This is a genomic window from Neobacillus camarae (genome assembly GCF_054950115.1).
The window spans coordinates 229945-287615 of sequence record NZ_JBUCKX010000001.1 but is presented as its reverse complement, the minus strand read 5'-3'; the positions used below and the strand labels follow the sequence as shown (position 1 = coordinate 287615).

Annotated in this window: 52 protein-coding genes (2 of these 52 only partly in view); 25 read left to right on the top strand and 27 right to left on the bottom strand. The window is 43.7% G+C overall.

Going from position 1 to position 57671, the window contains the following annotated elements; translation table 11 throughout:
* The 4 genes from ACY8D0_RS01340 to ACY8D0_RS01325 all read right to left on the bottom strand — a co-directional run.
* Positions 1-117, bottom strand: partial view of a YrdB family protein gene (locus ACY8D0_RS01340; protein ID WP_462408718.1) — the 5' portion only. The gene continues 222 nt to the left of window position 1, outside the view; 117 of the gene's 339 nt are visible here — the first part of the coding sequence; it begins with the start codon at positions 115-117; its stop codon lies beyond the left edge, outside the window.
* Between the two features lie 41 nt (positions 118-158).
* Positions 159-1868 (bottom strand): MFS transporter, encoded by a 1710-nt coding sequence (locus ACY8D0_RS01335; RefSeq protein ID WP_462408717.1) that lies wholly within the window; start codon positions 1866-1868, stop codon positions 159-161.
* Positions 1869-1890: 22 nt separating this feature from the next.
* The gene (locus ACY8D0_RS01330; RefSeq protein ID WP_462408716.1) at positions 1891-2415 is read right to left on the bottom strand and encodes a PadR family transcriptional regulator; all 525 of its coding nucleotides are present in this window, start codon (positions 2413-2415) and stop codon (positions 1891-1893) included.
* A gap of 129 nt (positions 2416-2544) precedes the next feature.
* The gene (locus tag ACY8D0_RS01325; RefSeq protein ID WP_462408715.1) at positions 2545-2775 is read right to left on the bottom strand and encodes a hypothetical protein; all 231 of its coding nucleotides are present in this window, start codon (positions 2773-2775) and stop codon (positions 2545-2547) included.
* A 250-nt stretch (positions 2776-3025) separates the two neighbouring features.
* On the opposite strand from ACY8D0_RS01325, the gene ACY8D0_RS01320 reads away from it, so the two are divergent.
* On the top strand, positions 3026-4204 hold the full coding sequence (locus ACY8D0_RS01320; RefSeq protein WP_462409915.1) for an MFS transporter: 1179 nt from the start codon (positions 3026-3028) through the stop codon (positions 4202-4204).
* A 33-nt stretch (positions 4205-4237) separates the two neighbouring features.
* On the opposite strand, the gene ACY8D0_RS01315 is transcribed toward ACY8D0_RS01320, so the two are convergent.
* Together ACY8D0_RS01315 and ACY8D0_RS01310 are read right to left on the bottom strand one after the other, a co-directional pair.
* Positions 4238-5158, bottom strand: a complete 921-nt coding sequence (locus tag ACY8D0_RS01315; RefSeq protein WP_462408714.1) for a ketopantoate reductase family protein — start codon at positions 5156-5158, stop codon at positions 4238-4240.
* Positions 5159-5207: 49 nt separating this feature from the next.
* Entirely contained in the window at positions 5208-6374 is a 1167-nt protein-coding gene (locus ACY8D0_RS01310) for a pyridoxal phosphate-dependent aminotransferase (RefSeq protein WP_462408713.1), read from the bottom strand.
* Between the two features lie 83 nt (positions 6375-6457).
* Between ACY8D0_RS01310 and ACY8D0_RS01305 the strand changes: the two genes are divergently transcribed.
* Positions 6458-7237: a carbon-nitrogen family hydrolase gene (locus ACY8D0_RS01305; RefSeq protein ID WP_462408712.1), complete on the top strand. Its 780-nt coding sequence runs from the start codon at positions 6458-6460 to the stop codon at positions 7235-7237.
* 77 nt (positions 7238-7314) lie between these two features.
* On the opposite strand, the gene yfkAB is transcribed toward ACY8D0_RS01305, so the two are convergent.
* Positions 7315-8433 carry a radical SAM/CxCxxxxC motif protein YfkAB gene (gene yfkAB / locus ACY8D0_RS01300; protein WP_462408711.1) on the bottom strand — a complete coding sequence of 373 codons (1119 nt, stop codon included), beginning with the start codon at positions 8431-8433 and terminating at the stop codon, positions 7315-7317.
* Between the two features lie 383 nt (positions 8434-8816).
* Here yfkAB and ACY8D0_RS01295 point away from each other — a divergent pair, with 383 nt between their 5' ends.
* Positions 8817-9608 (top strand): formate/nitrite transporter family protein, encoded by a 792-nt coding sequence (locus tag ACY8D0_RS01295; protein ID WP_462409914.1) that lies wholly within the window; start codon positions 8817-8819, stop codon positions 9606-9608.
* Between the two features lie 144 nt (positions 9609-9752).
* Here ACY8D0_RS01295 and recQ read toward each other — a convergent pair whose 3' ends face one another.
* The gene (gene recQ, locus ACY8D0_RS01290) at positions 9753-11900 is read right to left on the bottom strand and encodes a DNA helicase RecQ (protein WP_462408710.1); all 2148 of its coding nucleotides are present in this window, start codon (positions 11898-11900) and stop codon (positions 9753-9755) included.
* A gap of 205 nt (positions 11901-12105) precedes the next feature.
* Here recQ and ACY8D0_RS01285 point away from each other — a divergent pair, with 205 nt between their 5' ends.
* Positions 12106-12756: an HAD family hydrolase gene (locus tag ACY8D0_RS01285; RefSeq protein ID WP_462408709.1), complete on the top strand. Its 651-nt coding sequence runs from the start codon at positions 12106-12108 to the stop codon at positions 12754-12756.
* Positions 12757-12788: 32 nt separating this feature from the next.
* Here ACY8D0_RS01285 and ACY8D0_RS01280 read toward each other — a convergent pair whose 3' ends face one another.
* The 4 genes from ACY8D0_RS01280 to ACY8D0_RS01265 all read right to left on the bottom strand — a co-directional run bounded on the left by ACY8D0_RS01280 (position 12789) and on the right by ACY8D0_RS01265 (position 18007).
* Positions 12789-13883, bottom strand: a complete 1095-nt coding sequence (locus tag ACY8D0_RS01280) for a CaiB/BaiF CoA transferase family protein (protein WP_462408708.1) — start codon at positions 13881-13883, stop codon at positions 12789-12791.
* 149 nt (positions 13884-14032) lie between these two features.
* Entirely contained in the window at positions 14033-15595 is a 1563-nt protein-coding gene (locus ACY8D0_RS01275) for a fatty acid--CoA ligase (protein ID WP_462408707.1), read from the bottom strand.
* A 93-nt stretch (positions 15596-15688) separates the two neighbouring features.
* Positions 15689-16846 (bottom strand): thiolase family protein, encoded by a 1158-nt coding sequence (locus ACY8D0_RS01270; protein WP_462408706.1) that lies wholly within the window; start codon positions 16844-16846, stop codon positions 15689-15691.
* A gap of 15 nt (positions 16847-16861) precedes the next feature.
* Positions 16862-18007, bottom strand: coding sequence for an acyl-CoA dehydrogenase family protein (locus ACY8D0_RS01265; protein WP_462408705.1), 1146 nt, complete (start codon positions 18005-18007; stop codon positions 16862-16864).
* A gap of 704 nt (positions 18008-18711) precedes the next feature.
* On the opposite strand from ACY8D0_RS01265, the gene ACY8D0_RS01260 reads away from it, so the two are divergent.
* Positions 18712-20037, top strand: coding sequence for an SGNH/GDSL hydrolase family protein (locus tag ACY8D0_RS01260; protein ID WP_462408704.1), 1326 nt, complete (start codon positions 18712-18714; stop codon positions 20035-20037).
* A gap of 130 nt (positions 20038-20167) precedes the next feature.
* Positions 20168-21130: a D-2-hydroxyacid dehydrogenase gene (locus ACY8D0_RS01255; protein ID WP_462408703.1), complete on the top strand. Its 963-nt coding sequence runs from the start codon at positions 20168-20170 to the stop codon at positions 21128-21130.
* 108 nt (positions 21131-21238) lie between these two features.
* On the opposite strand, the gene ACY8D0_RS01250 is transcribed toward ACY8D0_RS01255, so the two are convergent.
* From ACY8D0_RS01250 to ACY8D0_RS01220, 7 genes are all read right to left on the bottom strand, one after another.
* The gene (locus tag ACY8D0_RS01250) at positions 21239-21754 is read right to left on the bottom strand and encodes an RNA polymerase sigma factor (RefSeq protein ID WP_462408702.1); all 516 of its coding nucleotides are present in this window, start codon (positions 21752-21754) and stop codon (positions 21239-21241) included.
* Between the two features lie 48 nt (positions 21755-21802).
* Positions 21803-24046, bottom strand: a complete 2244-nt coding sequence (locus ACY8D0_RS01245) for a histidine kinase dimerization/phospho-acceptor domain-containing protein (protein WP_462408701.1) — start codon at positions 24044-24046, stop codon at positions 21803-21805.
* Entirely contained in the window at positions 24024-24716 is a 693-nt protein-coding gene (locus ACY8D0_RS01240) for a response regulator transcription factor (RefSeq protein WP_462408700.1), read from the bottom strand. Before ACY8D0_RS01240 ends, ACY8D0_RS01245 begins: the two co-directional genes overlap by 23 nt.
* Before the next feature lie 609 nt (positions 24717-25325).
* Complete coding sequence (locus ACY8D0_RS01235) at positions 25326-28082, bottom strand: dynamin family protein (RefSeq protein WP_462408699.1); 2757 nt, start codon at positions 28080-28082, stop codon at positions 25326-25328.
* Positions 28083-28355: 273 nt separating this feature from the next.
* Positions 28356-29078, bottom strand: a complete 723-nt coding sequence (locus tag ACY8D0_RS01230; protein ID WP_462408698.1) for an amino acid ABC transporter ATP-binding protein — start codon at positions 29076-29078, stop codon at positions 28356-28358.
* Positions 29075-29731: an amino acid ABC transporter permease gene (locus ACY8D0_RS01225; protein ID WP_462408697.1), complete on the bottom strand. Its 657-nt coding sequence runs from the start codon at positions 29729-29731 to the stop codon at positions 29075-29077. Before ACY8D0_RS01225 ends, ACY8D0_RS01230 begins: the two co-directional genes overlap by 4 nt.
* A gap of 113 nt (positions 29732-29844) precedes the next feature.
* On the bottom strand, positions 29845-30642 hold the full coding sequence (locus ACY8D0_RS01220) for a basic amino acid ABC transporter substrate-binding protein (protein ID WP_462408696.1): 798 nt from the start codon (positions 30640-30642) through the stop codon (positions 29845-29847).
* Between the two features lie 278 nt (positions 30643-30920).
* Between ACY8D0_RS01220 and ACY8D0_RS01215 the strand changes: the two genes are divergently transcribed.
* From ACY8D0_RS01215 to leuD, 15 genes are all read left to right on the top strand, one after another.
* The gene (locus ACY8D0_RS01215; RefSeq protein ID WP_462408695.1) at positions 30921-31202 is read left to right on the top strand and encodes a hypothetical protein; all 282 of its coding nucleotides are present in this window, start codon (positions 30921-30923) and stop codon (positions 31200-31202) included.
* Between the two features lie 748 nt (positions 31203-31950).
* On the top strand, positions 31951-32088 hold the full coding sequence (locus ACY8D0_RS01210; RefSeq protein WP_462408694.1) for a hypothetical protein: 138 nt from the start codon (positions 31951-31953) through the stop codon (positions 32086-32088).
* 300 nt (positions 32089-32388) lie between these two features.
* Entirely contained in the window at positions 32389-32718 is a 330-nt protein-coding gene (locus ACY8D0_RS01205; RefSeq protein WP_406603192.1) for a MerR family transcriptional regulator, read from the top strand.
* Positions 32719-32916: 198 nt separating this feature from the next.
* On the top strand, positions 32917-34176 hold the full coding sequence (locus tag ACY8D0_RS01200; RefSeq protein ID WP_462408693.1) for an ammonium transporter: 1260 nt from the start codon (positions 32917-32919) through the stop codon (positions 34174-34176).
* Positions 34177-34263: 87 nt separating this feature from the next.
* Positions 34264-35250, top strand: coding sequence for a DUF294 nucleotidyltransferase-like domain-containing protein (locus tag ACY8D0_RS01195; RefSeq protein ID WP_462408692.1), 987 nt, complete (start codon positions 34264-34266; stop codon positions 35248-35250).
* Entirely contained in the window at positions 35237-35965 is a 729-nt protein-coding gene (locus ACY8D0_RS01190) for an exonuclease domain-containing protein (RefSeq protein WP_462408691.1), read from the top strand. The genes ACY8D0_RS01195 and ACY8D0_RS01190 overlap by 14 nt, the downstream gene beginning before the upstream one ends.
* Before the next feature lie 403 nt (positions 35966-36368).
* Complete coding sequence (gene ilvE, locus ACY8D0_RS01185; RefSeq protein ID WP_462409913.1) at positions 36369-37277, top strand: branched-chain-amino-acid transaminase; 909 nt, start codon at positions 36369-36371, stop codon at positions 37275-37277.
* Positions 37278-37288: 11 nt separating this feature from the next.
* Positions 37289-38956, top strand: a complete 1668-nt coding sequence (gene ilvD / locus ACY8D0_RS01180; RefSeq protein WP_462408690.1) for a dihydroxy-acid dehydratase — start codon at positions 37289-37291, stop codon at positions 38954-38956.
* Positions 38957-39706: 750 nt separating this feature from the next.
* Positions 39707-41437, top strand: a complete 1731-nt coding sequence (ilvB, locus tag ACY8D0_RS01175) for a biosynthetic-type acetolactate synthase large subunit (protein WP_462408689.1) — start codon at positions 39707-39709, stop codon at positions 41435-41437.
* Positions 41434-41955 carry an acetolactate synthase small subunit gene (gene ilvN, locus ACY8D0_RS01170; protein WP_462408688.1) on the top strand — a complete coding sequence of 174 codons (522 nt, stop codon included), beginning with the start codon at positions 41434-41436 and terminating at the stop codon, positions 41953-41955. Before ilvB ends, ilvN begins: the two co-directional genes overlap by 4 nt.
* A gap of 28 nt (positions 41956-41983) precedes the next feature.
* Positions 41984-43015, top strand: a complete 1032-nt coding sequence (gene ilvC, locus ACY8D0_RS01165) for a ketol-acid reductoisomerase (RefSeq protein WP_462408687.1) — start codon at positions 41984-41986, stop codon at positions 43013-43015.
* Positions 43002-44546, top strand: coding sequence for a 2-isopropylmalate synthase (locus ACY8D0_RS01160; RefSeq protein WP_462408686.1), 1545 nt, complete (start codon positions 43002-43004; stop codon positions 44544-44546). Before ilvC ends, ACY8D0_RS01160 begins: the two co-directional genes overlap by 14 nt.
* A gap of 78 nt (positions 44547-44624) precedes the next feature.
* Positions 44625-45731, top strand: coding sequence for a 3-isopropylmalate dehydrogenase (leuB, locus tag ACY8D0_RS01155; protein WP_462408685.1), 1107 nt, complete (start codon positions 44625-44627; stop codon positions 45729-45731).
* A gap of 104 nt (positions 45732-45835) precedes the next feature.
* Positions 45836-47254 (top strand): 3-isopropylmalate dehydratase large subunit, encoded by a 1419-nt coding sequence (leuC, locus tag ACY8D0_RS01150; protein WP_462408684.1) that lies wholly within the window; start codon positions 45836-45838, stop codon positions 47252-47254.
* Positions 47255-47256: 2 nt separating this feature from the next.
* The gene (gene leuD / locus ACY8D0_RS01145) at positions 47257-47838 is read left to right on the top strand and encodes a 3-isopropylmalate dehydratase small subunit (RefSeq protein WP_462408683.1); all 582 of its coding nucleotides are present in this window, start codon (positions 47257-47259) and stop codon (positions 47836-47838) included.
* 40 nt (positions 47839-47878) lie between these two features.
* Here leuD and ACY8D0_RS01140 read toward each other — a convergent pair whose 3' ends face one another.
* Complete coding sequence (locus ACY8D0_RS01140; protein WP_462408682.1) at positions 47879-48193, bottom strand: DUF3892 domain-containing protein; 315 nt, start codon at positions 48191-48193, stop codon at positions 47879-47881.
* A 168-nt stretch (positions 48194-48361) separates the two neighbouring features.
* Here ACY8D0_RS01140 and ACY8D0_RS01135 point away from each other — a divergent pair, with 168 nt between their 5' ends.
* Both ACY8D0_RS01135 and ACY8D0_RS01130 read left to right on the top strand, forming a co-directional pair.
* Positions 48362-49099: an RDD family protein gene (locus tag ACY8D0_RS01135; RefSeq protein ID WP_462408681.1), complete on the top strand. Its 738-nt coding sequence runs from the start codon at positions 48362-48364 to the stop codon at positions 49097-49099.
* A gap of 73 nt (positions 49100-49172) precedes the next feature.
* Positions 49173-50744, top strand: a complete 1572-nt coding sequence (locus ACY8D0_RS01130) for a glycosyl hydrolase family 28-related protein (RefSeq protein ID WP_462408680.1) — start codon at positions 49173-49175, stop codon at positions 50742-50744.
* Positions 50745-50990: 246 nt separating this feature from the next.
* Here the strand turns inward: ACY8D0_RS01130 and ACY8D0_RS01125 are convergent, their stop codons facing one another.
* Entirely contained in the window at positions 50991-51581 is a 591-nt protein-coding gene (locus tag ACY8D0_RS01125) for a DUF1836 domain-containing protein (RefSeq protein WP_462408679.1), read from the bottom strand.
* Between the two features lie 129 nt (positions 51582-51710).
* Between ACY8D0_RS01125 and trhA the strand changes: the two genes are divergently transcribed.
* Both trhA and ACY8D0_RS01115 read left to right on the top strand, forming a co-directional pair.
* A complete protein-coding gene (trhA, locus tag ACY8D0_RS01120; protein WP_462408678.1) occupies positions 51711-52358 on the top strand; it encodes a PAQR family membrane homeostasis protein TrhA in 648 nt (215 codons plus the stop codon).
* A gap of 160 nt (positions 52359-52518) precedes the next feature.
* Entirely contained in the window at positions 52519-53337 is an 819-nt protein-coding gene (locus ACY8D0_RS01115; protein WP_462408677.1) for a YitT family protein, read from the top strand.
* Between the two features lie 69 nt (positions 53338-53406).
* On the opposite strand, the gene ACY8D0_RS01110 is transcribed toward ACY8D0_RS01115, so the two are convergent.
* The 6 genes from ACY8D0_RS01110 to pucD form a co-directional block, all read right to left on the bottom strand.
* Positions 53407-53802: a DUF488 domain-containing protein gene (locus tag ACY8D0_RS01110; RefSeq protein WP_462408676.1), complete on the bottom strand. Its 396-nt coding sequence runs from the start codon at positions 53800-53802 to the stop codon at positions 53407-53409.
* A gap of 26 nt (positions 53803-53828) precedes the next feature.
* Positions 53829-54059, bottom strand: a complete 231-nt coding sequence (locus ACY8D0_RS01105) for a helix-turn-helix domain-containing protein (protein ID WP_462408675.1) — start codon at positions 54057-54059, stop codon at positions 53829-53831.
* A 5-nt stretch (positions 54060-54064) separates the two neighbouring features.
* Positions 54065-55093 (bottom strand): DmpA family aminopeptidase, encoded by a 1029-nt coding sequence (locus tag ACY8D0_RS01100; RefSeq protein WP_462408674.1) that lies wholly within the window; start codon positions 55091-55093, stop codon positions 54065-54067.
* The gene (locus tag ACY8D0_RS01095; protein ID WP_462408673.1) at positions 55090-56025 is read right to left on the bottom strand and encodes a dipeptidase; all 936 of its coding nucleotides are present in this window, start codon (positions 56023-56025) and stop codon (positions 55090-55092) included. The genes ACY8D0_RS01100 and ACY8D0_RS01095 overlap by 4 nt, the downstream gene beginning before the upstream one ends.
* 85 nt (positions 56026-56110) lie before the next feature.
* Positions 56111-56623 carry a (2Fe-2S)-binding protein gene (locus tag ACY8D0_RS01090; protein ID WP_462408672.1) on the bottom strand — a complete coding sequence of 171 codons (513 nt, stop codon included), beginning with the start codon at positions 56621-56623 and terminating at the stop codon, positions 56111-56113.
* Positions 56620-57671, bottom strand: partial view of a xanthine dehydrogenase subunit D gene (gene pucD, locus ACY8D0_RS01085; protein ID WP_462408671.1) — the final stretch only. The gene runs 1225 nt beyond the window's last position; 1052 of the gene's 2277 nt are visible here — the last part of the coding sequence; its start codon lies off the right edge, out of view; its stop codon occupies positions 56620-56622. Before pucD ends, ACY8D0_RS01090 begins: the two co-directional genes overlap by 4 nt.

Below are 57671 nucleotides of genomic sequence, written 5' to 3'. Positions count from 1 at the left end.
CAGCAGCTTCGTGACAGTCCCTTGCGATACATGAAACCCCCAATATCCTAGAATAACAAGAACGAGAATTTCCAGCAAAAACCTAACACCTAAATTGATTGCTTTTAAAACATCCATCCGCCCATCACCCTGTTTATTTGTCTTGGACTCCTTTATTCTTATTCAACTGCAGATGTATGGACTATAGGTGCTTTGGATTGTTTTTTCGTCCTAAAGACCAAAGCTGTCAGGCAGCAGAAAAAGACAAAAGGAATACTTGATTTATAAGTTTCTGCAAAACTGGTCGAAATCCTTTGCTCTGCAAAATTTTCTACTTTTTTGGAATAGGCGGTAATGCTATTTACTTGTTTACTCATTTCCTGGTCCACTTGTTTTTCTATTTGCTGTGAAATCTTTTCTTTCACACTGGACCTTTGGTTTTCAGGTACTGCAGCCAATGCCTTTTGGATATTCTCGTCAACGATTTGCCGGCGTTCTCTTTCACTTATGATTTTAGGCGTCTCTTTCCTTGATGCGGTTTCTTCATTGATCATCTTTTTGGTTTCGATAAAGATTTCCTTTTTTGCAGATTCAGGCAAATCCAGTTGGTTTAACTCCTTCATGGCATATTGAACAACTTCTGTTTTTTTATCATGAATATTGTTGGTTAATCCCGCCACATAAATGGCAACAGCTAATACCACTCCCACTTGCCTGAGCATAGAAAAAACACTTTGGGAAGCCGTAAGCATTTCCCCTTCAAAGGAAGAAGTACTGGCGATGGTAGCGGATGAAATGATAAAGCTGAATCCTAATCCAAGTAGGCTGCAAAGAAGAATAATTTCCGACGTTGTACTGTGGAGATTTAAACGATGAAGTAAATAGTATGCGGTGCCCATAATGGCAAAGCCTAATAGAACAGGTATGGTGTAGCCAATTTTTCTGCTTAACAAACCGGCAACGTTGGAGAAAACAAAGATGGCCGCTGATACCGGTGTAACGAGAAGTGCCGCTTCAAGCTCCGATTTATGCTGGAAGCTAGTTAAGAACTGTGGGAGCAGAACCATAACACCAATCAGGAAAATAAAGCCTGCCGTAACAATGACAACCGAACCAGTGAATAATCGATCTTTGAACAGAGCTAAATTCACCATAGGCGCCTTTGCCTTTTTCTCATAAATAATGAACAATCCGACGGAAATGACGGTAATCATATAACAAATAACAGCTGCGGTGCTGTCCCATCCCCATGTATTTCCTTTAATCAGAACAAGATTTAAGGAAAAGATCGCTGAAACGGAAAAGACAAGCCCAAACCAATCAATTGCCGATTTCACCCGGTTTTCGTTCTTCAGGGTAAGAATGAAGAATGCCGCTGCAACGGCTGCTAAACAGATTGGTACATTGACGTAAAAAACCCAATGCCAGCTCAGCTTCTCTGTTATAAATCCTCCGACTGTTGGCCCTAGAGCAGTAGCCAACCCTTGTGTGGCACCTAGTAACGTTAACGGCAGTACCCGTTTCTCGATTGGCATGGCATCAATGCCAATGACCATACTGCACGGAATGAGGATGGCCGCCCCTAAACTTTGGACAAATCGGGCTATGATCAGAAATTCCCCGCTGTCCGCCAGCCCACACAAAGCCGAACCTCCTCCAAACACTAATAGGCCGATCATATAAAACTTGTTCCTGCCAAACATTTCTCCAAACCTGGCCATTGGTATGGCTAATACCGCAATCGTCATCGTATAAACATTCAGCATCCATGAACTTGTTTCCAGTGAGGTATGGAGACTGTCCTGTATTGCCGGCAGCGTAATATTCATGATCGTCGAATCAAGCATACAAACAAATATCCCGACACACATTAACAGTACTACCTTCATTCCTCCGGTCCCCCTCATATAATTACTCCCCTTTTGTTTCTAATTTTTTTAGTTCTTCATCAATCATTCCGATAATCATCTCCGCTTGACGGATGCCAAACAGCAAAGTAAATCGTTTATGATGCTCCATATCGGAACCGCACAGTTCATCAATTCTGGTTAAGTTTTCATACATCGCTTGATTTTTATCACGTTCCTGCAGGAGCCATTCCATAATCTGTTCTTGGGTTGTAAACCTTCCGAAAAAAATACGAATCAGGATATCCGATCTTGTGACAGTTGGATTAATCGGGCTCTCCAAGTAATTTTGAAACTGCTCCTTTCCAGTCTCCGTTATGGCATATAAATTCTTGTTTGGTTTGCCCTCCTGCTGGATAACCTGCTTCTCAACCAAACCCTCTTTTTCCATCTTTCTTAAGGCCGGATAAATGGCACCAAATGATGCCTCAAAAAAATAGGACACAGAATTCTCCATCATCTGCTTTATGTCGTAACCACTCATCGGCTCTTCGTATAAAAATCCTAGTATGACATCTTGTATGTTCATATGATCCACCTCAATATTATTTATGTTCATATTATCATTGATAATATAAACGGTGTCAATATAAAACTGGATATTTTTTCTATATTTTGAGCAAATAAAAAGACGGGTTAATCTTCCCGTCATTTTTTCTTATTCCCCAATATTGTTTTCAAACCATTCCTGAAGCTCAGGTAACGAAGTGAATGTGAAAATCTCCTCCCCGTTTTGTCCGTTATCAAACCCCGTATTTCCCCTTAACGTTATTTGCCCTTCGTCTTCGGAAATCAATATCGCATACGGATGATTGACGTTGATGTACCTTGAATCCAGATCCATATCTATCCAGTTTTTGCTTTTTAGAAATACTTCACAATATTCCATTTAATATTCCCCTCCATTTCAGGCTGCCATTTTAAAAATGATTTTTACTATATTGTCTCCTATAACTTTTTTGGATATTTCCACTTATTAAAAGTAAATATCCATACAATATGAAAAACTTATTTTGGAAAATAATTGAATTTATTTGAATTTTCGGTATTATAATATTTAGTAAAACGAAATATAGTAGAAAGAAGTGTTCATTATTATTGTGAATCAAAATGATCGTGCCACCCGAAATTTAGTGATTATGTGGTTTGCCAACTTCTTTGTTTCCGGCAGTATGACCATGGTTATGCCGTTTATCTCCCTCTATATCGAAACATTTGGGAACTTCTCAGAAAAATATGTTCAGCATTGGTCTGGATTAACTTTTGGCATCACGTTTGTTTCAGCCTTTCTTTTTTCCCCCATTTGGGGTCGTATCGGCGATCATTACGGAAGAAAAAAAATCCTGATCTTTTCCGGGCTCGGAATGGGATTATCTATTTTTCTGATCAGTTTTGCCCATTCCGTCATGCAGCTTTTTATCCTTCGCTTTTTCATGGGATTCTTCTCAGGATTTATTCCCATGTCCCAAGCATTTATATCGACCCAAACCCCTAAAGAAATTGCCGGCAGAGTACTTGGCACATTACAAACCGGAAGTATAACAGGTTCCTTATTAGGCCCGCTCATTGGCGGTGCACTTGCAGATAGCTTGGGATATTCTATCACTTTTAAATGGACTGCCGCCTCCATCCTTATCTCGGCTTTACTGGTAATCATGGCGAAGGAATTTCGTCTAGAGCCTAAAAAAGGGACAAAATCCCATTATTCCAGCAAGGAAGTGCTGAGGTATATTACCAATAATCCGGTTTTATTAACAGTTTTATTGATTTCCTCCCTCGTCCAAGTAGCTCACTTTAGCATTCAGCCGATTTTATCCTTGTTTGTCGGCGAACTCCACGGAGAAACCAATATTGCCTTTTACTCTGGATTGGCTTTTTCTGCGGCAGGTCTTGGCAACTTAATGATGTCACGCAATTGGGGAAAATTTGGCGATAAGCATGGCCATATCAAAATACTTGTGATATTGCTCTTTTTGGCAGGAATCATCTATTTACCCGGAGCAGCCGTAACAAATATCTGGCAGCTAATTATTATTCGATTCGCTCTAGGGATTGCCATTGGCGGTATTATTCCGGTTCGAATTGCTTACATTCGTCAGGAGGCCCCTATTGCCATGCAGGGGGAAGTTCTTGGGTATAACACCAGCTTAAGATTCTTGGGGAATATTGTCGGACCTATGCTCGGGGGATTCATTTCCGGTTCCTTCGGGTTCTCGGCGGTTTTTCTCAGTACAAGTGCCCTGTTGATATTAAGCGGCTTCATCTTGCTCATTTCCATGCACCGCCATCCCAAACTTATTAAACAGCATACTTCTTAATTACCAAGTAAAAAGGCCCGAAAACGGGCCTTTTTATTGATTCAGCGAACTTTCATAAATTTTCAAATTAGCATACACCGCATCTAATACAGGAACCGGCATGTCTGCCTTCTTAGCAGCTTCTAGCAGGTAACCATGTAAGTGGTCGGCTTCCACCTGGGAATGTTTCTCTATATCCCGCTGCATCGATGATTTCATTGAGTATTCTAAGGAGTCAATTTGATTTCTCTGAAGTGTTAATACGTTGCCAGAAAATGCAGCACCCAGATGGTTCATGACCGCTATAATTTCTGTTAATAGTGTTCTAATGGAGGCTTGTCCGCTTTGCTGCTCCCGAATCGGACCAATCGACGCTCTCATTAGGGTCGTAATCCCTGACATGGCTGCGATAAACAAATACTTATTCCAAAGATCCCGATTAATGTCGTCACTTAATCGGTAACCAATATTGGACCCATGAAAGGCACCTTCTATTTGCTTCATTCTTTCAGAACTTTCTCCAGACAGTTCCCCAAATACTAAATCATGTTTAGGACTCGTTTGAATGACTTTTCCCTCATAGTCTAATGTGGTTTCAATAAAGCATAATCCGCCGATTACTTTTTTGCTGCCGAATTCCGATTTTAATTTTTCAAAGTGGGAAATTCCGTTCAACAGCGGTAAAACTGTTGTATTAGGACCCACATAGTCTTGGAAACTTTCAATTGCCCCATTTAGATGATAGGCTTTTGTGGATAGAATGATGAGATCAAAAGGCCCTGCCTGGTCACCTGAAAGGATAGTCTTGGGTGACAATGTCACGTTTCCATGAACGCTTTCAATCACAAGCCCTGTTTTCTCTAGTTGTTGCTTTCTCCTCTCTCTAACTAAAAACGTGACGTCCGCTCCATTTTCCTGCAAACGTCCCCCAAAATATCCTCCCACCGCACCAGCACCAACTACTAATATTTTCATTTCATTAACCTCCGAAGATTTTCTCAATAATTTTCAATAGAACTTTGGCTTAATCAAACAGATTCAGCTTGGCAATTCGATTGACTGCTTCCTGGAGTCGGTCTTCATCCACAAGTAACCCTATTCTAATGTAGCCCTCCCCGTGTTCTCCAAAACCATTCCCTGCAGCAACCGCAACATCTGCTTTTTCGAGCAAATAATCAGCAAAGGATTCACTAGTAAAACCGTTTGGTACAGGCAGCCAAGCAAAAAAGGATCCAGTTGGACTTTCCAAGTTCCACCCGATTTCCCGGCAAGCCTTTATTAAGGTATTCCTTCGGGATTCATAGCGGGCAGCTAATTCCGTAACACAGCGCTGGTCCCCCTTTAGTGCAGCAATCGCCGCCTCTTGGACCGCAGGAAATAGACTACAGTATAGGTGATCCTGTATTAGATTGATCGCCTCGATAACACCTGAGTTTCCAATGGCAAAGCCTACACGCCAGCCCGCCATATTGTAGGTTTTCGACAGCGTATACATTTCCACACCAATTTCTTTGGCCCCTTCTGCCTCAAGAAAACTGACCGGCTTTTTACCATCAAATCCGATCGCTCCATAGGCAAAATCGTGCAAAATGGTAATCTGATGTTTTTTGGCAAATTGGACTGTTTGTTCAAAAAAATCCTTATCAGCAGTGGCACCGGTCGGATTGTTAGGATAGTTTAAATACATCAATTTAGCTGACTGTAAGTGCTCCTTAGGAATAGCCTCGTAATCTGGCAAAAAGTGATTTTCAGCTTTAAGTGGAAATGTCTCGTATTGAACACTCGCTAACACTGCACCAGATAAGTAATCTGGGTAGCCAGGGTCCGGCAGCAGCATCAGTTCTCCTTCATTTAGCAAGCATATCGGAAGTTCCACAAGGCCAGCTTTAGCACCAAATAGAATGGCTACCTCCGTCATTGGGTCAATTTTAACCCCATATTGCTGATCATAAAATTCTGCAGCTGCTTTTTTTAACTCAGGCATCCCTCGGAACAGTGAATATCTGTGGTTCTGCGGGTTTTCAGCCGACTGCTGCAATGCTTTGACGATATGGTCGGGAGTCGGTTGATCTGGATTTCCCTGCCCTAAATTAATGATATCCCGACCTTCACTAATCGCTTGATTGACTTTATTGACTAAAGAGGCAAAAAATTGCGTTGGCAGTTTTTTTAATCGTTCCGAATATTCCATATACTCCACCTTTTTCGAATTTTATTGCGATATTAGTAAAAATTCTATAATCTTTAATTAAAAAAGTCTAGAGGTGGGGAAGAGTGAAAATAGCTTGCGTGCAAATGAATATTGCTTTCGCGGAGCCCGAGAAAAACTTTATAGCCGTTGAAGAATATACAAAAAAAGCGGTAAAAGCCGGGGCGGACGTTGTGGTATTTCCGGAGATGTGGAATACCGGCTATGCTTTAGACCAGCTTGACCGACTTGCCGACGTGAACGGAGCAGAAACAAAAAAATTATTGTCTCATCTGTCTAAAACATTAAATGTGAATATCGTCGGCGGTTCTGTTTCAACCCAGAAAGCCGATGGATTTTACAATACCATGTATGCGGCTGACCGCTCTGGTATTATCGTGGCCGAATACGATAAAGCCCATTTATTTAAACTGATGGACGAACATTTATTCATGAACGAAGGACAGCACAAAAATCTATTTGCTTTAGACAACATTCCATGTGGAGGGTTAATTTGCTATGATTTACGCTTTCCGGAATGGTTCCGTACACACATTCTGGGCGGGGCCAAAATCATGTTTATTCCTGCCGAGTGGCCACAGCCTCGAGTCGACCATTGGCAGCTGCTGCTGCAGGCACGTGCGATAGAAAATCAATGTTATGTTGTCGCTGTAAACCGTGTTGGCAGTGATCCTAATAATCAATTTAATGGCCAGTCTATGGTGGTTGCGCCATGGGGAGATCTTTTGTTAAGCGGCAATTCTGAGGAAGGAATTTTCTATACAGATATAGATTTGAATGAGGTAGAACGAGTTCGAAGCACCATCCCTATCTTCCAAGACAGGCGGATAGACTTATATGAATGAAGCAGAAGCGGGCGGACAACCTATCGTTATTCGCCCGCTTCTTTTTTTGGTTGGCGTGTTGACTTTGAATCCAATTTTTATTTTGAAATTTTTGCCATTCGGCTGGTAAAATCCACTTTAGGAAAATAATTATTTTTCACCAATATATTAGGTCCCAAGCAGGCCGCTGCTGGACAATGGCAGCTTAGTTCTTTTGCTGTCCTTGAGCTTTGCCATCGATCATAAGCATCCAAAAGCGCGGTGGTTTGGATGTTTCCCAATGTAAGGATGTCCCCAAAATCTGTCACGATAATATCCCCTGAAAAAATATTAACATTGAGGCGCGACCTGCCATCTGGATCGTTACGTATTGAAACGTTTTTACTGTTATATAATCTCTCCAACAGTTTTAAGTCCTCTGGATTGTCGCTGCAAGCATAAAACGGCAACGTCCCAAATAACATCCATACACTTTCATCGCGAATATCTAGCAGGTGATGAATGGCACCTCTTATTTCATCTAATGATAGTGATTCAAGATTACTAGCAAAATCACTAGGATACATTGGATGCACTTCATGGCGGCTGCAATGCATTTCCTCCACAATTTGCCGATGGATTTTTTCCAAATGAGGCAATGTCCGTTTGTTCAGCATGGTTTCTGCCGATACCATGACACCTGCTTTCGATAGGCTCTGGCTATTCTCTATGATTCTTTCAAAATAGCGGGCCCGTTGCATGTAATCAGGCTTTCGGTCCATTCGGGCAAACCCACCCTCGACAAAGTCATCAACAGTTCCCCAATTGTGGGAGATATGTAGGACATCTAAATAGGGGATAATGGTTTCATATCGGTCCAATTCCAGTGTTAAATTGGAATTAAGCTGGGTACGAACACCACGGTCATATGCGTACTTTAATAAGGGAGAAACATAGTTTTTTACGGATGATTTGGAGAGCATTGGTTCCCCGCCAGTGATACTTAATGCCCGAAGGTTTGGGATTTCATCCAGCCTTCTGAGCAGCAATTCCAGCGGAAGGGCACTTGGGTCCTTGGGCTGAAGCATATAGCCCACTGCACAGTGCTCACAACGCATGTTGCATAAAGTGGTAGTGGTGAATTCGATATTGGTAAGCTGCAATTTTCCGTATTCTTTTATATCCAGATAGGCTTCCCAAGGGTCAAATGTGGGGGTAATCTTTTTCTTTGTTATCATATATGAACTCCTTAGTATTTTTTCACACGATGGATAGTATAGCATTAACTCTTCCAAACTATAATAAAACCATATGCGCCATACTTATTTTATATTCAAAAGGCTCTTTTAAATATAGCTTTAGATTTCCGCTCCAGGCGCTCAGCGAACCCGCTTCCAGTGCCGGGGGAGCCTCCTCGGCACTGGAAGCGCCTGCGGGGTCTCCCGAGCCCCGTACTCCCGCAGGAGTCCAGCTTACCTGCTCCAATCAACAGAGTGTTAAAAAAGTTACAATATCGTTTAACAGAACCACTCAAAAAAGAGTTTCCTAAGAAATTCCGTCTTCCATACATATCCAGATTCTTATTGATAAAAATAAGAGGTAGTGAATGGAGGTAAAACGTATGGAGATGCAGCCGTTAAGCGAAGTTGAAAAGCTGGCGTTAAAGAAGGTTAAAATTTTCAGACAGAGCCTATTAAGATATATTTTGAGGGCCATGCTGGCCAGTATGTTTATTGGATTTGGCGTCATTGTTGCCTTTAAGACCGGAAATTTCTATTATTCAGTCCATTCTCCATCTGCTTATCCGATGGCGGCGATTACTTTTGGCGCAGCCATTATCTTGATAGCCTATGGCGGCGGCGATTTGTTTACAGGAAACACGTTCTATTACACGTATGCCGCATTTCGAAAAAAACTGGCATGGAGTGAGGTCTTTAAACTGTGGGCCAGCAGTTATGTTGGGAATATTTTAGGTGCGTGCGTGTTTGCTTTCATTATTTTCGCCACTGGCTTATTTCGGGAGTCTTCTGTTAATGCCTTTCTTCTGGCAGTGGTTGAGCATAAGCTGGAAGCCTCTGCTTTTGAACTGTTTTTTAGGGCCATATTGTGTAATTGGCTTGTATGTATGGCGTTCTTCCTGCCAATGGCACTTAAAGGAGATGGCGCCAAAATGTTTTCCATGATGTTGTTCGTGTTTTGCTTTTTCATTTCCGGGTATGAACATAGCATTGCCAATATGTGCACTTTCTCTATCGCCTTAGTACTTGATCATCCGGGCACCATTTCATGGGGCGGAATCATTCATAATTTAATACCGGTTACCCTTGGAAATTTATTGGGAGGAAGTTTCCTCATGGCCTTTATGTATTACTTTGTTAATAAACCGTTTTTGGATGAATACAGTGGAGAATAATAGATGGAATCGACAAATTTCCGGGGAAATACGACAATAAAATAGAATATTCAGATAAAATTGAACAAGGCCGTCACCGAACAACCGGTTGACAGCCTTTTTCTCTGAAAGGACTACTCCCGTTCTGTGGGGCAGCCCATTCACTTATTCAATTACAGTGTTTATTTTCGCCTTACTTACATAATAAACGTAAACCTTAATTACGAAATAACTGACTTCTTCAGGAAGCAGCTCCTTTATCGGTTTCAACCGATCACGCCCGACCTCTTCCACCGCCTGTTCCAATAACGGGATGTACTCGCCAGGAATTAACAAGGAATAGTCAACATCCAGCTTTAATTGGGCGCATTGGAGAAGATGGCTTTCTACCGTACTTATCGCAAGCCCGCGCTTCTCTGCAATTTGTTGAACCGTCATCCCGTCTTTATGCAGCCTGAACGTTTCTAAATGAGAGTCACCGGCTGCTTTCTTGGCAGGCTTTTTCTCCTGCTTGGGCGTTGCTTCGAATTCACTTTCGTAGCCCGGGTTAGTTTCATGGAAGGCGCGAATGGCTTGTAGAAATTCAAGACCGTATTTCTGGAGTTTAAGCTCCCCTACCCCGCTGACCTGCAGAAACTCTTCGTTTGTCTTGGGCTGTTTGGCGCACATATCTTTGAGCGCCGCATCGGAAAAAATGACAAACGGCGGCACTTTTTCATCGGCCGCAATCCGTCTGCGCACCTCTCGTAATGCTTCAAATAATGGATCGTCCTTCGCCACCTGCTTGACCTGTGCTGTTTCACGGCGGGTCACTTTCCGGCTTCCGAGCAGAATGTCTTTTCCTGCGGAAGAAACATAGAGAGTAGGAAATTGTCCTTGTTCAATCCCCAGCAGTTCTTGGGAAACAAGGAATTCAATAAAGTCACTGACCTCTTTTGCCCCTCTATCCTTCATAATGCCGTAGGTGGACAGTTTATCAAATCCAAGTTCCGTCACTTTTTTATTTTTAGAACCCGTTAATACCTGGGCGGTTAGGTTCTTTCCATATCGCTGACCCATCCTGATCACACAGGACAGCACCATTTGGGTCTCCTTTGTCACATCGATACTATCACGGGAATCGGTGCAGTTCCCGCACCTGCCGCAAGGCTCTGTATCCGATTCACCAAAATAATTGAGGATAAATTCCTGGAGACAGTTTTCGGTATGGCAATAATCGGTCATTTGCTGCAGTTTGTCCAGCTCCTGGGTGATTCGGCCCCTATCACTAGACTGGTCGATGAGAAATCGCTGAATTTGAACGTCTTGGGGTGAATAGAGTAAAACACATTCACTATCGAGACCATCACGTCCGGCACGGCCGGCCTCCTGATAATAGCTTTCCATATTTTTTGGAAGCTGATAATGGAGCACATAGCGAATATTGGATTTGTCAATGCCCATCCCAAAGGCAGAAGTGGCAACCATAACAGATGCTTCGTCCGTTAAAAATCGCTCTTGTTCTTGACTGCGTTCTTGATCGCCCATTCCAGCGTGGTACTTGGCCACCTTAATTTTTTCCTTCCGGAGCCTTTCATAGAGCTGGTCTACATTCTTTCGTGTGGCGGCATAAATAATCCCCGCCTCTTTTTCATTTTGTTTAACGTATCGGATTAGGTATTTCAGCCGGTCTTGACCTTTAATGACAGAAAAGGATAAATTTTCACGTTCGAACCCGGTAATAATCGTGTTTTGCTCTTCAATATCAAGTAATTGGCAAATATCCTCCCGCACCTTGGGAGTTGCAGTGGCGGTTAAGGCCATGAGATTAGGCCGTCCCGGCAGACGGTCAATCATATACTGGATATGGCGGTAGCTTGGACGGAAATCATGTCCCCACTGGGAAATACAATGGGCTTCATCAACGGCGATTAGCTGGATTTCCATATCACATAGGTCCGTAATAAAGTCCGGTGACTCCAATCGTTCCGGAGCTATGTACAACAATTTGTATGCTCCATGTTTTGCCGCTTCAATCCTTTGGTTTGCCTCTTGATAACTTAGAGAACTGTTGATGAATGTAGCTGGAATACCCACTTGGACAAGGGAATCAACCTGATCTTTCATCAATGAAATTAATGGGGAAATAACGACGGTTGTGCCTTGCAGAATCAATGCGGGGATTTGATAGCAAATCGATTTACCTCCGCCGGTCGGCATAACGCAAATTGTGTTTTGACCCGCTAAAATGGATTGGATTGCCTGCTCTTGGCCTTTCCTGAAGGAGTGATAACCAAAATAGGAGCTTAATAGGGGGAGTGCCTTTTCAAACAAAATTGTTCCTCCGTTCTTTAAGAAGTGAAAATCTCATAATTCTATTATACTCCCTTGGCTCCATTTTTTTAAAATCTATTATTTACTAAATTCGAATAACAGAAAAAAATAGCCCTCTCTGTATAGAGGGGGACCTCTCAAGTAGCCATAGTATTGATGAGTATGATATTTTATAAAGAAATAAGAAAGAATAGGAGATTGAGTGATGCTAGAAGCTGTCATTTTTGACTTTGATGGAACCATTGTTGATACGGAAACGGTTTGGTACGATGTTTATAAGGAAGTGCTACATCATCAATACGGTATTGAACTTCCTCTCGAGGTGTTTGCCAAGGTCATTGGCACGACGGACGAAGTATTATTTAAGTTTATTGAAGACCAAGCTTCAACTGAAATCAATAAACAGGAAATAGAATCAATGGTTCATGAACGATTTCAGGAAAAGAAAAGTGATTTGGAAGTGCGTGTCGGGGTAAGAGACCGATTGCAGGAAGCTAAGGAGCTGGGTCTGAAGCTTGGCGTCGCTTCCAGTTCATCAAGAGCTTGGGTCGAAGGATACCTGAGGCAATTTGGCCTTTGGAATTATTTTTCAGTTATAAAAACGAAGGAAGATGTCGCAAGGGTAAAACCCGATCCCGCTCTTTATTTGAAAGCCCTGCAAGACATGCAAGTCGAACCGAGCCGGTCGTTAGCAATTGAAGACTCCGTGAATGGCTCCATAGCGGCTATTGAAGCGGGGATGAAATGCTTGGTTGTTCCTAATCAAGTGACGTCTTTTTTAAGCTTTCATGAAAAAACTGTCCGCTTTGAATCTTTTTCAGACTTTGATTTTAATAGGTTAAGTGAAAACAAATAGACTGCCGCTTATCACGGCAGTCCTTTTTACTGTTAAGCTAATATATTTTTTAAGATTTCCGGTTTATGCTGGTCTTTTCTTGGCGGCGGCGCGGCTGCATCCAGCGGGATGTCACTATGCATTTTTACTTGATAGTCCCCCCAAGAGGACGCAAAAACAAGTTCCTTTTCTCTAAAATAGGGATTTTCATAAAGCTCCCCTATTTCCAAAACAGGCGCTAAACAGCAGTCCACTTTTTGGGAGAATTGAATCCATTCATAAAATGTTTTCCGTTTAAAAAGTGCGGTTATTTCTTGATAAACGGGGTTATCCCCATCTCCTTGTGAAAATTGGGCATTCAACCAGTCCTCCCGGCCATGGGCCAGGCAGAAGTTCCGCCAAAACTTTGGCTCTAGTGCACCGATGCTCATAAATCTTCCATCACTTGTTTCATATAGCGCATAGCAGATGACGCTCCCGTCCAGAACCGGAACGCCGTTTTCTGTTCCCAGTTGTTGCTCGGTCAATACATGATTCCCCAGCAATGATATAAGCTGGTCGGTAATCGAAATGGAATGGTAGCTTCCTCTGCCTGTTAAGTGCTTGGAAACTAGACCGGCCAGAATCCGTTCGTTGGCAGCGTATCCTCCTAGAAAATCGGCTAACGTGATGGTTGGATGGACAGGTCTGCCTTGCTGGTCCTTGAATTGGGCCAGCACCCCGCTTAATGCCATATAATTCAAGTCATGCCCGCCCAGACTGCTCAGCATTCCAATTTGTCCATATCCGGTTATCGAACAGTATACGATATCAGGCTTCACTTGAAGAACGGTTTGGTAATCCAGACCAAGCTTCTCCATGACTCCTGGCCTGAAGCTTTCCAATACCACGTCCGCTTGTGAAATCAGCTTTAAAGCCGTTTCAACATCTTCCTTTTCCTTCAGGTTAAGTGTAATACTTTTTTTTTGGCGGTTATTTGCTTGAAACACTAGGCCTGTTCCATGATTGGTCGTGCCCGTATGCCGGGACGGGTCCCCTTCCGGTGGCTCTACCTTAATGATTTCCGCGCCTAAATCGGCTAAGCGGAGCGTGGCAAAGGGGCCAGGAAGGTAGTTTGTAAAATCGATGACTCTGATTCCGTTTAACATATATTGGTTTCCTTTCTAATTCTATTGGGAGGAATGGGTTCAACTTGTGCTTAGGAGCCGACAACTTGCGGATGCACTCTCCCTACTTGCGGATGGGATAGCTCCAACTCGCGGAAAAGTAATTCCGACTTGCGCGAAGTCCTCACCGATTACCCCTGTGTAAACAGATCCTCCAACTGCTTCCTCAAAATGAATTTTTGAATTTTTCCGCTTGCGTTCCGTGGCAATGACTCACAGAAAATATATTTCCTTGGGCGCTTATAATTAGCTAACTTGTTACTTGTTTTGCAAAATTCATCTAACTGTTGGTCTGTCAGATTGGAATCCTTTTTGACCACAAAAGCGGTAACCGTTTCGCCCCATCGGTCATCCGGCTGTCCAACAACCGCAACGTCGAGAATTCCCGGGTGGCTATGCAGCAAGTCTTCCACCTCGCGGGGATAAATGTTTTCGCCGCCGCTAATAATCATGTCGTCCACACGGTCGTTTACGTAAAGAAAGCCCTCATCGTCCATGTATCCAATGTCCCCAGAATGGTACCAGCCTTTGTACATGGCCTTTTCTGTCGCATCCTCGCGGTTGTAATACCCCAACATCATGCAGGGACCCTGGACGATAATCTCACCGGTTTCACCGGCCGGTACCACATCGTCAGGTTCGGATGGGCCGTCCTCTTTCGTCCTGACAATCCGAATATCGTGACTTAGGGCTGCCTGACCGGCCGAACCTGCCTTGCGCAGCTGGTCGGCCTCAGACAAGAAGGTAATCGCCGGACCCATTTCGGTCATGCCATAGGCTTGCACTAAAGAAATGCCGAACCGGTCATGGAGCGCATGAACCATGGATGGGGCCATTGGAGCAGCACCATATAGTCCAAGATTTAAACTGGAGATATCATATTGGCTTAAATCTTCTTGGAGCAGCATATTCCACATGGTCGGTGCCGCAAAGAACTTGGTTATTTTCTCTTGGCCAATCAGCCCAAGAATGGCTTTGGGATTAAATTGATGAAGGATGACATTTTTTGCCCCTGAATGCACCCTTGGCAGAAACGCGCAGTGGAGTTCAGCACAATGGAACATCGGTGCCGTCACCAGACCGACATCCGTTGTTCTCAGCTTTTGGGAGGCAATACACAGCATGCTTTGGTCCACCATGTTTCGATGGGAATGCATAACACCCTTCGGCCTGCCGGTTGTCCCGCTCGTGTAAATAAACGCATAAATATCGTTTTCGGTAACATCTCCCTGTACATTCCCAGTTGAAGCTTCCGCCAGTTTTTCCCGATAGCTGGCGGCATAGGCAGGCGTTTCATCATCAATAAACCAGAAGGAGATGGTCTCAAACCGGTTCTCAATTGCCGCGATCACTGGCTCCAATGCTTTTTCAAAAAGAACTACCTTTGGGGCGGCATCCGATAAAATAAACGCAACTTCCTCCGGGACTAGCCGGAAATTTATCGGGTTAAAAATGGCACCAATTTTGGCACAGGCAAAAAAGGCCGTTCCTAATTCCTCCGTGTTAAAGAGGAACGTGGAAACACAGTCTCCTTTTTTTACCCCCTGCTTTAAAAGGGCATTGGCTAAACGGTTAACCTGCTCGCTCCATTCCTTGTACGTGTAGCGGACATTTTTCCGCACGTCATAAATTGCTTCTTTGTTTGGATATTTTTGGACGGTTAAATCGAAGATTTTGCCAATTGTTGGACCCATAACATCTCCTCCATATTTTAATGAAAGGCAATCGGATGGACCGATTGCCTTTGGTGCCTGATTTTTTGTCAATGCTTCATGGCCATATATTATTTAGTCTAAACGCTCAATAATGGTGGCATTGGCCATTCCATGACCTTCGCACATCGTCTGCAAGCCATAACGGCCGCCGGAACGCTCCAGCTCGTGCATCATCGTGACCATTAATCTTGCCCCGCTGCCTCCCAGTGGATGGCCGAGGGCAATCGCTCCGCCATTCGGGTTAAGCTTGGCAGGGTCGGCCCCTGTTTCCTTCAGCCAAGCAAGAGGTACTGGTGCGAAGGCTTCGTTTACTTCAAAGACATCGATATCCTCAATGGACAATCCTGATTTCTCAAGCGCTTTTTTAGTGGCTGGGATCGGCCCGAGCAGCATCATGGTCGGATCATCTCCCACCACAACGCGGGTTTTCACCCGGAAACGAGGTTTTAATCCCAATTCTTCCGCTTTCTCCCGTGACATCAGCAATACGGCAGCCGCCCCGTCACTGATTTGGCTGGAGTTTCCCGCGTGAATCACGCCATCCTCCAGGAAAGAAGTTCTCAAAGTGGCCAGTTTTTCTAAAGAAGTATCTTTCCTTGGACCTGAATCTTCTTTGATCACAGCTGTTGTCCCGTCTGGAACTTTGACTTCAATAGGGAAGATTTCGCGGTCAAAATAGCCTTCTTCCTGGGCCTTTACTGCTCTTAGATGGCTTTCAAGCGAGAACCGGTCTAGATCCTCACGGGTAAATCCATATCGTTCAGCAATCCGCTCGGCCGACAACCCTTGATGGATCATTTCATACTTTTCTCTTAATTTCGGGCTGAACGGTTCTTCTGCCCCCATATAATTAGAGCCCATCGGTACCCGGCTCATGCTTTCCACACCGCCTGCGACAACCACATCCATATCCCCTGCTAGAATCGCCTGAGCGGCAAAATGGACTGCTTGCTGGCTGGAGCCGCACTGGCGGTCGACGGTTGTCCCTGGTACTTCAATTGGATAGCCTGCAATTAAAGCCGCTACCCTTGCAATATCACCTGCCTGTTCGCCAGATTGGGTGACACACCCTAGAATGACGTCATCTATAATGGCAGGGTCGATTCCTGCCCGATTCACCAATTCCTTCAATGCTAATGCTGCTAATTCATCTGGACGAATGTCCTTTAACACGCCATTTCTCCTGCCTACCGGTGTACGAACTCCCTCTACAATCACTACTTCACGCATGTTCATCATCCTTTCTTATAAACCTAGATTTTTAGCCACAATTGTTTTCATAATTTCATTGGTTCCGGCATAAATGCTGGAAACCTGAATGTCGCGGAACCGTCTGGCAATCTCGTATTCTTCCATATATCCGTAACCGCCATGAAGCTGCATGCTTTCCGAGGCAATTCGTTTGGCGATATCCGTCAGCTTCCATTTGGCCATCGACACTTTGGTCACGACATTCTGCCCTTCCATATGTTCAGCAATCAACTGGTCCAAGAAGGCCCGGCCCATTTGGACATCGGCTGCCATTTCGACGATCTTAAACTGGGTATTTTGAAACTGGCTGATTGGTTTGCCAAAGGCTTCACGGCTCTTGACATAGTCGATCGTCAGCTGGAGCATCACTTCTGAAGCTGTCTGGGCACAAATGGCAACCAAAAGCCGTTCCTGCTGAAGTTTTTCCATTAAATAAAGAAAGCCTTTGCCTTCCTCCCCAAGCAGATTCTCTTTGGGAACCCGGCAATCTTCAAAAATTAATTCGGCAGTATCTTGGCAATGCAGACCCACCTTATTCAACTTACGGCCCCTCGAAAATCCAGGCGTATCGCGTTCAATGACCAGCAGGCTTATGCCTTTATGTTTTGGCACCGCCTGTGGGTCTGTTTTTACGACGACAACCACCAGATCAGATTGGATTCCGTTAGTAATAAACGTTTTTTGGCCATTGACAATATAATGGTCACCCTCCAGCTTGGCTGTGGTTTTTATATTGGCCAGGTCTGACCCGGTGCCTGGCTCAGTCATGGCGATTGCCGTAATGATTTCGCCAGTGACACATTTCGGCAGCCAGCGATGTTTTTGTTCTTCTGTGCCGTAGGCGGTAATATACGGAATCACAATATCACTGTGAAGCCCCATTCCCACCAAACCAGAACCAACCCGTTCCAGTTCTTCGTTGATGATCACATTAAAGCCCCAGTCCCCCCCGCTCCCTCCGTATTTTTCTTCCACATCCGGACACAGGAAGCCCTGTTCACCCATTTTTCGCCACAGGGCACGGGGAATCATCCTGTCCTCTTCCCATTGTTCATAAAAGGGATATGCTTCTTTTTCCAAAAACTTTCTTAAAGACTTTCGAAAAATTTCATGGTCTTCATTTAAATAGGGATGTTTCATGTTTAGTTACCTCTCCTTCGCAGATGATAACGCTTACTTTTTGTGGATTTAGCTGCAAAACCAAGAGCCTGCGACAAAGCTTGGGCTTACACTGCTCAGTTTATGGTGAAGCTGATTTTTTTCATAGGAGTATCGATTTTTATCGTTTCGACTCGATTCTTTATGTATTGTCTAATAGGAGTGTTAAGAGGATTTGTGTGATTGAGCCCTAAGGCTTCGTTTAAAGCGGTTTCCTCGGTTACGATGCAATCAACCAGGGTGATGTTATCTTTAAATTGGAGCATAATCACTCCTTCCAGTTACAGCCTACCTCTATTGTAGCAAATTGGGCACTCTTTTTTGAATATTTATTTACTTAAAATTCCACCATTTACATTAATAGTATTGATGGAAGAGTACTCAACGGCGATTTTGGCAGAATTCTTTTAATGGTAATTAGGATTCTACGATTTGGATAGGTTATTCTACAAATCTAGGATATGATTCAACAGAATTTGTAAATAACTTCCATTACCCTGAAAAGGAACTATCTATAAGTCCCACCCTATATATCAGATACCGTCGAAGCGTGTCGTTTAATAGCTGCTAGTCCGAAAATATCAGGACTTTTAGCACAATTTGAAGATTAGTATTCATTGAAACTTCCAAAAAAAGACACCTATAATAAATTTGTTGGACAAATTACACAAATTGGAGGAATGAAGGTGAAGTTTAAACAAATTTCTATTCTTTTCACGGTGATGTTGGTATTTAGCACATTTTTTTCGTCATTTGCATTGGCAAAAGGCGACCCGTGTCATTGTAGCGTAGTTGCATTAGGGGACTCGATCACCGCAGGATATGGACTTGGAGCTAATGAGAAGCCTTTTCCAAATTTAATCACCCAACCTGGGAACAATACTGTTACAAACCTAGGGGTATCAGGAATGACTTCAGGTGAGCTATATGCTTCATTATCGAATCCACAAAATGCAAGTGCCATTGCCAACGCGGATGTTGTGACTCTGTACATAGGCGGGAATGATTTAATTAATTTTATTGAATCATTAAATCTTGATTCTCAAACTATTGATCCAAATTTATTAAATGATCCAACATTTTTGGCAACTCTTAGTGGACAAGCTGCGTCTATTGTTCCTGAACTAAGACAAAATATAATTGGGACGATTGATAAAATAAATGAGCTAAACGGGGATGCCCCCATAATTTTATATAATCTTTACAACCCAGTTAACGAACAAAATAATTTTTATGATCTTGTTGATGCACTGGTGGGGAATATTAACTCATTGACTTACAATACTATTTCTAAAGATAATGTCTATTTGGCAGATGCCTATACAGCTTTTGCCGGAAAGCAATCAAAATACGTCCAGAATAATGAAATTGAATCTCTTAATCTGGGAATTCATCCAACTGCTGCAGGCCATAAGGCTTTAGCCCAACTTGCGGACACTATTCTTGGACAGATTTTTCCGCCTAAGGAAGAACTGGATATTTTCTTAACATCCACACCAGAAGAAATCACGAATGGACCTGTTACGATTTCTGTTCAGGTCCATTCAGGAACAGTACAATCCTTAAAATGGCTTTCAGGGGATAAAGCTAGTGAAGATTTTGCAGATCAGGGAACCGTGATTGACACTTCTTCCTTCCAAGTGACAGAAAATGGGGTATACACTGTTCTGGCAAAAGATGAGTGCGGCGATGTGGATATTGAAAAGATTAATATAACAAACATCAAAAAGGAAGACCTGAAACCGAATCCTGATACAAACAATACTCCTGATCCTGCGCCTAACACCGGGGGAAGCAATAATGTAACTCCTACACAAACTAATACAACAGCTGCACCAACAACTAACACAACTTCAGCACCTGCAAGCACAAGTACTGCAGCTGCCACAACTGGAAATGTACTTCCAGTTACCGCTACGCCTATTTTCAATTACATGGCTGCTGGATTGGCTCTTGTTCTGGCAGGGATGATTGCATTAAAGGTTCAACATCGCAGAAGAGAAGATATTTAAGGATTCTATCTTCATAGATTCATGGGTTTCCAGGCCGGCTATTTGGCCTGGATTTTTATTTTACAACCCATTTCAACCATAAAGCTGTTATCATTAAACTATCAAATTCAAAAGAAGTGGAGGAAGAAATTTGGCAAATAGAAAACTAGTAGTTACCCAGAACCTGAGTGAGGATTTGTTCCGACAGATCAAAGAAACTATTCCTGATTGGGAGCTGATTGCTTCCAAGGAAAAAGAAGTTTGGCAAGAGCATGTAAGGGATGCAGAAGTGATTGCAGGCTGGAAGCGGGGATTGGATGAATACTGCCTCGGTCCTGAATCCAAACTTAAATGGCTGCAAACGTGGAGTGCCGGAGTAGATTCGCTTCCGCTTGAAAGATTTCAGGAAGCCGATGTCTTATTAACAAGCGCCAATGGGGTCCACAGCTATCCGATATCGGAAACAATTTTTGCCTTAATGCTGGGGTTAACGAGAAAAATACATACTTATGTGAAAAACCAGCAGACAAAAACATGGCATCACGCCAATCTGAAACTAGAAATCCATGAAAAAACCATTGGGATTATTGGGGTTGGAGCCATTGGCGGGGAGACCGCGAAGATTGCCAAGGCTTTTGGCATGAAGGTCCTTGGTGTTAGACACTCCGGCAAGCCCGCCGAGTTTGTTGATGAAATGTACACGATAGACCAGCTGGATCAAATCTTGCCGCAATGTGAGTATGTGGTCGTAACCTTGCCGCATACAAAAGAGACCCACCATCTATTTGGCATCAATCAATTTCAGTTGATGAGACCTTCCGCCTTTTTCATTAATATCGGCCGCGGTGAAATAGTCGTGGAGGAAGAGTTGATCGCTGCACTAAAACAGGGGACGATTGCCGGCGCCGGATTGGATGTGTTTGAAACGGAACCGTTAACAGCAGAAAGTCCATTGTGGGAAATGGAGAATGTTATTGTCACGCCTCACACTTCAGGGGCAACCGAGCATTATAATCAGCGGGTTGTCGAGAATATTTTGATTCCTAATTTAAAAGATTATCTTGCAGGAAGAACGCCGTCCGTCAATTTAGTCAGTTATTCAAAAGGATATTGAAACCATTAAAAAAGCTGCTTTCGCAGCTTTTTTAATGGTTATCCGTTTTTTCGATATTATGGAACAAGAAGCAGCCAATCAGCGAAAGCCGTACAACAATAATAGTTCCTAGGCACTTAGCTGTTTTAAAAACAGCTGTTTTAATTGTCTCCTTGCCCGGTAAATTCTAGTTTTGACGGTGTTTGGATTTAAATCAAGGGCACGGGCAATCTCGTGCTCCTTTAAACCGTGGCCAATCTTGAGCATCAGGACATCCTGATATTCATGATTCAGTTTACTGATGGCACAGCTCACCTGTTCGGCCATCATGCCGGTTTCGACTTCCTCCTCGACGTTGTGTTTCATCTCTTTCCCCAAGCTTTCGAGCATATCCTTCTCCATCAGAATTCCTTTCTTTTTCCGTTCGGCCCTGATAAAGTCGATGGCGGTTCGGGTGGCAATCACAGACAGCCATGCCCCGATTTTCGTGTGCTCTTCAATTGTGTCCGCCTTTTTCAGGGCTTTGATAAATGTTTCTTGCACGATATCCTCCGCCAGATGAAGGTCCCTTGTGATCGAGTAACTTATATGATAAAGCCGTTTATAATACTGACTGTAAATTTCAGAAAAATTTATGACACACATCTGTTTTCCTCTCCCATCTTGTCCTTTCGGCTTGAAGGAAGACGGAAATCATTCCTCCAGCTTTAAAAGGATACTGACTTTAAACAAATCGCCATCTGTCTCAATATCGAGCCTCCCTTCATGCAGGTCGACAATCGATTTAGCAATGGCCAGCCCCAACCCGGAGCCCTCCGTATGCCGTGAGGTATCTCCCCGTTTAAATCGTTCGAACAACTCCTCACTATTATCATTGAGCTCATATTTGGAGACATTCTTAAAAGTAATTATCGCGTGGCCATTCTCTTTTGAAATCCTAATATAAACCCGCGAATTTTCCAGTGAATATTTTAGGATATTTCCTATTAGATTATCAAAAACCCGCCACATCTTTTGCCCATCCACCAGTGCAAAAATAGGCTTTTCAGTATTAGCTACCCGAAACTGCAGGCTGGAATCATTAATAATATCGTCGTATTCCCCTAGTGCCTGCTGCAAAAGCTGCACCAGATCCACTTTCTCTTTATTTAACTTGATATTACCGCTCGCCATTTTGGACACCTCGAACAAATCGTCAATCAGCACCTTTAACCGTTTGGATTTCCGGTCAATAATCTCCAGATAGGCAGCCTTGTCCCCGTCCGAAACATCATTGTTTTTCAACAGTTCTGTATAAGTAATAATCGATGTCAACGGTGTCCTCAAATCATGACTGACATTGGTAATCAATTCTGTTTTCAGGCGTTCACTTTTTGCTTGCTCGTTTTGTGAGTGCTTGTAGCCCTGCTTTAATACATTAATGTTTCCAGCCAGCGTGGCCAGCGCCGTTTTTCCGGACACATCAAGGTTATCTCCTAATTTCCCTGAAGCGATTTCTTTTGTTTTTTCAACAATCCGGTTAAAATAAGCAATTTTATGAACCACAATAAGGGCCAATGGAACGCCGATACCCCCTATGAGGATCAGATACATAAGAATAAAAACAGGATGGATGATGGTCATGACGGCAGCTGTCCCCAAACCATAGATCAGGATTAAAACTATCAAAATCTGTATGCCAGCTGTTTGATTTAAAAATGCGGCTTGAAAACTCTTAAATATTTTTGCTGCTAACTGACTGAATTTCTTCCATGCTTTAAAAAGCAGTCCCTGTTTCCATTCCGCTTTGACCTTCTGCCAATCCTTTACGCTCGAGGTTAGGTATTTCCACTGTAAATACGTATAGTACATGCAGCAGGAAGCAACAATTAGGCCGGCCACGTTTTCAACCGCATCAGTTGGAATTTCCAATACATATTCTGTTTGGCTGCTAACAAAGAAAATAGCTGAGATGACTCCTATACCGGTCAGCATAAACAACAGCCCTCTTACATCGAGCGGCAGCTTATTATAGTAAGGGCGCCACTTTTCTACTGTAGCAGGAAAAGCTTTAGATTTTTTTAACATCAATAAACTGAACAGCAGGGTGATAACCCCTGAGATGGCATAAATTAGAAGCAGCCATTGATTCCGCTTATATTTTTCATATTCGACCATAAACGGATTTGCCGTTGATAAAGATAGAGGTATTGCAATCTTCCCTTCAAAAGTCGTTGCTGTTGTCGGAAGGATGGAATCCAGTAGAGGCTCATAACCTCCAACACTGTAATTGATGGCATAATCCCTTCCTATAGTCATGTTGGTTAAAAAAAGGGTATTTTTTTGATTCATATGCACTTTTGGTGCTTCTGCTCCTGACTTTGGCAGATCCGTATATTCTTTTTTGGTTTCCGTATTTTTGAAATCGTATTGAAAGGCATCGTTATAGCGTTCAAATTCCGAGCGCAAAGATTCTCTTTGTTTATAGTATTTTTCCAGTTGGTCTTCTTTTTCTTTAACAACCTTTGGCCGGACATAGTCGTCACTCTTGAAATTATTGGTGATGTCCTCAATCTTGGCATCACGTTCAGCCTTAAAAGCATCTTCTGCTTCCTTGTTTCCAGCGTCAATGGCCCCCTGGATTCTCTCTTCATATTGGGCTTTGATGTTATCGACCTGTTCCGGGAGTGTGCCATACCGATAACGGTGTTCATCAATATCCTCTTTAGTTACGGTGATGGCTTTCTTTGCCTCTTCCAATGAAAGGTCATACAGTTTGAAGGTACTTAAATAGCCGGCAAATTGATCCACTTCACTCTGGAATTCAGGCGTGTGAAAATAATCCCTATGTATGTAATGGCTGCCGTACATGAAGGCTGCAAGGATACCGCTTAACCCAAACGAAACCAAGAACGTCCATGCCCCCATGATGAATCTATTTTTCCATTTTGTATCCAATCCCCCATACCACCTTTAAATATCTTGGATTTTTTGGATCAATTTCAATCTTTTCACGGATTTTCCGGATGTGGACAGCCACCGTGTTTTCCGCATTATAACCGGGTTCTTTCCAAACCCGTTCATAAATCTCGTCTATGGAAAACACCCGTCCGGCATTCGTCATCAGCAATTCTACGATTTTATATTCAATCGGTGTCAGCTTGACGGGTTCCCCATTTACTGTTACCTCTTTTGCTGATGGGTCTAAAACAAGACCATGTAAATCAATGACCTTTTTGACGCCCTCAAACGTGCCAAGCGTCACATATCTTCTTAGCTGGGATTTGACCCTTGCGACCAGTTCCATCGGGTTGAAAGGCTTGGTTACATAGTCATCAGCCCCTACCTGCAACCCTAAAATCTTATCGGTGTCCTCACTCTTGGCGCTTAAAATAATGATTGGAATATTTTTCTCTTCACGAATTTTATATGTAGCAGAAATCCCGTCCAGCCTCGGCATCATGACATCTAATATAATCAGATGAACCGGATGTTCATGTAAGATTTCTAACGCTTCAATTCCATCCTTTGCTTTCAGAACAGTAACGCCTTCATTTTTTAAATAAATTTCAATCGCTTCGCGAATTTCCTTTTCATCATCAACCACAAGTACATAATATGGATCCATACTCCCCCTGCTTTCCAAAGTTCTTCATGTCCTAGATAATAATGGTAAAATCTTAACTTTACTTTACTATAAATCTTAAGATTTTCTTAAATTTTTTTAGAAAAGCGGAAGCGCCCTCGGAACAAGCACAAAACGCTTGTTCCAGCGAAGCCTATTCTAAGAAGCTTTCCTTAGTGGTCAGCGCACGACAGGCCTGGAGATAAGGTGAAACTTCAATCAGCGAGCGTTTTTCTCGCTGATTGTTAGTTGAACCAATCGGGTTCTTACGGGCAGTTGAGAATCTACTGCCCGTTGAACGGGATAAAGGAAACACGATGAGCCAAGCAACTACCTGAATAGGCTTCATCGGCTTTGCGACGAGCTGAACAGCCGCTTCCTTGAATAATCTTTGGCGCAGGAGCAGGAGGCGCAATCGTGCTTGACTTATCGTAGGGCGGAGACTGAAGGCGTCTCGTCGCTAGGGCGCTCCTCGAAAAAGCTATCGCTTTTTCTTCGTGCGATGCTTATGCTGTCGAAGCTTTCCTTGTGGAGCTAGACAGTTCTCAAAGGCATAACTTTATACTGACGAAAAAAGGAAGATGCCGATTGACATCTTCCCAAAATAAGAGATTAGTATACTGTTTGCATGCCTCTTCCGGCTATGGTCATCCATTCAAACTGGCGCAGCCGAAGTTCAAATAAGGTCAATGGGTCACGGAATATTTCCGGATTCTTATTTAACCGGTCAAGTTTTGCTTGGCGGTCATCGATTTCGATTCTGGTTTCTTCCGCTGTCTCTGTAAGGATGGTTAACGGATTTTTTAAAAATAAACTGACATCCCGCTCCAATGATCTTTCAAACAGCTGGAACGGCTGGAAGAACTGGCGGCACACCGACTGGGCCGTTTCTGTATAATCTTCATTTTCCACAAATGCCTTGTATTTGTTATATAGCATGGTTTTATTATTGGATAAAGAGCCCAATAACCTACCGGCACTCTTCAGTAAAAATTGCGAAGGGGTCCGGCGCAGCAGTATATTTTCCTTTTCCAGACTAAATCCGCTCGTCAATCTGTTGACATCGCGTCCCCAGTCATCCAGCACCCGAAAATCGCATTCGAGTCGGAGACGCTCTTCCCCGTAAATGCTGTTAAATCCTTGTGCCAGTTCATTTAAATACTCTTGGCTCTGGTCCAACTCTTCCTTGCAGTTAAACAGCCAATCCTGGAGCATACGGTAATATTTAGGGATTACCTGGGTCTCCAAGAAATCCTCCAGCCGCTTATTCATTTCATCATTTAAGTCTAAATGAACCTTGCTGAAGTTGCTGTCTTCCTTAATAAGGTCAGAACATTCCCGCAGCCTTAACGGAACCCCGGCCATTATTTCTTCTTCGATGGTCTGCTTCATGGAGTGGTAAGACTTCGTGATCGCTTTTGCTTTATGCAGCACAGAATCACTGAGTTGGTTGACGGCACCCGTCAGCTTAGCATGCATCTCCTGATTCCAATGGACGGCATCCGCCAATTCATTTTCCACATCAATTCGTTTTTGCAGAAGGGAAGCGATGGTGGTACGGATATAATAGAGCAGCTTCGCCAATCGCTTATCTTCTAAATTTCTCGTATTTTTAACGGATTGAAGGAATTCTTGTAAATATCCCAGCTGCTGGTTCCGGTCATATTGGGCAGAAAAAGCAAATACCTTTGCATCCGGCAGCAACGACGTAATTCCTGCTTTTGTTTCTTCCAAAATGCGAATGGCATCCTGTTCATTCGGGATGGTATCCATCTTCGTTAACAGAAAATGGATAGGTATATCGGGTGCCAACCCTTGGATTTGAGACATGATTCCTTTTTCTTTATCCGTTAACGGCACATTTGCGTCTAATACAAACAAGACGGTATCTGCAACATGAAGATAGGCCAATACATCCTGAAGGTCAGCGTGAGGGGTTCCCTTCAATCCTGGAGTATCAATGAAAGTCAGCTGATTTTCCCCTATAAACTGATTCGGCAGCTTGTATTCAATAACTGATTGGAGAGCATGACGGAGCCGATCCATACGCTCTTGGAAGGCAGTAAATCCTTCAAGACTATTGATCTCCCAATCCGTAATTTCTGTGATTTCCAATTCCTCAGCGCTCTTAAACATGACCACTGTGGAAGTAGGGCCATCCTGTAAGGGCTCCCCTAAGACCGTGTTAATAAATGCGGATTTTCCGCTGCCGCTGAGTCCAGCCACAAGGATGTGCTGTGTATCAAAGTCGACCAGTTGGCGGGCAACCCATTGCATCCGGCCATTATCGCCCATCTCGTGAGCTTGGGCCCACCTAATGATGGAGGCAAACAAGTTCAGGCACTCTTCCAACTCATCCATTTCCACAGCAGTGGTACTGACGACTTTTTCGGCCTCTTCCACGATCAACAAACTTAGGCTGGCAGGAAACAGTTCATTCCAAGACAACAACGCAGCAGCGCTCAATACCACATGGGCGCCATCCGCGAGCCGCAGCCAGTTGGTAAGCAGTTCAGGAACGATTTCTACCAGCTGCTTGATAAAATAATCACCGCCGATAAAATGGAAATACGTTTCTTTAAATAGCCTGGACAGCAATGTCCATTGATCATCACGGCTAATGTCTAGGTTCAAGAATAAATAATTGATTTCTTTTAACCATGAAAAATAAGTTTCTTCAAACTTATAACTATTCCAAAACGACGAAACCAACTGTTCAAACTTTTTCCTGTCAACCCCATACAGACTGACTAAAACCTCAGAAAAATAATTTGGGGCAAAGCTTTTAGTAATCCCTTGGTCCACATAAGAACGGAGAATGTCGAACCAGTTAAATGACTGGGTCCGTTTTGCTTCATTGACGGCTAGTTCAACCGCATTTCCCCAATCTCCCTGCTCTTCGAAGAAGTTTCGGGCGATGGAAGTAAGATTCGGATAATCGGGATTGGAGACAATCGCTTTTTTGATTTCAGCCGTTGCCGCTTGCAGTTTTTCCCGGTCAATATATAACGAAAATAGCTTCAACGACAGTTCCGATTTTAAAGTAGGATTTTCTGTCACAATGGCCGTATACAGGTCTTCCGCCGTCGATAGAATCCCTAGTTTGTAATAAGCATCCGCTGTATTTTTCTTGGCCCACGGCTCTAGTTCATTGATGATGTTTTCCCATTTAAAGATGGCCGCTTCATAATCTTTGGCATGAAAATAGACCTCCCCCTGTGCGTATCGAATATTCGTTAATTCGGGAAGGTCTTTTTTCGCTTCCTCTTGGAAGGCCTCGCCGAGCACTTCAATGGGATGGATATCTTCAAGTTCATTAATGAACATTTTATAATAGGTTTTATCAATTAATTGTTGCTCTAACGTCATTTCTTTCCCTCCAATTGCAACATTCTTTTGTATACTTATGGAAAAGAGTCACAATTATTCCTTATACTATTCGACGAAGCTTTAGAAAATAAGTCCTTATTTTCCGATTTTACCAAAGGTATTTTTTAAAAGCATGACAGAAGTGTTTCAATTTAAAGACAACAAGAAAAGTGCAAGCAAGCTTTCCTTATATAGATGGACAATTCTCGAAGTAGCAATATACTCTCTTATTCCATTAAAAAAGAGGGCTGGTATGCCCCCCATACTCTAAAACTATAAAACTTTGCTTAAGAATGCTTGTGTCCGTTCCTCATTTGGGTGTTCAAATAACTCTTTAGGGACATTTTCTTCCACGATGACACCGCCATCCATAAACAATACCCTGTCCCCCACCTCTCTGGCAAACCCCATTTCATGGGTGACAACCACCATGGTCATCCCTTCTTTGGCCAATTGTTTCATGACCTCGAGCACTTCACCGACCATTTCCGGGTCTAGTGCAGATGTCGGTTCGTCAAACAACATGATTTTCGGCTCCATCGCAAGAGCCCTTGCAATCGCCACCCGCTGTTTTTGTCCGCCGGATAAAGAATCGGGATAGGCATCCGCTTTATCGGCTAACCCAACTTTGGCCAGCAGCTCCAAGCCTTTGGCTCTTGCTTTTTCTTCCGTCACATTCCTGACCTTCATCGGGGCAAGCATAATATTCTGCAGCACCGTTTTATGCGGGAACAAGTTAAATTGTTGAAACACCATTCCCACCTCGGTACGGATCTTATTAATATCCGTCTTTTTGTCGGTAATGTCCACTCCACCAATTAACACTTGGCCCCCAGTGATGGACTCCAGTAAATTGATACACCGAAGCAAGGTTGACTTGCCGGATCCGGACGGACCAATGACAACGACCACTTCTTGTGGTTTTATGGTGACATTAATATTTTTCAGAACTTCATTTTTCCCAAAGGTCTTTTTTAAACTATTTACTTCAATCATTCTGTCGCCAGCCTTCTTTCCAGTCGGGATAACAATAAGCTTAACGAAAAAGTTAGAACAAGATAAATGAGTGCTGCTGTAAGGTAAGGCTCCCATACCCGGTAATATTGGCCCTGCATGGCTTGTCCCCAGTATAAAAGCTCTTTTACCGCGATAATAGCCGCTAATGAAGAGTCCTTAATTAAAACAATAAACTCGTTGCCTAATGGCGGAATCATCCGCTTAAACGCCTGAGGGAGAATGACAAACCGCATCGCCTGCCGGTGATTCATCCCCAATGATCGGGCAGCTTCCATCTGGCCTTTATCAATCGATTGAATTCCTGCCCGAAAAATTTCCGATACATACGCTGCCGAATTTAATGACAGGGCGGTAATGGCTGCAACGATACCATTTGTTTCCCCCAGAATGAGCCTTACCAGACCAAAGTGAACTAGTAAGATTTGCACCAATAAAGGTGTGCCTCGAAAGAAAGCTATATAAATATGGAACGGCAAGGCAACCCACTTATTTTTGGACATTTTCCCCAGCCCAATAAACAAACCAAGAATACAGCCTATTATAATACTAACAATAGAAAGCCCAATGGTGAGTAAGGTGCCTTTTGCAAAGAAAGGAGCGTATTCAGCGAGTATATCCCAACGTATTTCCATTAAATAATCCCCCAATTAAAATTTGCGGCTACTTGGTGCATTCCAGTTATCTTCCATATAAAAATTGCGTAACTTCTTATTCAAAAAGAGTTACGCAATTTTCTTGCTCCCATTTATTGCTGGGCTTTAATTTCTGTCAAATCCGGATCAACTTTGAACCACTTTTTGTATAATTTGGCGTATTCCCCGTTTTCCAACATTTCCTTTATCGCTTTATCAAACTCTGCCTTCAGTTTGCTGTCCTTTGGGAACATGACGCCATAGAATTCTTTTTCAAAAACCTCGTCTTCAATAATAATAAAATTGTCTTTTGGATTATTTTTAACATATTCTTCAATGACGGTATTGTCAGCAACAACCGCATCGGCACCGCCGCCTTTAAGCTCCATGATTGCAAGGTTGTTATCTTTAAATTTCTTAATGTTCTTGTTTTCCGCACCTAAAAGCTTCTCTACGGCCGTCATACCGGTAGTCCCGTTCTGAACTGCCACCACTTTATCCTTTAAATCCTCAGCACTTTTGATCGAGCTGTCTTTTGGAACCATGATTTTATTAGTGGATAAAAAGTATGGAACCGAAAAATCATAGGATTTTTTCCGTTTGTCAGTAATGGTAATGGCAGAAACAGCGGCATCTGCTGTTTTTCCTTCAATTTCTACGAATACAGGGTCCCAGCCAACATGTTCAACCTTCGCTTCATAGCCTGCCTGCTTTGCAACCGCCTTTACAAAATCAATATCAAAACCCACGACTTCCCCTTTGTCCTGATACTCAAACGGTGCATATGCAGCATCAGTGACGATTCTTAAGGTCTTCTTTTCCCCTTCTCCTCCCGTTTTGCTGGTTCCACATGCGGAGAGGAATAACAAAAACACAACAGATATCATGGCCATTAACTTCCACTTTTTCATTTACTTCGCCCCCTAATATTTTTTTATAAAAATACTTTTTTGCAAATATTATTAATTTTTAAAATATACATGATTATAAAGTATTTATAATATTTATTCAACCATTTTATTATTTACTATATTTATAGAGTTAATGAAAACAGCCAGCTGGTTTAATCATGAAAAAGCAAATTTTTTTAATGGCACATTTGGCTTGAACACCTAGGCATCAGCCGTTTCCCAGAAACTTCTCCTGCATAATGTATAGGGTACCAATTACCTATAAGGAGAGATGCCCAGTGTACCCGTATGGCTATTATCCACCGCAGAATATGCAAATTGACTATCACACATACGTTCCCGTTGAATCGTATACTCCATACACTCAACCCGAACAAAATGACCCCGGCAGACAACCTCAACAGTTGGAAAGAAGAGTGGCTCAGTTGGAGAGAGCCAATGAACGGCAGGAAAGAGAGATTCAGCAACTACAGCGCCGGCTCCAGCGCGTCAACCAGCGTCTTCGGGCAGTAGAAAGACGTTTCAACTTCCCATTTACACCATTTGATGGAGAATATTAAGAATCCAAATAAGTATGATGAGGATGGCTCAACAGGGAACTTCCCCTAAATTGAGTCATCCTCTTTGTGTTTTTATAGAAAAAAGAGAATAACTTTTGACTTTGAGAATTATCTAGCTCCACAAGGAAAGCTTCGACAGTATAAGCATCGCACGAAGAAAAAGCGATAGCTTTTTCGAGGAGCGCCCTAGCGCTTAGTGTACTTCGCTCTCCGCCCTACGATAAGTCAAGCACGATTGCGCCTCTTTGCTCCTGCGCCAAAGATTATTCAAGGAAGCGGCTGTTCAGCTTTGTCGCAAAGCCGATGAAGCCTATTCAGGTAGTTGCTTGGCTCTTCGTGTTTCCTTTATCCCGTTCAACGGGCAGTAGATTCTCAACTGCCCGTAAGCACCCGATTGGTTCAACTAACCATCAGCGAAAAAAACGCTCGCTGATTGAAGTTCCACCTTATCTCAGTTGGAGAGCTCCACAAGGAAGGCTTCGGCAGTATAGGCATCGCACGAACAAAAAGCGGCAGCTTTTTAGAGGAGGCCATACGGCGCTGACCACTAAGAAAAGCTTCTTAGAATAGGCTTCGCAGGAACAAGCGTTTTGTGCTTGTTCCGAGGGCGCTTCCGCTTTTCTTAGTCAGATTTCCTTTCAAAAAAGCAGCACTGCATAAAATCTCTGTCAGACTTTCTAACAGAACCACTGACAAAACCTGAAATTTCAGCTAATTTACAAGTATAAACTTAGAGAGGAAGATCGTAATGTATCGGAAAAGTGATATCAAATTAGCCGAAACCATCATTGAATTAGATAAATTACGAGATGAATTATATGAAGAACTCATGCTTCTGTTGGGTTCAAAGGCAAATGAGCTTTTGCGGAGGCTTCAAAATTATTGATGAGTTTTTACAAGGAGGGGATAAAGAGTGTCTACTCATTTGCGAAGGGGCCTTGACCAATTAAAAGAGTTTTATATAAAACGTTTGTCGCGGTTGGAACAGTTTTCCAAATTGGAGTTAACCTCATTGACAATCAGCGAGTTAGAATATTTATATAAAAACTCTATTCCCCCTAATAAAAGCTCCAAAGAAATTTCTTCTTAAAACTTAAAACTTTTTATTACCAAAGTTCCTATTCATGTGAGAAAATATAACATATAATAGAAAAAAATGTTAATCAGGGTGTGGTGAGAAACAATAATGGACTCCTCTTACAAAGATAAAAAGGTGATAACCATTGGCATCGTCAGGGATCTGACAGGACTTTCCGAGAGACAAATTCGTTATTATGAGGAGAGAAAACTGATTTTCCCTGAGCGAACACCAGGCGGAAGCCGAAAATATTCGTTTTCCGACGTCGAATTACTGGTGGAGATCGCTAACAAAATTGAAGACGGCGTGCAAACGCATGAAATTAGGAAAGAAATGATTCGTGCTCAGAAGAAACAAACTCAAGATGAAATTAGGCGCAAGATGATCCAAGGACAATTAAATGCTCAATTCGGTTTACGAAAAGGCCCTTCCGCATAAAGTTGCAGGGGCTTTTTTCATTTGGCAAGCGCCCTTCCCGCTTCTACAAACCAAGTTTATCAGCTTATTTTTAACACCTCCTTAAAAACCATGTTAGATTTCCTCCCAAAAATATAGAAGTTATCTCCCCATCATGTCACAATACAACTAAATCAGATGTCATAAATATTGACACAATAAAAAAGAGGGGGAGTAAGAATGGATACCGCATTTTTATTAAACAGTATCTGGGTTATGTTAGGAGCAGTACTTGTCATATTGATGATCGGAGGTTTTATTCTGTTAGAGACAGGATCGACCAGAATGAAAAATGCCGGCCATATTGCCGGTAAAACGATCCTTACCTTCTCAATAGGTTCTGTACTCTTTTGGGCTGTTGGCTTTGGATTGATTTTTGGTAAAGGTAACTCGCTGCTTGGATTCTCTGATTTCTTTTATTCCGGGTATGACATTGACGGCATGTCGCTGTCGGGGGCCGTTTTCTTTTTATTCCAATTAGCCTTTGCGGGAATTTCTTTAACAATAGCCTTTGGAGGATTTGCCGAAAGAGCCAAACTAAGTGCCTATCTAGTATTCTCTGTATTATTTTCCGTTATCGTTTATCCTCCAATCGCTCATTGGATTTGGGGCGGCGGCTGGTTAGCCGAACACGGCAAGCAGGACTTCGCTGGTTCCACAGTTGTCCACTTAACCGGCGCCATGGCATCATTGGCTGCAACGATTATTTTAAAGCCGCGTATCGGTAAATACAACAAAGATGGTTCCGCCAATAATTTAGCAGGTCATAATCAAGTATTTACAGCATTAAGCGTATTACTATTGTGGGTTGGCTGGTTTGGTTTCAATGCAGGCAGTACCTTATCAGCGGATGCAGGATTTTTCGGTTTCGTTGCCGTAAATACTAACTTAGCAGCAGCTGCTGGAACAGTGGCAGCGATGATTGTTTCTTGGATTGTTTTAGGAAAAGCAGATGTTCCTATGATGTTAAATGGCGCCCTGGCTGGATTAGTAGCCATTACGGCTTCCTGTGCATTCGTAGAAACTTGGGCAGCCATCGTTATTGGCTTCATTGCCGGAATTTTAGTATTCTATAGCATTCGTTTCTTTGAAAAAGTGAAGATTGATGATCCAATTGCGGCTCTATCCGTACACGGAGCAGCAGGCGTTTGGGGAACATTATCGACTGGCTTCTTTGCCACAAAAGAATTAGCTACAGTCGGACAGCCTGGAATATTTTACGGCGGCGGCCTTCATCAGCTTGGAGTTCAAGCGCTGGGTGTTCTGGTATGCGGTGCATTCGCCTTTATCGTTTCCTTTATCATTCTGTCCATTATGAAGGCAGTCATGAACGGTCTGCGCGTTACCGAAGAAGAGGAAATTATCGGCCTTGACATGAGTGAGCATGGCAGCTACGGCTATCCTGAACTTGTAAAAGTAGAACAAAAACTGAAAGCTTAATTTCATATCAATAATCATGACAGCTCCTGCAGATGTTTAGAATACTGAAATCTGCAGGAGCGCTTTTCTACGAAAGAAGGGATTGGAATGACTTTTAGCAGCTACTCACAAATAAAAAAACAACGGTTAGAACGCATGGCCGAAGCATCCAAGGACCACTTTCAGTTAAACGATTTTCACGATGATATCTATAAACAGGTCATTCATCTGGCTATTGAATATGCCACCAAAGAAAATGGTCCTCCCCCCTGCACTTTTTCTTTTTTTGTAACGGGCAGCGCCGGAAGATTGGAGCAATCCATATGGAGCGACCAGGACCATGGATTAATTTACCATCATCATTCTTTGGAGGTGAAGTCCTACTTTTTAATGCTGGGAAAAGAAATTTCTAAAGGTCTATACCAAGTCGGTTATCCCTTTTGTGACGGGGGTGTAATGTCGAGTAATCCGCTTTGGTGCAAGTCCATCTCCGAGTGGGAAGTCCAGTTAAACCGCTGGATGGAGGAATCTTCTTGGGAAACCATCCGATACTTGCTCATCTTTCTTGATGCACGGTCCCTCTACGGGGCAGAGAAAGATGTTCACTTGCTAAAAAACCTTATTTTCCATAAGGTCAATAACAGCGATCTAATGAGCAAATTCCTCAATAACACGATGTATTATAAGAAGGGCATCAACGTTTTAGGCATGCTGCTGCCAGAAACCCATGGACAGCATGCAGGCGCACTGAATATTAAGGAAATTGGACTTTTTCCGTATGTAAATGCATTAAGGCTAATGGCGATTAAAGAAAACATGCTTGAAACTTCTACACTTTCACGGCTCGATTCCATTTCCGAAACGATGTCATCTGCGATTGAAAAACCATTATATACACAGCAGTTTTTAAAGCTATTAAACTATCGGCTCTTATTGTGCGACCATACAGATTATGATTCAGGTCATTATTTGTCCTTAAAAAGGCTGACGAAAGAACAGACAAAAGACGTAAAAGACATGATTAAACAGGGAGCCGCACTATTTGCTGCGGTTAAAAAACTGCTGGAAAAGGAAGATTCCTATGGGTCTAAATGATATGATTCAATTTTTCAGACAAATACCCGGCAAACTTTCCCCCACTGTCTATGCTGGCATGCAGGGGCCGTCAAGCATGCAGCAAATGGCTTTTATTCGTGAACTTCAAAGAGAATTGCGCCAGAAAGATGATTTATCGTCTCCGCTAAATGAATTGAAAATAGTGGTATTTGACCTTGAAACAACCGGTTTTCATCCAGAAAAGGGCGATCAGGTGATATCAATCGGTGCGATTAAAATGACTGGCGGCCAGATTGAGGAGGATGAGACCTTTTACTCCTTAGTCAAAACAGACCTTCCCCTTCCAGAAGGTATTTCTACATTGACGAATATCAGCAATGAAGATTTGCACTCTGCTCCGAGTGCTTCAGAGGCATTGATAAAGTTTTTAAAGTTTATCAATAGTGATATTCTCGTTGCCCACCATTCCTTTCATGAGAAATCGTTTATGCAAAAGCTAACTTGGGATTTGTTGAAAATTAGATTCGAACATCGGATTATTGATACATCCTTTTTAACAAGGGTTTCCACCCCTTCTGCCCGCTCATTATCTTTAGAAGAGGTTTGCCATATTAGTGGAATTGAAATCAAAAACAGACATCATGCACTAGGAGATGCCATTATGACCGCAAAAGTTTGGAGTCACTATTTACAGCTTGCAACTGAGAAAGGATTTCATAATTTGAAAGAAGTTTATGAATATATTTCAAAATGAAGGTAATGAACAGAAATTCACTTACTCATATAACGAACAATTAAACTGCAAATTGTTCGCCAAAATCGCAATTTCACTCTTCCTTTTTTACCCACTTTTATTCAATATTCCCAAGTGTTTACTCCGTTTTTCTCCTCTTCAAAAAATTTTCATAATTTTTTTATTTCAGATTTATCCTTAATCCATCAATATTGTAAACGCTACCAGTCAATCCTATTTGTTTGAATTGTCAGATTTTTATATTGACCATGTCTTGAATTGGTTGTATGATTATCGTCAATAAGCACCTATAGAGTCTTAATGCCCTAGTTGAAGATACTCCATTTGCCTTAAGGGCATGGCTGCTATTTTTCATATAGGTTTAATGATGTAAAGCGTTTTTTCATTAAAAGGAGTGGTTATGTTGGGAAGTCAATGGATATTCATTGGCGGAGAGTTCGTCAAGAAAGAGGAGGCTGTCATTTCGGTTTTTGACCATGGTTTTTTGTATGGTGATGGCGTATTTGAAGGTATTCGGGTTTATTCCGGCAATATTTTCAGGCTCGATGCCCACCTCAAAAGGCTATTCGAATCAGCACAGTCCATTATGCTTAGAATTCCGTACACGAAGGAAGAAATGACGCAGCTAATCATTGATACGGTTAGAAAGAATGACCTGCAAAGCGCCTATATTCGCGTCGTGGTATCCCGCGGTAAAGGAAATCTAGGTTTAGACCCTTCTTCCTGCTCCCATCCAAACGTGATTATTATTGCAGAAGAGTTAACCATGTTTCCAAAAGAGTATTACGAAAATGGAATTAAAATCGCTTCTGTTGCGACCCGAAGAAATCGGCCGGATGTACTGAGTCCGCAGATTAAATCACTAAATTATTTAAATAATATTCTAGTAAAACTCGAAGCCAATCAAGCCGGAGTGCAGGAAGCCCTGATGATGAACGACGAAGGCTATGTAACAGAAGGATCGGCTGACAATATCTTCATTGTGAAAAACAATGTTATTTATACTCCTCCGGTTTATTTAGGAGCGTTAGAAGGCATCACCCGCAATGCCATCCTCGATGTGGCCAAGGCAAGCGGATACGAAGTAAAAGAAACTCCGTTCGGGCGGCACGATGTGTATGTGGCAGATGAAGTATTTTTAACCGGAACAGCTGTCGAGGTCATTGCCGTTATCACTGTGGATGGCCGGACCATTAATGATGGGAAACCCGGTAAAGTAACGAATGCCCTTCTGGAGGAATTCCGAAAATTGGTTACCACCGATGGAGTGGCTTGTTATCCCGAGACAGCAAACCATGTCATCGTTAGTTAGGAGATAGAGAAATGCGAAGCGATATGATTAAAAAGGGGATTGATCGTGCTCCCCACCGAAGTTTATTATATGCAGCCGGTGTCAAAACAAGTGATTTGGATAAACCGTTTATCGGTGTTTGTAATTCCTATATTGACATCATTCCCGGCCATAAACACCTAAATACATTCGGTGAAATCGTCAAAGAAGCCATCCGTGAAGCAGGCGGTGTCCCGTTTGAATTTAACACGATTGGTGTAGATGATGGTATCGCCATGGGACATATCGGCATGCGCTACTCGCTGCCAAGCAGAGAGATCATTGCCGACAGTGCGGAAACCGTTATTAATGCCCACTGGTTCGACGGAGTGTTTTACATTCCAAACTGTGACAAAATCACCCCAGGGATGCTGATGGCTGCCGTCAGAACCAATGTCCCTTCTGTTTTCGTTTCAGGCGGACCGATGGAAGCCGGAAGAACCGCAACTGGCAAAGCTTTGTCACTTACTTCCGTTTTTGAAGGTGTCGGTGCTTACCATAGCGGGGCCATGACCCAACAAGAGTTATTAGAGATTGAAAATAATGCCTGCCCGACATGTGGATCCTGTTCAGGAATGTTTACAGCAAACTCGATGAACTGTCTCATGGAAGTTTTGGGCATGGCTGTTCCAGGCAACGGTACAATCGTTGCCACATCTGAAGAAAGACATGAGTTGATTCGTCAGGCTGCGAAACACTTAATCGAGCTGGTTAAGAAGGATATCCGTCCTCGCGACATTGTTACCCGCGAAGCCATCGATAATGCTTTCGCTCTTGATATGGCCATGGGCGGATCCACCAATACCGTCCTCCATACACTAGCTATCGCTCATGAAGCCGGTATTGAGTACGACCTGCGCGAGATCAATAATATCGCTGAGAGAGTCCCTTACCTGGCAAAAATCATGCCTGCATCCGATTATTCGATGCAAGATGTTCATAACGCTGGCGGTGTTAGTGCCATCATCAATGAACTTTATAAAGTGGAAGGCGCCCTTCATAAGGACTGCTTGACCATTACGGGAAAAACACTTGAAGAGAATGTCAAGGATACAGAGATTACCAATACCAACGTCATTCGGACCAAAGATGATCCATACAGCCGTGTCGGCGGCCTTTCTATCCTGTATGGCAATATTGCCCCAGATGGCGCGGTTATCAAAGTCGGTGCCGTGGACCCATCCATAAAAACGTTTTTGGGTGAAGCCATCATATTTGAGTCACAGGACGAGGCGCTGGATAGTATCAACAATGGTACAGTAAAACCGGGTCACGTTGTGGTAATCCGCTATGAGGGCCCTAAAGGCGGACCGGGCATGCCAGAAATGCTAGCCCCTACTTCAGCCATTGTTGGACGCGGTCTTGGAAAAGAAGTGGCTCTTATTACAGACGGCCGTTTTTCTGGGGCCAGCCGAGGAATTTCCATTGGCCATATCTCTCCTGAAGCAGCCGAAGGCGGACCAATTGCTCTTGTAGAGAATGGCGATAAAATTCTAATCGACCTAGAGGCGCGCACCATCGAGCTTCTTGTTGACGATTCAGATTTAGCTGAAAGACGGAAGGCTTGGGTCCAGCCCGAACCAAAGATCAAGTCTGGTTATCTTGCAAAATATGCAAAGCTTGTTACTTCTGCCAATACCGGCGGCGTAATGAAAATATAATAAGAAAAGCGTAAGCGCCCTGGTCAGCGCCGTATGGCCTGGAGTCTCTCCAACTGAGATAAAGGAAACACGATGAGCCGGAGGCGAATCGATGTTGACTTATCGTAGGGCGGAGAGCGAAGGACACTAGGCGCTAGGGCGCTCCTCGAAAAAGCTATCGCTTTTTCTTCGTGCGATGTCTATGCTGCCGAAGCTTTCCTTGTGGAGCTGGACATTTCTCAAAGTAGATTACTTCTAAATTTATTTGTCAGGAAGGAATCCTGGGGTCTAATCAGGGTTTAGGCTCCCTTGTAAAGCCGAGATCTTAGGGCCTTCCAAAAAATTGATAATTTCATAGGTAAATCGATGACGGGAATAAAGGAATAGGGAATTGTATTTTTTCAGAGAGCTGGGGTTGCTGTGAGCCCAGTAATACAATCTATTCCGACATCATCCCTGAGTGTTATTCTGAACAGTGATGCACTTAGTAGGCTTAACCGGGTGTTATTTTGTTTCAACACCTGTTACAAAAAGAAGCGCAATTTTCGTTTTTTGTCGCTTCATGAGGCAGTATTCGTGAGGATACTGTAAATCCGGGTGGTACCGAGAAAAGACCTTTTCTCCCCGATTATTCTGCTTTTGTCTAGTTTTGGCAGTTTATTTGGAGAGGATAGGTCTTTTATGTGTGTCTATATAGCTGCCCCCAAATCATCAGCCTAAAGAAACTCTATTTTTCATAATATTCAAATACTCATAAGGAGGGAATACGACGTGAAAGTAGAAGCGAAGCTGGAATCCCAACCCAGTACTGCACCAAGAATCGGCGCAGACCTTCTCATCGATCTTTTGATAAAAGAAGGTGTTGATACCATTTTTGGGTATCCTGGAGGTGCCGTCCTACCAATATATGATGGCATTTATCGTGCGCGAGGGAGAATCAAACATATTCTCTTCCGCCATGAGCAAGGAATGATACATGCTGCAGAAGGATACGCCCGAATTACCGGAAGACCGGGAGTCGTTATTGCCACTTCTGGTCCGGGAGCAACCAACTTGGTAACGGGAATTACAGACGCAATGATGGATTCCCTGCCTCTGGTTATTTTCACTGGCCAGGTAGCCCGTTCCGTCATTGGAACAGATGCCTTCCAAGAAGCGGATGTAATGGCCATTACGACGCCAATTACAAAACACAATTATCAGGTTCAAGATATAGCAGACCTGCCAAGAATTGTGAAAGAAGCCTTCCATATAGCTTCTACCGGCAGACCAGGCCCTGTTCTAGTTGATGTGCCAAAGGATATCTCAGCAATGATTTTAGAAAGTGATGTACCTGAGGATGCATGTATTGATTTGCCAGGGTATCAGCCAACCATTAAGCCTAACCCTTTACAAATCAGAAAATTGGCCGATTCACTAGCAAAAGCTAAAAAGCCTGTTATTCTCTCAGGAGCAGGTGTCCTGCATGCCCATGCCTCCGCTGAATTAACGGCTTTTGCCGAAAAGCATCAGCTGCCAGTGGTCAATACCCTGCTTGGGATTGGGACATTTCCGGCTGACAGTCCTCTCTCCTTAGGGATGGGCGGTATGCATGGAACTTATGCGGCGAATATGGCGCTATATGAGTGCGATTTGCTCATTAACTTTGGTGCCCGCTTTGATGATCGCTTAACAGGCAATCTTAAACACTTTGCACCAAATGCGAAAGTTGCCCACATTGATGTCGACCCTGCGGAAATTGGCAAAAACGTGCCAACACAGATCCCGATTGTGGGCGATGCAAAGGAAGCATTGAAAGAGCTGTTATTGCAAACAGATGAATCTCCTGAACATGGACCATGGATAGAAAAATTAACAAATTACAAACAGGAGTACCCGCTTTGGTATAAGCTGGATCCTGCCGGGATGAGCCCGCAATGGCTGATTGAAGCCATTCATAAGGCGACCAAAGGTGAAGCCATTGTGGCAACAGACGTTGGGCAGCATCAAATGTGGGCGGCACAATTCTACACCTTCAACAAGCCGCATCGCTGGATCACTTCCGGAGGCTTGGGAACCATGGGCTTTGGTTTTCCGGCAGCCATTGGAGCACAAATGGCTGCTCCTGAAAGCACGGTTGTTGCCATTGTCGGTGATGGCGGTTTCCAAATGACCCTGCAGGAATTATCGGTCATTTATGAACAAAACCTTCCGGTGAAAATTTTCATCGTCAATAATGGCGCACTGGGAATGGTTCGTCAATGGCAGGAACTAATGCACGGAAACCGGATTTCCGAATCCATTCTTGGAAGTCAGCCGAATTTTGTTAAGCTCGCCGAAAGTTATGGCATCCGCGGCCAGAGGATTGACACACAAGAAGACCTAATTGCTTCCCTGCCTGAACTTATTGCCTACGATGGACCAGTATTGGTTGATTGCCGTGTTATCCAACAGGAAAAGGTGTTTCCAATGATGGCCCCTGGCAAAGGTCTTCACGAATTGATTGGAGTGAAACCACTATGAAAAGAATCATTACGCTGACAGTCCGCGACCGCAGCGGGGTTCTCAACCGCGTGACTGGGTTGCTCCAAAGACGGCAATTTAACATTGCCAGCATCTCGGTAGGTCCCACTGAAACAGAAGGTGTCTCCAAGATGACCCTTGTTGTCGAAGTGGAAGATGAACAGCGCTTGGAGCAAGTGACCAAGCAATTAAACAAGCAAATTGATGTTTTGAAAGTTTCTGATATTACCGACAAGGCGATTGTCGTTCGGGAACTGGCCTTAATTAAGGTATCCTCAAGCGCACAGCTGCGCAGTGAAATTAACGGAATCATTGACCCATTCCGGGCCTTGATTATAGATGTAAGTAAAGACAGCCTGGCAGTTCAAATTACCGGCCGGCCTGATAAGATCGATGCACTAATCGAACTGCTCCGCCCTTACGGCATTAAAGAAATTGCCAGAACCGGGCTGACCGCCTTCTTACGCGGGCATCAGCCGCAAGTAAACGAACTGCCATCTTACACACTACTAAAATAAACTAACAGTTTTGAAAGGATGATTCATAATGGTAAAAGTACTTTATAACGGCGATATTCAAGAGGAAGTTTTACAAGGTAAAAAAATTGCGATCATCGGTTATGGCTCTCAAGGTCATGCCCATGCTCTTAACTTAAAGGAAAGCGGCTTTGATGTGGTTGTCGGTTTACGTGAGGGCAAGTCTTGGAATAAAGCAGTGGAAGATGGTGTTGATGTTCGTTCCGTTGCAGAAGCAACAGCAGCGGCTGACATCGTTATGGTTTTACTTCCTGATGAAATGCAGCCAAAAGTTTACCAGGAAAGCATCAAACCAAATTTGGAAGCAGGCAATGCCTTAGTTTTTGCTCACGGTTTTAACATTCACTTTAGCCAAATCGTTCCTCCTGCAGATGTGGACGTATTCTTAGTTGCACCAAAGGGTCCAGGACATTTAGTCCGCCGTACATTTACTGAGGGTGCGGGAGTTCCTGCTCTATATGCAGTTTACCAAGATTATACTGGCCAAGCGCGTGACGTAGCTCTTGCCTATTCTAAAGGAATTGGCGCAGCCCGCGCTGGCGTGTTAGAAACAACCTTCCAAGAAGAAACAGAAACAGACCTTTTTGGTGAACAGGCTGTCCTTTGCGGAGGTACAACTGCCCTTATCAAAGCTGGTTTTGAAACACTTGTAGAAGCTGGTTATCAGCCTGAAGTGGCATACTTTGAGTGCCTGCATGAATTGAAATTAATCGTGGACCTATTATATGAAGGCGGCTTGGAAAACATGCGCTATTCTATTTCCGATACCGCTCAATGGGGAGATTTTGTCTCTGGTCCGCGTGTAGTAAACGAAGAAACTAAAGCACGCATGAAAGAAGTTTTAAAAGATATTCAAACAGGTAAATTTGCCCAAGGCTGGATCTTGGAAAACCAAACAAACCGCCCACAATTCAACGCGATTAACCGCGCTGAAAACAATCACCAAATTGAAGTAGTCGGCCGTGAGCTTCGTGCATTAATGCCTTTCATTAAGAAACCAATTAATGAAAAGAAGGAAGTGGCGGTAAATGGTTCACGTTAACATCTTTGATACAACCTTACGCGATGGCGAGCAGTCCCCTGGTGTGAATTTAAACCAGCTTGAAAAATTGGAAATTGCCAGACAGCTCGAACGATTTGGCATTGACATTATGGAGGCCGGCTTCCCGGCTTCCTCTCAAGGAGACTTTGAAGCGGTAAGAGCCATTGCCAGAACGATTAAGAACTCTTCCGTTACAGGTCTAGCACGGGCGACAAAATCGGACATTGACATTGCGTGGGATGCCTTAAAAGATGCGGCGGAACCAAGGTTGCATGTTTTCATTGCAACCTCCCCTATCCATATGCAGTATAAGCTGTTAAAAACACCGGAGGAAGTCATGCAGACGGCAGTAGATATGGTCGCCTATGCAAAGAAAAGATTTCCTCATATAGAATGGTCTGCAGAAGATGCTTCCAGATCGGATTTGGATTTTCTTGTGCAAATCATTACAAAAGTCATTGATGCAGGAGCCACCGTCATCAATCTTCCGGATACAGTCGGATATACCACTCCCGAAGAATATGGCCGGATGTTCCGTTATATAAGGGAAAATGTCCCGAATATCCATAAAGCTGCCCTTTCCTGCCACTGCCATGATGACCTGGGAATGGCTGTTGCCAACTCCTTGGCCGCCATCGAAAATGGTGTAACACAAGTGGAAGGCACTATCAACGGAATCGGGGAACGCGCAGGCAATGCCGCCTTAGAAGAAATAGCCGTCGCCTTAAATATTCGGCAAGATCGGTACCCTTATACTACTAATCTAGTTTTAAAAGAAATCAAACGTACCAGTGATTTAGTCAGCCGCTTTACCGGAATGAAAGTGCCAGGCAATAAAGCGGTCGTCGGAAGAAATGCTTTTGCACACGAATCCGGCATCCACCAGGACGGTGTGCTAAAAAATGCCTTAACCTATGAAATTATTACACCAGAATTGGTTGGAGTTTCGTCCAATGACCTGGTCCTTGGCAAACACTCAGGACGGCATGCTTTTAAAGATAAAGCGGTCCATATGGGCTTTGATTTAACTGCGGAAAAGCTGAACGAAGCATTCCAATCGTTTAAACAGTTAACAGACCGGAAAAAGGAAGTAACCGATGAAGATCTGTTTACGATACTAACCGATATTCAAACAGCCTCAATCGATATAAAGAAATATGAACTGGTGGCCTTCCAAGTCCAGTACGGTTCCGCCAATCTTCCTACAGCCACGGTTGCTTTGACCAATCCTGAAGGAGAAAGAGTTGAAACAGCCCGCACTGGCGGCGGAAGCGTGGAAGCCCTTTTCAACACGTTAGATGCACTGATTACGGAAGAGATTCACGTAACCGATTATAGCTTAAGTTCTGTCGGCAGAGGCCGTGATGCCCTGGCGGAGGCCCATGTCAAAATGACGGTAAACGGCGTCAATGTCAGCGGCCGCGGTTCGGCCCAAGATGTTTTAGAAGCATCCGGCAAGGCCTTCTTGAATGCGGTCAACCGAGTGTTTTTTAATCAAGGGGCTGTCGAGAAAGAAACAGCACTATTATAAAAGGACGGAGAGGATGTCCTGCGGCTCCCCTCTCCCCCATCGCTTTTTAACATTTAAAAAATAAGGAGGCTGCTTCTATTGAAAAAACAAATTGTTTTACTTCCCGGTGATGGTATCGGCAAGGAAGTCATGAATGCGGCAACAGAAGTGTTAACAGCCATTGCGGAAGAATATAATCATACTTTTAGCTATGAAACCCATGAAATCGGAGGAGCGGCCATCGATCTTTATGGCACTCCTCTTCCTGAAACCACTGTAGAAGCTTGTAAGCTGGCAGATGCCGTGCTGCTTGGCGCTGTCGGCGGACCAAAATGGGATACTAATCCGTCCCATTTAAGGCCTGAACGTGGATTATTAGGAATTAGAAAAGCCCTTGATTTATATGCCAATCTAAGGCCAATCAAAGGCTTCAAAAACTTGCTCCATGCCTCGCCATTAAAGGAAGAAATAGTTGCCGGAAGCGACCTCCTTATTGTTCGTGAACTTACGGGCGGCCTTTACTTCGGAACTCCGAGTGAACGACGCGATAACGGCCAATCCGTTGTCGACACCCTGTCCTATACCCGCAAGGAAATTGAAAGAATTGTAGATAAAGCTTTCCAAGCAGCCCAAGGACGCCGCGGAGTGCTAACTTCCGTTGATAAAGCAAATGTCCTTGAATCCAGCAAGCTATGGCGCGAAATTGTCGAAGAGAAAAAATCCCAGTATCCCGATGTTACAGTTGAACATGTTTTAGTGGATGCTGCCGCGATGAAGCTGATTACCAACCCGGCCCAATTCGATGTTATCGTAACAGAAAATATGTTTGGTGACATTTTAAGTGATGAAGCATCCGTATTGACAGGATCGCTCGGGATGCTCCCATCAGCCAGCTTAAACGAAAGCGGCGTCGGCCTCTACGAACCGGTTCATGGTTCCGCTCCCGATATAGCGGGCAAAGGAATTGCCAATCCGGTTGCAATGATTTTATCAACCGCCCTTATGCTTCGGTATTCTTTCGGTTTGGAAACAGAAGCCAAATTAATTGAGGATGCTGTCCAATCGATTCTGGATGCCGGCTTCTATACAGCCGATCTGCAGGTAACAGATGGCCGTAAGGTCAACACGGCTGAAATGACGAAACTGATTGTGGATTATATCCGGACACTCAACACTTCTAAGTGTATTGCCAGCTGTTATTATTAAAAATTAATTCGGGTAAACTGGGCGTGATTTTTATTCCGGTTTACCTTTTCCATTAATCACTCATCGGTTACAAAGAAAAATTTAGGAACGTGAGGAAGGAAGCTATGCAAACACCTAAAAATATTGTTCAAAAAATTTGGGAACAGCATGTGGTCCATCAAGAAGAAGGAAAGCCGGATCTGCTTTATATTGACCTCCATCTTGTTCATGAAGTGACCTCCCCTCAAGCATTTGAAGGATTGCGAATGAACAGCCGAAAAGTCCGCCGCCCAGATTTAACCTTTGCGACAATGGACCATAATGTCCCAACCCGCCAGCGTCAGGTAATCAATGACCCTATTTCAAAAAAACAAATTGACACCCTTCAGGAAAACTGTCAGGAATTCGGTATTACTCTCGCTGACATCCATCATCCGGATAACGGGATTGTCCATGTCATCGGCCCAGAACTTGGCCTTACACAGCCTGGAAAAACCATCGTTTGCGGCGACAGCCACACCTCCACCCATGGAGCATTCGGCGCACTCGCATTCGGAATCGGCACCAGCGAAGTGGAACACGTATTAGCGACCCAAACCTTATGGCAGGCACCTCCCAAAACGTTGAATGTGAAAGTCAACGGCCGGCTTGGGACAGGCGTTACCGCAAAGGACCTGATCCTGGCTATTATCGGTAAATTTGGCGTTAAATTCGGAACCGGTCAAGTAATCGAATATACCGGCGAAGCCATCCGTGAAATGTCCATGGAAGAGCGCATGACCGTCTGCAACATGTCCATTGAAGGCGGCGCAAGAGCCGGACTGATTTCCCCAGACGAAACCACCATAAACTATTTAAAGGGCAGAAGACATGTGCCTCAAGGAGAAGACTTCGAAGCGGCCGCAGCCCAATGGTTAGCACTGGCTACTGACGAGGGAGCTTCCTACGATGACGTTGTGGAAATCAATGCCGCCGAAGTGGAACCACAAGTAACTTGGGGTACGAATCCAGGGATGTGTATTCCTGTGACCGCTAATGTTCCAAGTCCGGAACAAGCGTTGAAGGCAAGCGAACAAGACGAAATCAAACGCGCACTCGAATATATGGGACTAGAGGCAGGCCAGCCGATTTCCAATGTGCAAATCGACCATGTATTTATCGGTTCCTGTACCAATTCACGCTTAAGCGACCTGCGCAAAGCTGCGGCAGTAATCAAAGGCAAACAGGTTAACCCTGCGGTTAAAGCGATTGTGGTACCTGGATCGTTCAGCGTCAAGCTCGCCGCCGAACAAGAAGGCTTGGATCAAGTTTTTAAAGAAGCTGGTTTTGAATGGCGTGATTCCGGATGTAGCATGTGCCTCGGCATGAATGATGATATCATTCCATCGGGCGAGCGCTGCGCCTCCACTTCTAACCGTAATTTTGAAGGGCGTCAAGGCAAAGGGGCACGCACTCACCTTGTCAGTCCGGAAATGGCTGCAGCTGCTGCAGTTGCCGGTCATTTTGTCGATGTCCGCGAGTTTACCGCACAGGAGGTTATTTGATCATGGAACCGTTACGTATACACCAAGGTCTCGTTTGTCCATTAGACAGGACAAACATAGATACTGACCAGATTATTCCAAAGCAATTTTTAAAAAGGATTGAGCGGAGCGGCTTTGGGCAATTCCTGTTTTATAACTGGCGTTTTGATGACGACGGCAATCCTCATCCGGATTTCGCTTTAAATGATCCAAAATACAAAGGGGCTTCGATCCTGGTTGCTGGGGAGAATTTTGGCTGTGGCTCCTCACGCGAGCATGCTCCGTGGGCGATTCAAGATTTCGGCTTTAAAGTCATAATTGCCCCAAGCTATGCCGATATTTTTAAAAATAACTGTGTCAAGAATGGCATTTTGGCCATTCAAGCAACAGAAGAACAGGTGCAAACGATTATCAAGAAAGCTGATACCGAAGGATACTCGTTAACGGTTAACCTTGAAAATCAGTCTGTATCGGATAGCGATGGATTCGAATTCAAGTTTGACATTGCCCCCTATCCGAAAGAAATGCTGCTAAACGGCTGGGATGAAATCGGGGTAACCTTATCCTACGAGGATAAAATCAAACAATATGAACTTGCGAAATAAAGAAACGCTTGGGGATTCCCAAGCGTTTCTTTATTTTAGGTTAAAACTCTGGCAACTGATCCAAGTTGTTCTCCTTTATCCCATCCGGTTCGCTGCGGATAATATCACGGCCAAATTTGTGAAATACATCAATATGGGAAATATGCCCGGCTTTTGCTTCTTCCAGGGCCGTCATATAATCCAGTTCACGGCCCGTATTGGTTTTAAAGGCAATAATATCACCGTCGTCATTTTTCCTGACTGCCACGAATTCTTCTTTGCCCTCCTGATGGCCATTCCCCGCCTCCATCCTTGCCCGCTGTTCACCTTGCTGCTTATATTGTTGATAAATTTCCTCAAAATTTTGCTGTTCCATATTCCACCTCCGAACATTTGTTAGTATTTTTATAAATAGACTCTGTTATACGATATAGTTGAATCCTTAAAACTTTGTTGATTGAACAGCCATGTTTAACAGAGACAAAAAAATTATCCTCTTTTCGATTATAGGAGTATAATTTATCTGTTAGGGAGGCGTATTAAAATGGAATTGTATGAAGAACAAGTATGGTTTTATATGAAGAATCAGGAACAACAGGGGCCTGCCGGATTCTTTGAACTAAAAAAATTATTTGAACAGGGAGTGTTAACAGGAGATTCCTTCATTTGGAACAAAGACATGGGCTCCTGGCAGATGGCAAAACTGGTAGAGCCTTTTGAATACCTCTCCTTCTCTGGAAGGTTAAATGATCAAGACACACCAAAATTCACGGGAACACAAGCTAAGGCGGATCCAAAAGGTAAGCCATTTGTCAGATTTCTCGCCCGGCTTTTCGACCTCTCCGTTTTCTCTTTAATCTTAATGGCTTTGGTCAGCATCTTTTCTCCGAAATTAATCATGGAATCTTCTCATATCCTCTTTTTCATAGCGAGCCTCGTTCTCTACATTCTAGTTGAGGCATTTATCCTCTCACTATTCGGGAATACATTAGGAAAAACTCTTTTGCATACAAAGCTCAAAACGGTAGATGGCCAGCCCATTCATTTTTTGACTGCCCTCAAGAGAAGCCTGTTTGTCAACACAGCTGGACTGGGGCTTGGCGTGCCCATCCTCAATGTTATTTGCTCTGTCATTTCTTACTTTGATTTAAAAAAACATAAGTCTTCTCAATGGGACAAGCATTTCGGGACAGTGGTCTTATATGGCCCAGTTTCTTGGCCGCGTATCCTGATGGTAAGTCTGTTCCCCGCAGCAATGATTATTGCCGGAATCCTTTTATGATTGCAGCATAACGTCCTAATGGGGCTAACGGGTTATACTATCTTTATCAAGACTTTTTGGAGTGAAAAATGGAATGCTAGAGTTGGATAAGAATCATAACCCGGAACAGAATGCTGCCCTTCTGAAACAGCTCTCCAAGAGGAACTTGGACTTAAAAGCGGCCGTAGAGGAAACCGTGATGCTTTTCAAGCAATGCCGGTCAAGCTTTTCGCCGCAAGCCGGCATAAAGAATACATCTCCCCCTGTGTTGAAACTAAATTGGGCCGAAGCTCTGCACCGTCTTTTGGCCAAGCCAGCAAAGACTCTGGAGCCGGCCCAATTATCTGTCGGCCATGATGGAATTGTATTTCCGGATTGGAAGGAAAAACTGGATGAGGAATACCTGCAATTAGAAAACACAATCACCAGGGAAGTAAATATTGCCGATTACGGGGCAGTTGGCGACGGCAAAACGGATTGTACGGCTGCTTTTAAAAAGGCGTTGGGGCACGGAAGAGTGAAAATACATGTACCAGAAGGCGTTTTCATTACCAAAGGCATCACCCTCCCTTCTTGGACATGTGTGATTGGCGCTGGAAAAGGGAAAACGATTATCAAACTGCATGACAGCTCAGGCAAAGGGACAAGGCTAATAACCAATGCCAGCCACTGGCAGGGCAATCATCATATCTTGGTTAAAGGAATGAGCTTGGACTGGAATGTCGAAAGGCTGGGGGACGCGGCCAAAACAAGCACTTGGGGTAACCATTCCAGCTGTTTGACTTATGCCAACGTGACCTATGGCTGGGTACAGCAGGTTGAAGCGATCAATGCCGGCTTGCATGGGTTCGATATTTCATCCACACTGTACAATTATGCCGGCGACGGCTGGCGCGCCCACGGCGGAAGCAAGTTCGTTTGGCTGGATCAATTATCTGGCCATGGCTTTGGCGATGACGGAATCACCACCCATCATAGCGATTATATTTGGATTTCGAATTGCCATATGTGTGACCCCAGTGGCCGGGCCCATCAAAAAGGATTCTCGAATTCAAACGGGATCGAGGTGGACGATGGTTCGCGTAATGTTCTGTTGGTCAATAATTCGACAGCCCGATGTTTTGGCGGGGTAGAAATAAAAGCACATCAGAACTCGTCTGCAGCCTCAAGTGTCCAAATCATCGGCCACCTGTCTGTCCATGACAACCGCTCCTTTAACTTCCGCCATATCGGCCATCATAAAAGCACAGATCTCGAGTCTAAAACCGCCAGGAACATCCTGGCAGTCAATCTGGCGGCCATCGCACCGATTCCCACGGACCTCTATACGGATTCTACTCCCCGTGGTTTGGTGGTATCCGCCTATCAAAATGTCGTGATAAACCATGCTGTGTTTATTGGTGACCCGGAATGGGACTTTCAGCATCAACCGATTGCAGCTATACAGTACCGCGCAAGGAATGTAGTTTTAAACAATATTATTATTCATCATTTTAAAAATGCTTCTGCCGGTATCAAAGTGTTCGGTGGTGACAATCGGGCGGATGGTGTTTATATTGGCAATGTTTATCATGATTTTTCCAGTCCCAATATGGCGGTGAGTGTTGGAAGCGACGTGCAAAATATGGAATTAGGCAATATACATCAACTCTACAATGGGCTGTGATTAACGACAGTTTATGCCGGAAATTTTCTCATAGGGTAGCTAATAAGGTATTAACTCCCCTTTCAGACTGAAAACAGACCATTGGGTAGCCAATAAGGCGTATTGACTACCTACCTTCCTTTGAAACTGCACGGAAGGTAGTTAATCTACCTTTATTAACGACGGTTTATGCCGGAACGTTTCTCATAGGGTAGCTAATTGGACTAACAGATTTGAAAATTTAAATCAGCAGAAAAAGCGCCATTATTATTTCTGGCGCTTTCCATCCTTCTCCACAATAATCCCATCCACGAGTTTTTCAGCCACTTTTCGATAAAGATTGCTCATATGGGCAAGCGATGCAATCATCAGTACCCGCTCCAGATAGGCAGAATCTTTCGCTTGGCCGTCTGCTATTTCTGCTGAAACTTCCTCCGTCCTTCGCTGAACACCAACTTTTAGTGCGGCCGCATTCTTACTGGCAAGATGCAAATAACTGTTATAAAAACTGTCTAAATCCATATCCCCTTTGACAATCCGCTTGTTTAGCCCATCAAGCGTTGTTTTGATATCACTAATTGATAGTGCCCCTTTGAGCTGATAAATCAAGCTAATTAAAATCAGGTGCTCTTTGGAGTACTTTTTATTTTGAATGGGAAAGATGAGTTTTCCTTTTGCGTAGTTGTTGATCATTGTCTTGGTTAAAATCTTTTCCTCATCATTCCGTTTAGTTTCGGCAAACTTATTTTCAAACAATTGAATGACCTGATCCATGTATAAGTCAATTTTCGGTATTTCCTCTAGAGTTAAATTGGCATCCAGCCCAAGCTGGTCGATTTGCTGATGAATTTTATCCATAATATGACCCCGTTTATTCTATGTATAAAGTTATTATACAGAATTATATATTCATTGACTAGATATTAAAATATCTGTATTATTATATGTAGTTATTAAAACTACATGATACATTGGAGGCAGTTAATTATGAACAGTTACATACGTGAACCCATTAATGGATTTACCCATTTAGCTGGAGCTATTCTTGCGTTTGTTGGATTACTTGCCATGGTCATTAAAACTTCCATCACGACCCCTTCCCCGCTGGCGATAACAGCCGTGATTATTTTTGGAATCAGCATGATTTTGCTTTACTCCGCTTCGGCCACCTACCATATGGTTATTGCCAAAGCTAAAGTCATTGCCTTCCTAAGGCGGCTTGACCATTCGATGATCTTCATTTTAATCGCTGGAACCTATTCCCCATTTTGTTTTATCAGCTTAAACGGAAAAACGGGCGCACTTCTTTTTTCCATCATTGCATCGGTCGCCCTTTGCGGCGTCGTGTTTAAGATGGTCTGGTTTCATTGTCCCCGGTGGATTTCAACCGCCCTGTATCTCATCATGGGCTGGATGGTTGTGTTTGTATTCTCGCCGCTTTCCGGCAGCCTGGCACCGGCCGGTTTGTTTTTATTAGTACTCGGTGGAGTTTTTTATACCATCGGCGGTGTCATTTATGGGGCAAAACCGAAGTTTTTGAAATTTAAGAATTGGGGGTTCCACGAGATCTTTCATGTTTTTATATTACTTGGAAGCCTCGCCCACTTTCTATGCGTGTACTTATTTGTAATTTAACAAACGCCTTCCGGGGCGTTTTTTTGTATCCAAAACTTGCAAATTTCCTATGTATTCCAACTTTTTGACAATTTCCTGTCAAAGAAAAATTTATATTGACGCAAACTAAAATGAGAGTTTAAATATAAAAGTTGAATTCTTTGACAGAGGTGTATTTTTGTTGTTACGACTACCTATACAAATTATTGTTATCGGCATCTGTGCAATGGTATTTGGATTTTCCTATAATACGTTTCTCATACCCCATAAGCTGGCATCCGGCGGTGTAACAGGAATCGCCTTTATGATCCATCAGTTTATACCGATTAATACGGGGTGGATTGTTTTACTGATTAATATTCCGTTATTTGTTTTTGGGCTAAAATATTTAGGGAAAAGATTTGTGCTGCTTACTATTTATGCTGTTACGGTTCTATCCTTAAGCATGAAATTTTTCCCGATTCACGCTGTTAGTCCGGATATCTTGTTATCCTCAATTATTGGGGGTGCGCTGTACGGGGCAGCCGTAGGCATGCTCATCCGCTTTGGTGGTTCAACGGGAGGAACCGATATTATCAGTTTAATTATGGCAAAAAAGAAAAATTTTCAGGTTGGTTTTTTAAACACTTGCATGAATATCCTGGTAGTTGGCTTATCAGGTCTGTTCTTTGGGTGGACTATCACTCTCTATACGGTTATTGCGATCTACGTGGCAGGACGTGCCGTCGATATGGTGTACACAACCCAGAATAAGTTAACCTTAACGATCATCACCGAAAAGTATCAAGCCCTAAGTGACGCACTCATCCACTTGCACTCCAGAGGTGTCACCATCTCGGATGCGGAAGGTGCCTATACCCACCAGCCAAAAAAAGTTTTGACCACCGTGATCACAAGATTTGAACTGAATGAAACGAAACATAAGATTAAAGAAGTCGACCCAAAGGCTTTTGTCAACATAACGCAAACCTTGGAGGTCATGGGGCGTTTCCGTAAATAAGCTATTAAAAAAAGAGCTTGATCCCCAAGCTCTTTTTTTAATGCAATGCAAACAATTGTTTAAACGGAATTACTTAAATAGTTTCTTTTCATCTCTTTCCGTTTTTTCCTGTATGTCTTGCAGCTGTTCGTATAACACAACCGCATGATTATAAACTGGATCCTTGGCGCCATATAATAGCGTTACATTTGTTTTAGCCGCTTCGGTCAGCAGGCCGTCAATCAGTTCCCGCTTCTGCTCATCTGTTCGAAGTTCCTCCAAGTACCTTAAGCGAAATTCGGGAAACAGTTCGGGTTTGTGGCAAAACCATTTCCTTAGCTCAGGGCTTGGCGCCACGTCCTTAAACCAGTATGTTAACCTTGCTGACTCTTTTGAAATACCGCGGGGCCACAGCCGGTCAATCAAAACCCGGCACCCATCCGACTCATCGTAAGGTTCATAAATCCGCTTTAAACAAATACTCATACAATCACCTCTTAGTGCACCGCTATTTAGTCTTCGTCTTTTACATCCATATCCTCAGGGACTGGCTCGCTTAGGTACTCTTCGACGAGCTGTTTATATTTTTCCATTTGTTTGAGGTAGGTGTTGAATTGTTCCTTGTTAATCAGGTATCCGGTGCCGTCAAACATGGCGCGGATCTTTTTTTGCTGAATCAGCTTTTTGACGGTATCTTCCGGTATGGACAGGTATTCAGCCGTTTCCTTAATGGTTAGATACATTTAGATTACCTTCTTTCGAAAAGTTCAAGTTTATGGACAACCTGTCCGGCTCTTCCCTTGGTGGTGACAGCCTGTGACAGGGAATTTAGGATGGCCTCTTCTGCTGCCTCGGCTGCGGCAGTAAACAATTGATTCATCATCGGATGATCCTCGCGAAGCTGTACCCGGCTTTCCAGCATTTCTTCCGAAAAATGCGGGATTTTAAATGCCGTTGAAAAGGCAATCACGATATCGCCACTGCCATGGCTAAAATGGCTTCCCGTACGGCCAAGTCCAATGCCGCACCGTTTGGCCGCCCGCTGCAGCTGCCGGTCGCTTAAAGGAGCGTCGGTTGCCAGGACCAGAATAATCGAGCCATCTGATGTCTCCGAAAGACCCTTTTGCTGATCATACTGGAAGCCGCGCAGTTCTTCTTTTGTTCCGAAGTTCGTCAGGACCAGACATCCAACCGTATAGTCACCCGCCACACGGGATGAGGTGCCAATCCCTCCCTTATAGCCGAAGCAGACCATTCCTTTACCTGCGCCAACCGCACCTTCTTCCGTCTGCTCCGCGGATGCGTTTTTTATGGCTTCGATGGCATGTTCAGGCATAACCGGAAACAGCCGGATGGAATTCAGATGGCTATCATTGCATTCACCGACAACAACATTGATGGTCCCTGTGGTATCGCCAATTTCCGGATTTTTCTCAAGCATGTACTGCAAGGTTCCTTGGGTCACCGCCGGCACGGCAAATGTATTGGTCAGCATGATCGGCGATTCGAGAACGCCTAATTCATTTACTTGAACAAGTCCTGTAGTTTTCCCGAATCCGTTGATCACATAACTGGCTGCGGTTACTTTTTCTTTAAACAGATTGCCGTTGTGGGGCAGTATCGCGGTTACACCCGTACAGGCATATTCTAACCCTGTTTCGTCCAGCGGATAATCCAGTGTCACGTGCCCGACCCTGACCCCTTCAACATCGGTAATGCAGTTTTTCTTTCCTGCAGGAAGATGTCCAATCACCAAGCCTTGTTCCCTTACCTTCATCGGCCCACCCCAGGACGATGATTGAGGAAGTTTTGTGAAGCAAAGCCCTTGACCTCGTCTTCAGAATAATATTTTAACAGCTCATTAATGAGATTTTGGGTTTTGGAGGCATCCTCCAAACTCTGGACAAGCCTTGTAGTGCCATCAAAGTCTGAGCCCAAGCCAATTTGTGATACACCGCCCAAGGAACAAAAATGGTCAATATGCTTCACCAAATCGCTCAAGGCAGCATTCTCGTCCTCTTTTACAAAAGGAGAATGATAAACCACATGAATTAATCCTCTTTTTTGGAACATGACGCTAGCCTGCTCGTCGGTTAAATTTCGCGGATGGTCACAGAGCGTTCGTGAATTGGAATGGCTGGCAATCGGATATTCAGCGATTTCCATGACATCCCAAAATGCCTTCTCGCTTAGATGGGAGACATCAGTCAAAATTTGATATTGGTTATTTAACAGAACTACATCACGGCCGAAACGGGTGATGCCGGCACCCCGCGGTTCTTCGGCACCATCAGCCGCCAGGTTGGCATAATTCCACGTCAGGCCTACCAAAAGGACTCCGAGCCGGTACAAGGTTTCGAGCTTGGTAATATCATTTCCAATGGCCTCGACACCCTCTAGCGTCAGCACCGCCCCAATCTGGCCAATTTTTAATCGGTCAAAATCAGACCATTCCTTGATATGTACCATATCGGGATTTTTCCCCAATACTTCTTTATAAAAATAATCAATTTGTTTAAGCGCAGCCTGAAACATGAGATCAGAGGGAAGAATCGGCTCAATGAAGATGGCAAAAAATTGCACCTTTATTTTTCCTTCGTGCAGCCTGGTTTTATTGGCCTGCAGTTCAGGGGCATCCGCGAATCGAAGTGAGCCGTTCGCTTCCCAAAGCTTCAATAAAACATCACAATGCAAATCAATGATATTCATAAAGGCTAACTCCTTTTTTAAAAAATTTTATCATATAATTAGCTCTTTGCATGGAAAAGAGCCAGGATTTTTATATCTCCCTGGCTCATCTTAAAATTTCTGTTATTTTTTGAACGGAACGGATAATCCCCCCGTATCCGGTACATCTGCATAAATTACCCGAGAGTGCTTCAGTCATTTGGTCTGGCGTTGGATTCGGATGCGACTGCAACAACGAGCGAACCGCCATAATCATGCCAGGTGTACAATATCCGCATTGGAATCCGCCTTCTTCTAAAAAAGCTTGTTGAATCCTGTCTAACCTTTCTTGTGCCAAGCCCTCAATCGTCGTGATGGAAGAATGGTTCGCTTGGTAAGCCATTACCAAACAGGAATTGGCCAATTTTCCATCCATTTCAATAGAGCATGCCCCGCACCGTCCAATTTCGCAGGAAATTTTGGTTCCAGTCAGCTTTAAATCATCCCGTAAAATATGGATCAATTTTTTGGTTGGGAGGGTCTGGACTTGGTAGGTCAAGCCGTTCACCTTCAGTGTCAGCTCCATTTCAGATGATATTGGCAGATCTGCGGGGATGGGGATACTTTCTTTTGGATTCATGGGCACATCGCTCCAATATCTATAGGTTTCACCAGTGCTTCACGAGAAATCGGCAGTTTGTTTACCCAGCAGCCGACGGCATCATATATGGCTCTTGCGATAGCCGGGGCGACAGCAACCGTTCCAATTTCTCCCGCTCCTCTAGGTCCAAAGGCATCGCCCTCTGCCAATGTTTCGATTGCCTCCACTTTCATGGAAAACGGAACATCTCGAATCGTGGGAATCAGATAAGTATCGAAATTATCGGTGAGATAGTTTCCCTGTTTCATGACGGCATCCTCCATTAATGTGTAACCCAGTGACATGACTCCCCCACCTTCAATTTGCCCTCTAAACCCCATAGGGCTTACGACAGGACCTGAAGCCACGGCTTGGTCTAAGCCAGCGACCTTGACTTTACCGGTAAGCAAATCCACCTCAACCTGGGCAATCACTGCAGCAAACGAATATAAAAAATGGCTTCCAGGAACTTTCGCATCCGGGCTAACCGGGAAATCGAAAGAAGTTTGAACGGAAATAACTGTTCCAGATGGCATCGCTTCTGCTAACTGAGAATAAGAAAGTAAAAGGGCGTCCTCTTTCCATATCCCGCCTGGCCCCATTCGCAGCTGATCTCCTGACGTACCTGTCATTTGTTCCGCTAGATCTGTGATTTGTTTCCGGAAGGAATCCTTCATTTTCTGCAGGGAGTGCCATACCATGCTGGTTGCCCTCGACGCCGTTGACGAACCACTTACAGGAACCAGTGCCGTATCGCCGACAACGATTTGAATGTCTCCGGTGAGACAATCAAACTCTTCCAATACTAAAGATTCAATAACAGATAACAGTCCTTGCCCGCATTCCTCAAATCCGAAGGCCGCTTCGATTTTGCCCTCTTTCGTGAAAGAAAGACGCCCGCCTGACGGGTCGATACGGCCCGACCCAAGTCCGCCCCCATGCATGGTGAGCGCTACCCCCGTACCCTTGGCGATATAGCCTTCATTGGTTTTCTTCTCTGGTTTCCATTCGCCCTTGGATTCAGCAAGAGCTTTTTTCGCAGCGTTCA

Coding starts and splice junctions, on each gene's coding strand:
- ACY8D0_RS01335 (WP_462408717.1), bottom strand. CDS start 1,868: ATGAAGGTAGTACTGTTAATGTGTGTCGGGATATTTGTTTGTATGCTT.
- ACY8D0_RS01330 (WP_462408716.1), bottom strand. CDS start 2,415: ATGAACATACAAGATGTCATACTAGGATTTTTATACGAAGAGCCGATG.
- ACY8D0_RS01325 (WP_462408715.1), bottom strand. CDS start 2,775: ATGGAATATTGTGAAGTATTTCTAAAAAGCAAAAACTGGATAGATATG.
- ACY8D0_RS01320 (WP_462409915.1), top strand. CDS start 3,026: ATGTGGTTTGCCAACTTCTTTGTTTCCGGCAGTATGACCATGGTTATG.
- ACY8D0_RS01315 (WP_462408714.1), bottom strand. CDS start 5,158: ATGAAAATATTAGTAGTTGGTGCTGGTGCGGTGGGAGGATATTTTGGG.
- ACY8D0_RS01310 (WP_462408713.1), bottom strand. CDS start 6,374: ATGGAATATTCGGAACGATTAAAAAAACTGCCAACGCAATTTTTTGCC.
- yfkAB (WP_462408711.1), bottom strand. CDS start 8,433: ATGATAACAAAGAAAAAGATTACCCCCACATTTGACCCTTGGGAAGCC.
- ACY8D0_RS01295 (WP_462409914.1), top strand. CDS start 8,817: ATGGAGATGCAGCCGTTAAGCGAAGTTGAAAAGCTGGCGTTAAAGAAG.
- ACY8D0_RS01285 (WP_462408709.1), top strand. CDS start 12,106: ATGCTAGAAGCTGTCATTTTTGACTTTGATGGAACCATTGTTGATACG.
- ACY8D0_RS01280 (WP_462408708.1), bottom strand. CDS start 13,883: ATGTTAAACGGAATCAGAGTCATCGATTTTACAAACTACCTTCCTGGC.
- ACY8D0_RS01275 (WP_462408707.1), bottom strand. CDS start 15,595: ATGGGTCCAACAATTGGCAAAATCTTCGATTTAACCGTCCAAAAATAT.
- ACY8D0_RS01270 (WP_462408706.1), bottom strand. CDS start 16,846: ATGCGTGAAGTAGTGATTGTAGAGGGAGTTCGTACACCGGTAGGCAGG.
- ACY8D0_RS01265 (WP_462408705.1), bottom strand. CDS start 18,007: ATGAAACATCCCTATTTAAATGAAGACCATGAAATTTTTCGAAAGTCT.
- ACY8D0_RS01250 (WP_462408702.1), bottom strand. CDS start 21,754: ATGTGTGTCATAAATTTTTCTGAAATTTACAGTCAGTATTATAAACGG.
- ACY8D0_RS01240 (WP_462408700.1), bottom strand. CDS start 24,716: ATGGATCCATATTATGTACTTGTGGTTGATGATGAAAAGGAAATTCGC.
- ACY8D0_RS01235 (WP_462408699.1), bottom strand. CDS start 28,082: ATGACGTTAGAGCAACAATTAATTGATAAAACCTATTATAAAATGTTC.
- ACY8D0_RS01230 (WP_462408698.1), bottom strand. CDS start 29,078: ATGATTGAAGTAAATAGTTTAAAAAAGACCTTTGGGAAAAATGAAGTT.
- ACY8D0_RS01225 (WP_462408697.1), bottom strand. CDS start 29,731: ATGGAAATACGTTGGGATATACTCGCTGAATACGCTCCTTTCTTTGCA.
- ACY8D0_RS01220 (WP_462408696.1), bottom strand. CDS start 30,642: ATGAAAAAGTGGAAGTTAATGGCCATGATATCTGTTGTGTTTTTGTTA.
- ACY8D0_RS01210 (WP_462408694.1), top strand. CDS start 31,951: ATGTATCGGAAAAGTGATATCAAATTAGCCGAAACCATCATTGAATTA.
- ACY8D0_RS01205 (WP_406603192.1), top strand. CDS start 32,389: ATGGACTCCTCTTACAAAGATAAAAAGGTGATAACCATTGGCATCGTC.
- ACY8D0_RS01200 (WP_462408693.1), top strand. CDS start 32,917: ATGGATACCGCATTTTTATTAAACAGTATCTGGGTTATGTTAGGAGCA.
- ACY8D0_RS01195 (WP_462408692.1), top strand. CDS start 34,264: ATGACTTTTAGCAGCTACTCACAAATAAAAAAACAACGGTTAGAACGC.
- ACY8D0_RS01190 (WP_462408691.1), top strand. CDS start 35,237: ATGGGTCTAAATGATATGATTCAATTTTTCAGACAAATACCCGGCAAA.
- ilvD (WP_462408690.1), top strand. CDS start 37,289: ATGCGAAGCGATATGATTAAAAAGGGGATTGATCGTGCTCCCCACCGA.
- ilvN (WP_462408688.1), top strand. CDS start 41,434: ATGAAAAGAATCATTACGCTGACAGTCCGCGACCGCAGCGGGGTTCTC.
- ilvC (WP_462408687.1), top strand. CDS start 41,984: ATGGTAAAAGTACTTTATAACGGCGATATTCAAGAGGAAGTTTTACAA.
- ACY8D0_RS01160 (WP_462408686.1), top strand. CDS start 43,002: ATGGTTCACGTTAACATCTTTGATACAACCTTACGCGATGGCGAGCAG.
- leuC (WP_462408684.1), top strand. CDS start 45,836: ATGCAAACACCTAAAAATATTGTTCAAAAAATTTGGGAACAGCATGTG.
- leuD (WP_462408683.1), top strand. CDS start 47,257: ATGGAACCGTTACGTATACACCAAGGTCTCGTTTGTCCATTAGACAGG.
- ACY8D0_RS01140 (WP_462408682.1), bottom strand. CDS start 48,193: ATGGAACAGCAAAATTTTGAGGAAATTTATCAACAATATAAGCAGCAA.
- ACY8D0_RS01135 (WP_462408681.1), top strand. CDS start 48,362: ATGGAATTGTATGAAGAACAAGTATGGTTTTATATGAAGAATCAGGAA.
- ACY8D0_RS01130 (WP_462408680.1), top strand. CDS start 49,173: ATGCTAGAGTTGGATAAGAATCATAACCCGGAACAGAATGCTGCCCTT.
- ACY8D0_RS01125 (WP_462408679.1), bottom strand. CDS start 51,581: ATGGATAAAATTCATCAGCAAATCGACCAGCTTGGGCTGGATGCCAAT.
- trhA (WP_462408678.1), top strand. CDS start 51,711: ATGAACAGTTACATACGTGAACCCATTAATGGATTTACCCATTTAGCT.
- ACY8D0_RS01110 (WP_462408676.1), bottom strand. CDS start 53,802: ATGAGTATTTGTTTAAAGCGGATTTATGAACCTTACGATGAGTCGGAT.
- ACY8D0_RS01105 (WP_462408675.1), bottom strand. CDS start 54,059: ATGTATCTAACCATTAAGGAAACGGCTGAATACCTGTCCATACCGGAA.
- ACY8D0_RS01100 (WP_462408674.1), bottom strand. CDS start 55,093: ATGAAGGTAAGGGAACAAGGCTTGGTGATTGGACATCTTCCTGCAGGA.
- ACY8D0_RS01095 (WP_462408673.1), bottom strand. CDS start 56,025: ATGAATATCATTGATTTGCATTGTGATGTTTTATTGAAGCTTTGGGAA.
- ACY8D0_RS01090 (WP_462408672.1), bottom strand. CDS start 56,623: ATGAATCCAAAAGAAAGTATCCCCATCCCCGCAGATCTGCCAATATCA.